The sequence below is a fragment of the Paenibacillus sp. EKM212P genome (assembly GCF_011066115.1).
GTDB lineage: Bacteria > Bacillota > Bacilli > Paenibacillales > Paenibacillaceae > Paenibacillus > Paenibacillus polymyxa_B.
The window spans coordinates 173,015-214,091 of record NZ_JAAMNR010000009.1 but is presented as its reverse complement, the minus strand read 5'-3'; the positions used below and the strand labels follow the sequence as shown (position 1 = coordinate 214,091).

At 46.9% G+C, this 41,077-nt stretch carries 33 protein-coding genes (1 of these 33 only partly in view); 9 read left to right on the top strand and 24 right to left on the bottom strand.

Going from position 1 to position 41,077, the window contains the following annotated elements:
• Positions 1-338: 338 nt before the first annotated feature.
• The 11 genes from G9G54_RS22230 to G9G54_RS22180 all read right to left on the bottom strand — a co-directional run bounded on the left by G9G54_RS22230 (position 339) and on the right by G9G54_RS22180 (position 12,547).
• On the bottom strand, positions 339-1,949 hold the full coding sequence (locus G9G54_RS22230) for an FAD-dependent oxidoreductase (protein WP_165179639.1): 1,611 nt from the start codon (positions 1,947-1,949) through the stop codon (positions 339-341).
• Between the two features lie 25 nt (positions 1,950-1,974).
• Positions 1,975-2,913 (bottom strand): ROK family protein, encoded by a 939-nt coding sequence (locus G9G54_RS22225; RefSeq protein ID WP_446723029.1) that lies wholly within the window; start codon positions 2,911-2,913, stop codon positions 1,975-1,977.
• Positions 2,914-3,065: 152 nt separating this feature from the next.
• Complete coding sequence (locus G9G54_RS22220; RefSeq protein WP_165179638.1) at positions 3,066-3,905, bottom strand: MurR/RpiR family transcriptional regulator; 840 nt, start codon at positions 3,903-3,905, stop codon at positions 3,066-3,068.
• Positions 3,883-4,602 carry an N-acetylmannosamine-6-phosphate 2-epimerase gene (locus tag G9G54_RS22215; RefSeq protein WP_061832130.1) on the bottom strand — a complete coding sequence of 240 codons (720 nt, stop codon included), beginning with the start codon at positions 4,600-4,602 and terminating at the stop codon, positions 3,883-3,885. Before G9G54_RS22215 ends, G9G54_RS22220 begins: the two co-directional genes overlap by 23 nt.
• A gap of 5 nt (positions 4,603-4,607) precedes the next feature.
• Positions 4,608-6,146: a DUF4127 family protein gene (locus tag G9G54_RS22210; protein WP_165179637.1), complete on the bottom strand. Its 1,539-nt coding sequence runs from the start codon at positions 6,144-6,146 to the stop codon at positions 4,608-4,610.
• Positions 6,147-6,246: 100 nt separating this feature from the next.
• Positions 6,247-8,073 (bottom strand): protein O-GlcNAcase, encoded by a 1,827-nt coding sequence (locus G9G54_RS22205; RefSeq protein ID WP_165179636.1) that lies wholly within the window; start codon positions 8,071-8,073, stop codon positions 6,247-6,249.
• A 50-nt stretch (positions 8,074-8,123) separates the two neighbouring features.
• Positions 8,124-9,014, bottom strand: a complete 891-nt coding sequence (locus G9G54_RS22200) for a carbohydrate ABC transporter permease (protein WP_069290894.1) — start codon at positions 9,012-9,014, stop codon at positions 8,124-8,126.
• Entirely contained in the window at positions 9,014-9,895 is an 882-nt protein-coding gene (locus tag G9G54_RS22195; RefSeq protein WP_165179635.1) for a carbohydrate ABC transporter permease, read from the bottom strand. Before G9G54_RS22195 ends, G9G54_RS22200 begins: the two co-directional genes overlap by 1 nt.
• 63 nt (positions 9,896-9,958) lie before the next feature.
• A complete protein-coding gene (locus G9G54_RS22190) occupies positions 9,959-11,233 on the bottom strand; it encodes an ABC transporter substrate-binding protein (protein WP_061830677.1) in 1,275 nt (424 codons plus the stop codon).
• A 182-nt stretch (positions 11,234-11,415) separates the two neighbouring features.
• Positions 11,416-11,979 (bottom strand): DUF420 domain-containing protein, encoded by a 564-nt coding sequence (locus G9G54_RS22185; protein WP_023986646.1) that lies wholly within the window; start codon positions 11,977-11,979, stop codon positions 11,416-11,418.
• Positions 11,980-12,271: 292 nt separating this feature from the next.
• A complete protein-coding gene (locus G9G54_RS22180) occupies positions 12,272-12,547 on the bottom strand; it encodes a GNAT family N-acetyltransferase (RefSeq protein ID WP_134903211.1) in 276 nt (91 codons plus the stop codon).
• A 193-nt stretch (positions 12,548-12,740) separates the two neighbouring features.
• Here G9G54_RS22180 and G9G54_RS22175 point away from each other — a divergent pair, with 193 nt between their 5' ends.
• The 3 genes from G9G54_RS22175 to G9G54_RS22165 all read left to right on the top strand — a co-directional run bounded on the left by G9G54_RS22175 (position 12,741) and on the right by G9G54_RS22165 (position 15,267).
• Positions 12,741-13,706, top strand: a complete 966-nt coding sequence (locus G9G54_RS22175; RefSeq protein ID WP_165179634.1) for an ATP-dependent DNA ligase — start codon at positions 12,741-12,743, stop codon at positions 13,704-13,706.
• 110 nt (positions 13,707-13,816) lie between these two features.
• Positions 13,817-14,359 carry a MarR family winged helix-turn-helix transcriptional regulator gene (locus G9G54_RS22170; protein WP_069290889.1) on the top strand — a complete coding sequence of 181 codons (543 nt, stop codon included), beginning with the start codon at positions 13,817-13,819 and terminating at the stop codon, positions 14,357-14,359.
• Positions 14,344-15,267, top strand: a complete 924-nt coding sequence (locus G9G54_RS22165) for an alpha/beta hydrolase (protein WP_165179633.1) — start codon at positions 14,344-14,346, stop codon at positions 15,265-15,267. The genes G9G54_RS22170 and G9G54_RS22165 overlap by 16 nt, the downstream gene beginning before the upstream one ends.
• Positions 15,268-15,329: 62 nt before the next feature.
• Here the strand turns inward: G9G54_RS22165 and G9G54_RS22160 are convergent, their stop codons facing one another.
• The gene (locus G9G54_RS22160; protein WP_274597358.1) at positions 15,330-16,265 is read right to left on the bottom strand and encodes a manganese-dependent inorganic pyrophosphatase; all 936 of its coding nucleotides are present in this window, start codon (positions 16,263-16,265) and stop codon (positions 15,330-15,332) included.
• A gap of 362 nt (positions 16,266-16,627) precedes the next feature.
• Between G9G54_RS22160 and G9G54_RS22155 the strand changes: the two genes are divergently transcribed.
• Positions 16,628-20,920, top strand: a complete 4,293-nt coding sequence (locus G9G54_RS22155) for a S8 family serine peptidase (protein ID WP_165179632.1) — start codon at positions 16,628-16,630, stop codon at positions 20,918-20,920.
• An 83-nt stretch (positions 20,921-21,003) separates the two neighbouring features.
• Here G9G54_RS22155 and G9G54_RS22150 read toward each other — a convergent pair whose 3' ends face one another.
• Complete coding sequence (locus G9G54_RS22150) at positions 21,004-22,494, bottom strand: sensor histidine kinase (RefSeq protein ID WP_165179631.1); 1,491 nt, start codon at positions 22,492-22,494, stop codon at positions 21,004-21,006.
• The gene (locus G9G54_RS22145; RefSeq protein ID WP_061830691.1) at positions 22,491-23,177 is read right to left on the bottom strand and encodes a response regulator transcription factor; all 687 of its coding nucleotides are present in this window, start codon (positions 23,175-23,177) and stop codon (positions 22,491-22,493) included. Before G9G54_RS22145 ends, G9G54_RS22150 begins: the two co-directional genes overlap by 4 nt.
• A gap of 289 nt (positions 23,178-23,466) precedes the next feature.
• Between G9G54_RS22145 and G9G54_RS22140 the strand changes: the two genes are divergently transcribed.
• The 5 genes from G9G54_RS22140 (at position 23,467) to G9G54_RS22120 (ending at position 29,203) form a co-directional block, all read left to right on the top strand.
• Positions 23,467-25,818, top strand: a complete 2,352-nt coding sequence (locus G9G54_RS22140; RefSeq protein ID WP_165179630.1) for a glycosyltransferase family 39 protein — start codon at positions 23,467-23,469, stop codon at positions 25,816-25,818.
• Positions 25,819-25,835: 17 nt separating this feature from the next.
• A complete protein-coding gene (locus G9G54_RS22135; RefSeq protein ID WP_165179629.1) occupies positions 25,836-26,927 on the top strand; it encodes a glycosyltransferase family 2 protein in 1,092 nt (363 codons plus the stop codon).
• A gap of 3 nt (positions 26,928-26,930) precedes the next feature.
• Positions 26,931-27,353, top strand: a complete 423-nt coding sequence (locus G9G54_RS22130; RefSeq protein WP_069290882.1) for a GtrA family protein — start codon at positions 26,931-26,933, stop codon at positions 27,351-27,353.
• Positions 27,350-28,231, top strand: coding sequence for a UTP--glucose-1-phosphate uridylyltransferase GalU (galU, locus tag G9G54_RS22125; protein ID WP_165179628.1), 882 nt, complete (start codon positions 27,350-27,352; stop codon positions 28,229-28,231). Before G9G54_RS22130 ends, galU begins: the two co-directional genes overlap by 4 nt.
• Before the next feature lie 144 nt (positions 28,232-28,375).
• Positions 28,376-29,203, top strand: a complete 828-nt coding sequence (locus G9G54_RS22120; protein WP_165179627.1) for a class I SAM-dependent methyltransferase — start codon at positions 28,376-28,378, stop codon at positions 29,201-29,203.
• A 166-nt stretch (positions 29,204-29,369) separates the two neighbouring features.
• Here G9G54_RS22120 and G9G54_RS22115 read toward each other — a convergent pair whose 3' ends face one another.
• The 10 genes from G9G54_RS22115 to G9G54_RS22070 all read right to left on the bottom strand — a co-directional run.
• Entirely contained in the window at positions 29,370-30,116 is a 747-nt protein-coding gene (locus G9G54_RS22115) for a glycerophosphodiester phosphodiesterase (protein WP_165179626.1), read from the bottom strand.
• An 88-nt stretch (positions 30,117-30,204) separates the two neighbouring features.
• Positions 30,205-31,266, bottom strand: a complete 1,062-nt coding sequence (locus G9G54_RS22110) for a hypothetical protein (RefSeq protein WP_165179625.1) — start codon at positions 31,264-31,266, stop codon at positions 30,205-30,207.
• A 24-nt stretch (positions 31,267-31,290) separates the two neighbouring features.
• Positions 31,291-33,186 carry an HSP90 family protein gene (locus G9G54_RS22105; RefSeq protein WP_165179624.1) on the bottom strand — a complete coding sequence of 632 codons (1,896 nt, stop codon included), beginning with the start codon at positions 33,184-33,186 and terminating at the stop codon, positions 31,291-31,293.
• 420 nt (positions 33,187-33,606) lie between these two features.
• Positions 33,607-35,121, bottom strand: coding sequence for an arabinosylfuranosidase ArfA (gene arfA / locus G9G54_RS22100; RefSeq protein WP_165179623.1), 1,515 nt, complete (start codon positions 35,119-35,121; stop codon positions 33,607-33,609).
• A 299-nt stretch (positions 35,122-35,420) separates the two neighbouring features.
• A complete protein-coding gene (locus G9G54_RS22095; RefSeq protein ID WP_165179622.1) occupies positions 35,421-37,007 on the bottom strand; it encodes a S8 family serine peptidase in 1,587 nt (528 codons plus the stop codon).
• A gap of 148 nt (positions 37,008-37,155) precedes the next feature.
• On the bottom strand, positions 37,156-37,935 hold the full coding sequence (locus G9G54_RS22090) for a muscle M-line assembly protein unc-89 Uncoordinated protein 89 (RefSeq protein WP_165179621.1): 780 nt from the start codon (positions 37,933-37,935) through the stop codon (positions 37,156-37,158).
• Between the two features lie 123 nt (positions 37,936-38,058).
• On the bottom strand, positions 38,059-38,301 hold the full coding sequence (locus G9G54_RS22085; RefSeq protein WP_238808321.1) for a peptide maturation system acyl carrier-related protein: 243 nt from the start codon (positions 38,299-38,301) through the stop codon (positions 38,059-38,061).
• A 46-nt stretch (positions 38,302-38,347) separates the two neighbouring features.
• Entirely contained in the window at positions 38,348-39,472 is a 1,125-nt protein-coding gene (locus G9G54_RS22080) for a TIGR04066 family peptide maturation system protein (protein WP_025723875.1), read from the bottom strand.
• Positions 39,473-39,483: 11 nt separating this feature from the next.
• Entirely contained in the window at positions 39,484-40,938 is a 1,455-nt protein-coding gene (gene ccpM, locus G9G54_RS22075; protein WP_238808319.1) for a Cys-rich peptide radical SAM maturase CcpM, read from the bottom strand.
• 71 nt (positions 40,939-41,009) lie between these two features.
• Positions 41,010-41,077, bottom strand: partial view of a CLI_3235 family bacteriocin precursor gene (locus G9G54_RS22070; RefSeq protein ID WP_071559456.1) — the 3' portion only. It continues 118 nt past the right edge of the window; only the last 68 of its 186 coding nucleotides appear in the window; its start codon lies beyond the right edge, outside the window — the gene reads right to left on this strand; its stop codon occupies positions 41,010-41,012.

Genomic DNA, 41,077 nt, shown 5'->3' with positions numbered 1-41,077 from the left:
AGATAAAATATCTCTTGTTTGATTTTGCGAACAAAATCGTTTTACTCACTCGTTGTTCAGTTTTCAAAGATCAAACACTTCTCTTTCGCCGCGTTTTTCAGCAGCTATAAGATCATATCATGTTCGTTTCAAAAATGCAAGGGTTATTTTTTTCTTTTTTTTAAGATCATTTCACCCAAGCTTTTCGCTTTTGAAACTGCTGTTTTGTTGTCAGCTCAAATAATATATCATAAATCCAAGCAACTTAGCAAGCACTTTTTTTCATTTTTTTATTTCATCATAAATCCACTCATCTTTCAGCTCATTTAAAATCAGTCGAGGGGCTAGTTGCCCCTTCATTAGCTGATGACTTCCTCTGGCTCAAATACCTCTGCAGGCCAGTGCAGTTCCACACCTTGGCGAAGAAGAACATTTTGAAAACATCCAAGATGCTCTGATGATCGGCTCACTTCAATGGGATATACTTCGTTGGAGACACAGTAAGCCGCTAGGCTTCCCGCTGATTCTCCTATATTCCATTCTGTAGGATGCAATCGATAGCAGCCATTGGCTATTTGGGTCATCCCTATATTTTTGCAGGCAGGAAGTAAATTGCGTACCCTCACCGGAATAAGTGAGCCCAATGGAATTTCATAGGGATAGTTAGGGATGTAGAATGTTCGCTGAGATACCGTAGTTGGATGAAGATCCAAATGATAGCTACCTACACCTACACTGTCTGTATATCGCTTAGGGCCCTCTTCTCCCCGAAGCTCACGACTTACATCAAACTCAGATATCATATAATTGGCCTGGATTCGGCGTGACTCGCGAATATAAGCCGTTTTAGCCAGACCGTCAGAAGTGCCGAGAATATCACCCCGTGGTCGAATTCCCGGATAGCCGAACCCTCCATCTAACCGGGGCGCTTCGGTTTGAAGCCAATATATTAATGAACGAGTCAACTCACGCGCTCCTTCTCGATGTTTTGCCTGCTCCTGAGCGGTGACACCGATCAATGGCCCTAGGTAATAATCATTTTGCGCCCAGTTTAAAAGAGTTACCTCACCATCATTTAGCGGTTTGCTCCATATCGAGGGATCTACAATACGACGATAATCCCATAAGGATACAATACCCTGATCGTTAGGAAACAATGTGAACTGTTTTAGTTTACTGGTATCATCCGCGTCAGTAGCAAACCAGCTCAAAATCGGAAAACGGGAAAAGGACGGAATATAATTTCTCCAGAAATCATATTGTTGCGGCCGCTCTATAATGAAGCTTTCCTGGGGAATATAGTCTACGGCAGCCACATGTGTGATAGATTGCATATCAAAAGGGTTAGCACACTCCAGTGCATGAGGTTCACCCGTAGCAGCCCGCGACTCCGCTCCACTCGTATGCTCCACGCCCGCCATCGGAAGGAGATCACCACACTCTGTCGCATCCAGATAAAACGTTCCGTGCAGCACTCTAAATCCACACTTATGATCAGCGCTATTCGAGGTACGGACAGTTACAGAAGTAATACAGTCCCCATCCGTCTGAACGGCAATAGGCACGGTGTGATAGTATACATGAACGCGCCCCGTATTCAAATAAGGAGCGAGCATATCTTCAAGCACCCGCAGAGCTACCCGTGGTTCATGAGCCAGACGGCTTACCCAACCGTTCCCAGGGTTGAGAATGGGATTATTTCGAGCTTCTTCGGTTAACGGATAGTTCTGACGGTAATAGTCACGTACACGATTACGGAACTCACGGTATGTTGCTGTGCAACCAAATTGTTCGATCCATCGATGCTCATCTGGAGGAACCGCCTGTGAAGTTAACTGCCCCCCTAACCAGTCCGTCTCCTCTGTCACGATGACTCTCATGCCAGCCTTCGCCGCCGCAAGAGCTGCCGATGTCCCCCCCAGACCTCCGCCAATCACAACAATGTCGGTATCAAGCCGTTTTTGCGTCATGGTTCGTTCCCCTTTCATTCTTGTACTAGGACTCGGTCATTTCGAAGGCAAGCCGTGCAGCGCCGATGATTCCAGCGCGATTGCCCAACAATGCCCGACTTACTTCCGTTTGAACTCCAAATTGGTGCAGATGCTTTTCCAGCATAGGCCACCAGACCTCTCCCGTGTCCGCTACTCCTCCGCCTACAATGATCCCCTCAGGATCAAGAGTCACCGAGATGTTAGCTAGAAGTACAGCTAAATCTGCGGTGTAATCATCCAGCACCTGCATTGCCTCCTGGTTACCGTGAACGGCCTCTTTCACAATCTCGTTTCCCGAGCGGTACAATTTACCGACGTGTTCCCTACCTCGACGTAACAGGGCGCTCCCCGATACATATTGCTCGGCGCACCCTTTTTTTCCGCAATTACAGGGGTGTCCTCCGGGGTATAGAATACTGTGCCCCCAATCACCGCCGCTCCAATAAGCCCCTCTGCACAAGAGGCCATTTTCCATATATGCACCTCCGACACCTGTTCCCAACGTGAGCATCACCAAGCGTCGCTTGCCTTTCCCCGCTCCCTGCCACGCTTCTCCAAGTAAAGCGGCGTTCGCATCATTATCAGCAACCGCTCGTAAAGCCAGTTTTTCTTTAGCCCACGTTACTAAGGATGTACCTTGCCAGCCAGGTAGGTTATCTGTGGCATACACAACTACGCCGCTCTCCACATTTACTCTGCCAGCAGTAGCAATGCCTAGAGCGCCTATATCTATATAGGCACCGATGCTGGTATCCCCAAAAGAACGCAACAGTCCGAGCACAGATTCTGACACCTGCGACAACACCCATTCACGTCCACGGGAAGCGTCCGTATCCAGCCGAATTTCATCAAGCACCGATCCGTCCCGTGCCACTATGGCGGCCTTCACCGATGTGCCCCCAATGTCGATTCCAATGACTCTGTTCACAGCAGCTACCACCACACCAACCTCCTTGTTGCCCTACATAAAAGCTTACTAGCTCTTTGTACAAACCTTCTATTAATAGCAATACTTGAAATAGCCATTCATAAGCACCACAAACACAAGTCATTGAACTGTCGGAGCACAAGTTTTCAATTCACAACTGAAAAATCTCAATAGCTTCGTTCAATAACGGCCCTCGCTGTTTTTTCCTTCATCTGTTTGGTGTGATTCGTATGCTTGCGAGCAAGCCCTTCGCAGATGAGGTCAATCACGAATAGTTGTGAGATTTTAGCGCCGATTGAACCACCTTCTATTGGAGCTTCCTTGCCTGCGGTCAGCAACACGATATCCGCAATGGAGGTAATGGGTGATTTCGCATAATTTGTAATTGCGATAACCGTTGCACCGTTTTGCTTGGCTTTATGCAGCATATCGTTCGTATCCAGCGTACTTCCTGATACACTGATACCGATAGCCACATCACCCGGGTTCATGGACACCGCCATCATCGACTGAATATGTCCGTCTGCCACAGCCTCGGCGCGACGCCCGATCCGTAAGAAACGGTTTTTAGCATCCTGCGCAGAAATTCCCGAAGCGCCCACACCGAAAAATTGAACATAGCCCGCTTGATCGAGACACGCAATCGCACGACCAAGCTCTGAATGGTCCAGCAGCCCCATACTGGAGTGCAAAATATCGAGCATGTTGTGATACACCGTACGCGTAATATCTTGCTCGTCATCTGGGTCGATGTTCTCCTCGCCCATATCACTTTTACGATAAGTCTGGTTTTGCGCCAGGGACAGTCGGAAATCCTGATAGCCTTTGAAACCAATCTTCCGGCAAAAGCGCATGACGGTCGTTTCACCTGTACCTGCAAAATCCGCCAGCTCTGTCACGGAGAAATATATGATGTCTGCGGGATGCTCCAGTACGCACAAGGCGACTTTCTGCTCCGATTTCGTTAATGAAGGATAATATGTGTTAATTCGGTCGTTCATCTCCATAGATGCATTTCACTGCCTTCCTTGCGGCATCGGCAAACCGCTGCGTAATCAATTGGGGTCTGGTAATCGCCGAGCCTACAACCACTGCATGTGCTCCCATTCGGAATGCTTCCTCAACCTGCGCCGGATCATAGATTTTGCCCTCTGCAATTAAAGGAACAGGAACCAGTTCTGACGCTCTCCGAACCAGCTCCAGATCAGGACCCTCAATCCGAGTAGAGTACGGTGTATACCCGGATAACGTGGTGGATACGCAGTCTGCGCCAAGAGAGGCCGCATGAAGCGCCTCCTCCAGTGTCGAAATGTCTGCCATGGAAGTAACTCCCTGCTCATGGGCATAATCTATGAGCCTCTTCAGCTTGCATCCCGCTGGGCGCGGTCGTAATGTGGCATCCAGCGCAATGATATCCGCGCCTGCCTCCACCAGTTCCTCCATTTCACGAAGGGTAGGCGTAATGTAAATATCAGAATCATCATAATCCCGCTTAATCAAGCCAATGACTGGTAGAGAAATCGCCTGTTTAATCGCACGTACATCCGATGCGCCATTGGCACGAATCGCTACAGCTCCACCTTGCTGTGCGGCAAGCGCCATTTTGACCATAGAATCTGCTCCATGCAACGGTTCGCCTGGCAGCGCCTGACAGGATACGATCAGTCCGTGCTGAACTTTGGATAACACACCTTCCATTCCCATAGGAATCACCCTCTCTTCTCGGCATGATGCCGTACGGTTAATCCGACTTCAAAGGTGCGGTTCCACGGCATGTAGCAATCTGTAATTTCCACGCGGCCTTCCGGCCCGTTCACATATTCATTGAGCGCCTGCTCCAGCCGTCCGTGAATAACCGCAGCTACCGAGCCTCTCGGTCCATCGAGCATAAACTTGGTAAAACCCATCTGCTCCACAATCCCGTTATTCATAGCCGTACGTACCACAGCGCAATAACAGGCATCCTCGGCGTAGCGCAGCGACAGAAAATCCAAATGTTCCTCCGTAGAGCCATAGTGGGTATACAGCATAGACTGGGCAATGACGGTGCCCAGCGTGTTAGAACTGGTATTCCAGCCTGCATAACCCGCCAGCTTAAAAAGCAGTCCTTTTTGCTTCAATAGTCTAATTAGCTTGAGATCTGCTCCGTTGGCGTAGCCCACATCAGCAACTGCAACATTTTGACCTGCATATTGCAGCATATAAGAACCGTACTCAACCAGCTCTACTACATTCCGATGTACATCATATCCGGTCATTGCACGCTGCTGGGATGAAGCTTCTGCCATCGTGTCACCGGGTGTGTTAGCCAACAAAATCAAATCAGCCTCCATTGCTGAGGAAGCTATTAGCCCACCTGCCGCCATAATCTGATATTTTAAGGTTTCGTAAAAATAGCGATCTTCAAAAAGCGGAACTACGAATGCCCCCTGCAAAGCAGACAATCGAGGATACACCAGTGGGACTACATTATTCATCTTGTTAACCCAACGAGCCAGCAACGTACAACCCACTTCATCTGCTCCCGGGTACATGTATACATTCAAATCCAGCCCAAGCTCAGAAATACGACTTCTTAGCCGCTGCTGATCCTTGGCGGTATAGCCGTAGGGAGCCGAATCATCCTGTGGGATGATCATAAAATCAATGATACCTTCTGCTACGAGATCCAGTGCAACTTCATTGGCCTCCAAATTCGCATGGCGACGCCCCAAGTAATCATCCAGTATTTCCATTGGCAAACGCTCGTTAATATCAACTAATTCAAGCAACTCTTCTGCGGTAGCGATCCCCAGTTCCTGACGATGCTCAATGAAGCCCTTTCTGAATATCTCACGACCCCAATCGGCATAGTAATCCGGTTCTTCATCAGCCAAAGAGTATTGCGGACAACGCATAATCAGTTGAAATGCATACAGAGTCAGTTGCGGATATAATTGCTTTAGCCTGCGAAGCCGATTCACTCTATCTCTGACCTGCTCGCTCGACATACCGTGTAGTCGAGAAGGTACGATTCCTCCGTACAGCAACGTATCCATCGCAACAATGGCTCCATCAGCAGTTGCTGCGCTTTCTTCGAGCCATGCCCATAGTCTGGTCGTATCGCCAGGGGTTTTCTTTTGCCCCATCCATTCCAATGGGGGCCGCTCCATTTCCAAGTCTGTGCCTTGTGCCAGTAAATAAGGAAATTGATAATTACAGGGCCGCTCATCCAGCGGTATAAAAAGTAATCGGGTGTTTGACTTCACCGTACATTCCACCTCTCCTGAAAATTACCGTTATCCTAACGGCAAATGATTATTTACAGGGCAGCTATGCTGCCTTGGTTTCTTAATCCATCGCAAACACTCACAAGATCAGCCGATATTTGCCTTGTTCATCCTGATCGACATAACCCCACTGCGCGGCAGCACGGATCGCCGGATTGCTACCCAGCCGAGCCTCCGCTTCTAAGCAAGCAGTGATACCGCGTCGCAGTTCTCCTGCGATTTCGTCCGTCAGAGGCGACGGCTCTTGCCCGTCAACTGCTTCGCTCGACGTGCTGCTCTCCCCCGACTGTGCATCGTCCTGTCGCTCGCTGCTGAGCGCAGCTGGACGCAGCACCTGCCACAGGCCCGCATCCAGCTCGGCACGTTCCAGCCACGGTGCAGCCTGGGACACGAACCCTGCGGCTAGATCATCGGCAGGCACGTTCCGCAGGACGCTCACCGCCTGAAGCAGCCGCTCAAAGTACATATCCAGCGCAGGGATATCGCGCATTTTCAAAGCAAGGTCCACGTCCTCATACGCGCTGCCGCCCAGTCGGCTGTTCCTGTTTTGACGACAGAAAAACATCAGTTCATCCGCACGCTCTCCCGCTAACTCCCGCGCAGCCCATTCCCAAGATAGCTCAGGCATATACCGTTCACTGTTCCACATGTAGTGGGACATCGTAATGAGCGTCACTTTGGAGCATTCCCACTGATTCATCGGGTTGGCCACCATACCGGTATGTCCGCAGTCCGGTAGCCCGGAATACCGTCCGCGTAGCGGATCAAGGAATAACCGATCATGGTCACAATCATTCACCGGGATGTTATCCCACAGCCACAGCTCATGCCCAAAGTATGCATGATTATCAACGGCGTGCTCGCGACTAATCTGTGGGGCAAAAACAAAGTACCCCGTCCAGAACACCTTAATCTCCGGATGCAGCCGCTCACGGAAATCCTTTTTGTATTCGGTATCCCAATATGACCAATATTCCGAAGGACAGACCGTCAGCGTAAATTCAGGCAGTCGTTCAGCCAGCCATGCATGCACCTTGTTCGTCAAAAAGACATGAGCGTGACCCGAGCGGCCCAGCAAATGTCGATTTTCCCCTTTGAGTACATAGTCAATGTCATCCATTAATACAGAAAAATGACGTACGCCAATCGCAATCACGGCCGCCAGCTTTTCCGTCAATTTGAGGAAATCTTCATCGCTGCCAAAGCTCAGGTCGTTCCCTGGGCTGATACAATAATGAAAATCAACCTCATGCCGTTCGCAGGCTTCCTTTAATTCGCGGATCTGGTCAAACGTATCCTCAGGGTACGGTTCTCTCCATAGCTCACGATGATATGGATCATCCTTGGGGGCATACATGAACGTGTTCATCCGATGCGCAGCCATAAAACGGACGGCATCCAGCCGATCCGCGAAACTCCACGGTTTCCCATAGAAGCCCTCAATAATTCCTCGGACCGGAAAGGAAGGATCATCCCGAATAGACATCACCGGCAGAGTACATCGCTCCTGTTCCACCTGAAGCAGGAGATGCAGGGCATCCATACCGTATTTGAGCCCTCTTTTATTGGAAGCGTGGATTTCAATCCGCCCGTCCTTCTGAATGTCCAACCGATATCCGTCTGCAGCAAGTGTTCCGTCATATTCGAGCACCAACTGTACGCTTCCCCGTGTTTCAGTCGGTACACCCGGTCCTGGAGGTACAATGAGCTTGATCGGTCCCTCAGGGTCCAGCACACCTTCATACTCCTGATTCATTGCAAAGCGAGAGGACAGTTCACAGATCAGTCGCGGTTCGGAGATAACCAGCCTTTCCCCGCTGTCATACACATCACGAAAATAATATTGTATCTCCTGCCGTGATAGCCCTTCACCTGAATGAGGCCCCATTCCTTTGGACAATTTCATCGCAATCGTCTCCTTCCCTTCACAGGCTCTTCGTAGCCGTGACTACTGGCTTATCCTTTTACCGCTCCCGCCAGACCTTCCATATAGTAGCGCTGCGTAAACAGGAACAATATAATGATCGGCAGTACCGAAATCATTGTGCCTGCAGCAATCCAGCCGAAGTTATAGGCAAATTGACCGTTGAGATACGTGAGCGCAGCTGCCAGCGGATATAGCTCCGTATCGTTCAAAATAACGATAGGCCACAGAAAGCTGTTCCAGAACGACATCGCCTCCAATAGAGAGATTACAGCCAGCGCTGGCTTGACCAGCGGAAGCACCAGCTGCCACCAAATTCGGAACTCCGAAGCGCCGTCCATTTTACCGGAATCACGCACATCGGTAGGAATATGAATAAACGTCTGTCGCATTAGAAAGATGTTGAAAACGGAGACTGCCCCAGGCAACACCACACCCAAATAGGTATTGCCTAGATGAAGCCCTTGAATGGTCAGATAATGCACAATAAATGCGGTGTAGGAAGGAATAATCATCGTGGCAATCAGCAGCGTAAACACCAGATTTTTACCCTTAAAACGAAATACAGCCAAGGGATATCCTGTCAGACTGGCGAGCACCACATTGAGCACAACGCCCAACACCGTAATGATGACCGTATTCAGCATATACTTTGGAAAATTCATGAACTGCCACACCTGAACGTAGTTGTCGAAATCAATAAAGGTCGGAAAAATAGCGGGTGGCGTTGAAAAAATGTTGCGGCCTGGCATGAGGGATACGCTGAGCAGCCATAGGAACGGTCCCATTAAAAAGAGGGCGAGTAGCACTAGAAGCACGTAGATGACCGTCATTCTCAGTATTCGAGCAAGACTGCGCATGATGCGGCTGCTTTCCTTTTTAGGAAGAGATGAGCGTAGCATTTTGTCATCCTTTAGATTCATCAATAGGGATTGACACCGCCTTTCCTATTGAATCGGAATACGATAATACTAAGTACGGCAATCATTGCACCGACAATTAAGCCAAGCGCGGAAGCATATCCAAAATTAAACTGCTCCATGCCCTTTTGAAAAATATACAAGCTGGATGTCAACGTGGCCGTTCCCGGCCCACCCTTGGTTAGTACATACACTTCATCAAATACGCGAATAGCTGACATGAGCGATATAAGGGTACAGAACAGAACGTAGGGTCTCAGCAGCGGAAGAGTAATATGGACAATCAGACGCCATCGGCTTGCTCCGTCGACTCTAGCGGCTTCGTACAGATCTTGGGGAATATTTTGTAATCCAGCCAGATAGAGCATCATATAATACCCGAGTCCCTTCCACATTGTGATGAACATTAGTACATACAAAGCCAAGTTGCTGTCCGATAACCAGTGTATGTCTTTGCTAATCAAGCCGACCTGCATGAGCAAGTAGTTCACTATGCTGTTTTTGCCCAACAGCCAGCTCCAAATTAAGGCTACCGCTACCATCGAAGTCACAACAGGGATGTAGTAGGTCGTACGAAATATTTTAATTCCCGGGATACGGCTATTCACAAGCACAGCCATCAGGATGGAGAAAGTTTGAAGAAAGGGGACAATAAGCACGTACAACAATGAGTTCCAAATCGAAATAAGAAAGTTACGGTCCTTAAACGCCGCCTCAAAATTATCCAAGCCGACAAAATGGGTGTCTGATATGACAGAGTAGTCCGTCAATGCCAGCGGAATGCTGTAAATAATAGGCCAAAATACAAAGACGGCAAGCAATAACAGTCCCGGCGTCATAAAGGCCCAGGCCGTAAAGGACTCCGACCTCAACCATTTGATCATGCTGCATCACCACCTGATTTTGATAAATGAACAGGGGAGTATTCACTTACTCCCCTGTCAAACCTATTGCTTTAAAATATCGTTTACTTCCTGCTCCAGAGCAGTAAGCGTCTGCTTCGTATCCGTGCCGTTCAATACCATATTTTGTAAAGCTCGCGCAATGGCACTGTTCACATCTTTGGCATTAGGCACACCGACCATATAATCTGTCGCCTTATCCAAGCTTTGCGCGGATACTACCTTGGCTTGTGCTTCTAATGATTTGTCAGACTGAGTAAAATATGGATCTTTAATGGAGTCTTTCGTGGAAGGTAGTGTATTCGCCGCTTTAGAAAAAGCTGTTTGACTCTCTGCGTTTGTCAAGAAAACGGCAAATTTCACTGCTTCGTCCACATGTGCAGACTTAGCAGGTACGACCAGGTCCATGGAGTTGGAGAGCCGCACATCGGCTTTGCCGGTTGGGACAGGGACAGCAATTGTGTTCTTATAAACATCCGGCGCTGCCGTTTTGATAAAATTGATGAACGTCGGGCCTGCCAGCTCGAAAGCAACCTGCTCGCCGGCATAATATTTCACTTGTTGTGAGAATTCAGCGTCTTCCTTGAGTACAATGCCATCTTCCATCTGTTTTTTCAGATTATCAATCATAGTGACTGCTTCTGGTGTGTTGAACGCCGCTGCTGTCTTTTCTTTATTTAGGATAGGAATGCCGTCCACAGCGAAAAGCTTGGATACAAGCTGCTGAGCATAGCCTGCCTTGCCAATTTTTCTATTAATCTGACGGCCCCATTCAGACAATTCCTCCCGGGTTTTGGGCGGATGGGCAGGGTCCAATCCGGCAGCTTTGACCAGCTTTGTATTCATGTAAAGCACTTCTGTACCGGTATACCAGGGTAGCGCATAAGCTTTACCGTTAATAACTGTAGAATTATAAATACCCTCGAAATAAGCAGCCTTTTCCTCGGGCGACAAATGCTCATTCATATCAACAACAGCACCCTTGGAGCCCATTTGGCTAGCAAATTCTGTATTGAGATTGACTACATCTGGACTGCTGTTGCTAGCGATACTTGTCAACAGCTTATTGGTTACTGCGTCATAAGGGTAATCCTTCCAGTCAATTTTGACATTGGGGTTCTTCTGCTCATAATCGGCAATCACCCGATTGAAATACGGGGTAAATGTAGGTTGTAGTGCAATGGTCCAAAATTGCAGTGTTACTTTCCCTCCGTCAACCTTTTCCGACTTTGATCCTCCACCACCGCAGCTGCTCAGCAGTACAACCAGCGCTAGCATAGATACAAGCAACCGTAACCTGCCTTTCGCTTTCTTTGTCACATGGTGACCCCCTTATTCTTAGTTGATTAAGGCAAATTATAGCAGAAATGCCGCTAAAGAAGGAACGTTTTTTCAATAAAATAAATTTAGAAGGAATAATTTTTCTTTTATTGGATACAAAAAAGACGTCTCTTCAGCAGAGACGCCATTTCCCTAAATCAACCCGCAAAGGGTTTAATCTATTAATAGTATGGGGCCATGAAAACGTACACCAGTACCCCGGTCAAGCTCACATATAGCCAAATCGGCATCGTCCAGCGTGCAATCTTACGATGTTTTGCTACCTGCATCGTCCATCCCCATACAACCGTGAACAGGGCCAGCGGTACAATAATCGCAGCCAGTATGCTATGCGAAATCAACAGCGTAAAGTAAATCGGCCGAAGGATACCCACCCCACCATATTTTGCAGTTTCCGGCGAAATGTAGTGAAAGGTCAGATAGGAAAATAAAAATAAAACGGTGCTGGCGAAGGCCAGTAAAACAAAGGTCTTATGAAGCTTAATGTTCTTTTTGAAAATAGCAACCAGTGCAGCCACCAGAAAAATAAATGTGAAGCTGTTAAAAATCGCATTCAGCCTTGGGAAAATAGTGAGATCAAAACTCACACTACCCTGGTATCCGATCGGCGAAAAGAACAGCAGCAAAATAATCACGTTGGCTATAATGGAAACGGTGATAATCAAGGCTGTAAAATTACGATTGCTCGTTGGAACGTACTGCTTGTCCTCACTCGCTTTATTCATCATGAGCGTCTCCTTCGTTAAATTCAGGTTTTCGTTACTGTTGTAGTCATAACCATAATATATTATATAGAACTCATGGACAGCCTGTGAAGTGACAACAGTATGAACAATTTCATAGCCATCTGTCAGAAAATATGCTTCAACATTTGAGAATAGCCCTTTACTTCCCTATATCAACGGTAGAATGCATTGATTTTACAAGCTTTATGCACACAAAAAACACCGGGAAGGTCTGATTACCCGCTCCGGTGTTGTATCGGTTATGCAATTAAGCAGCCTTGATGATCCATATTCATTGCTGCCATACGTCACTGTATTCCTGATGGCGCTTGAACAGAGCAAGCGCGTACGAGCAAGCAGGAATAACCTTTTTATGCTCATTCCTTGCCATATCAACCACTCGGTCGATAAGCTCCTTGCCGATTTTTTGACCCCGTAACTGCTCGGATACAAATGTATGGTCAATGACCAATGAGTGGTCATCTATGGATTTATAGCCTACTTCTGCAACTACCTGTCCATCATCCACCATGACTACTGCATGGTCCTCCTCGCGAATTTGTCTCATGAAACCAATCTCCTTTCTGACTGAAGAACATCCCGTTACAACTCCATGCTACGAATTTACTGCAATCACTTCATGCCGACGCAAGATATCCTTATCATTCCCCTATTTAGGAATCAGCGAAACATCACATACATAAAATAAGATCTATCGTCGACACTATATTTATTCCAATGAAGGCAAGGGAGGTGCTGCGTTGCGTACGGAATTAAAACCTGTCATCCCGTTTGAACCGGAACTGAGCGAAAAAGTACCTGTAGATGCAACAGGCCTTTGGCGTTACGAAATAAAATGGGACGGTACGAGAATTTTGACGTATCACGATCAGGGCAGCACGCGTCTGTTCAACCGCAAACAGCACGAACGAACGCTTTTATACCCGGAGCTTGCTCTCTTCCCCTCCTACTGTAAGGCTGATTCGGTCATATTGGACGGGGAAATGATCGCACTCGGTGCCGACGGTAAGCCATCGTTCCATGAAATTATGCGACGGGATCTGATTCGTCGGACGGATCGAATTCAGTCAGCCTATAAAGCTGTACCCGCTACTTACATGTTGTTTGATATTGTTTATCTGAACGGGGAGTGGGTTCATCTTAAACCGTTACAGGAAAGGCTTGAACTGCTGCATCAGATCATCATACCGAATGAACGGATTCAACTGGCTCCCGCTCATCCTGATGGACAAGCTCTATTTCAGGTCATGTGCAGCCAAGGAATGGAAGGCATTGTGTGTAAAAAGCTGGATAGTCCGTACACATTGGGCGGAAAGGACGGACGATGGCTCAAGGTCAAAAATTATGGCGATATCATTGCCGTTATCGGTGGCTATACCCTGAACGGAGGCATTATCAACGCTGTGTTGCTGGGCCAATATGATAAACAAGGAATGCTGCGCTATATCGGGCATGTGGGTACGGGTAAGCTGACTCGGGGAGATTGGCGTCAGCTTACCGAGCGCCTGCTGCCACATACCATATCGGAACGACCCTTTAGCAATAAACCGGATCGGCATCAAGATGCGTTTTGGGTGCAACCCATGTATACCGCCAAGGTTCAATATAGTGAGTGGCGGTGGCAAGAAGGACGTACCCTGCGTCAGCCCTCCATACAAGCCTTTGTGAATCAGGGCCTCGATCAGTGTATCGGTCCCTGGATATGACGTTTTACAGATATATTTTAAAAAAATGCGGAACAAAGTTTGTATAAATCATTGCAACCAGTGGTTAATTAAATTACAGTTAACTAATTAACTACATCGAGGTGGATCGCATGTTCTTTTTTTTGGACTCCGAAATTCGTCAACTGGCCTATAATCTCTTTCCAGGTGGCAATAAACCGATTGGTGTTTTGGTAGATTTATTTTCCATAACGTATGAAATACGTAAGAATATGGAAAAACGTTCACGTGAATTTGGTCTCTCCTACGGGCAATATATCGCGCTTTGTGTACTTTCAGCGCAAAGAGATGAAATGTCATCTCCTTCTGCTTTGGCTGATAAGATGGGTGTAAGCCGGGCAGCAATCAGTTCTATGGTTATTTCTCTCGAACAAGAGGGATTCATTAATAAATATGACGATCCCAATGACAAGCGGGGAGTGTTTGTGTCCCTGAACGATAAAGGAAGAAGTAAAATTCAACAGATGGATCCCTTTTTCGTAGGGCTGGCGTCACGTTTGATGTCAGACTTTAGTGAGTCGGAAATCTGTCAGTTCCAAACCTATTTGTCACGTGTACGTTCTGCGTTTGAAGATGTTAAAGGTTCGCGTCTAACCGACTCCAGAGAGGAGAGAGAAAAATGGTGCGAAGACTGAGACAAAAACTGTTCGTCAAACTTGCCCGCATATCGGATGGCAGAATGGTAGCTGCGTCCGATTTCAAACCTTCGCATTCTCCCAAAGTACATCGGAAAGAAAGGATCATCCCCACCTCTGTTGGTGACTCCAGGGTGATTGTATATGAACCTTCTCACCGGTCTGCTGATCCACTCCCTGTATTCGTTAATTTCCATGGCAGCGGTTTTGTAATGGGCAGCGCCGAAATGGATGATCCCTGGTGCCCGGTCATTGCTGAACGTGCGAATTGCGTCGTCGTTAATGTTGATTATCGCTTGGCCCCGGAACATAAATTCCCTATCCCGCTACAGGAAAGCTATGATGTGACCCAATGGTTGTACGAGCATCCTGATGTGCTTAACGTAGATCCTCAACGCATTGCGGTTGGGGGACACAGTGCGGGTGGCAATCTAGCGGCAGCGCTGTGTCTTATGGCCCGAGAGCGCAAGGAATTTCCGATTGTATATCAGGTACTGGATTACCCACCACTGGATATTGCTACAAATCCCAAATTGAAGCCCCAATTCGAGAAGGGGATTCCACCACGAGTAGCAAAAATCTTTAATGAAAGTTATCTGAACTCACCAGATGAGGCGCGAAATCCGTTAGTTTCCCCCATTTTTGCAGAATCACTACATAATCTCCCTCCTGCTCTGATCATAACCGCGGAGTTGGACTCCTTGGCTGACGAAGCCGAGTTGTATGCCAAACGGCTGATTAAAGCAGATGTCCCTGTGAAGTATAAAAAATACATGGGTGCCGCACATGCCTTTACCCATAGCGGCGATCTCGCTGTAGCTGAAAACGCCTGGCACCTGATGAGCGATCAGTTGAAATTGGCATTTGAATTCCGCATCGGGGACGTCCTGGCAGAACTGAAGAAATAAAAATAAGCCCCCTGCTCCCACTGCCATCATACAGTCGGGTTCAGGAGGCTTATTATTTATCATTACAAACTGTTAAAAGCGTCAGTCAATACAGGCACAATTTGCGATTTGCGCGATACAACGCCTTTTAGAACAGCCTTATTGTCGTCCAACTGAACATTATAGGCTTTCTCAACCGCTTGTGCTTGGCTTCCCAGGGCAATACCAATGGAATCACTGTTCACAATGTCTGTTACAACGAACAGGAACAGATCGAGATTTTTGGCCTCAATGGTTTGGGATAATGCAGCTTCTAGGTCAGCCTGACGCGATAGCACATCGTTGACGTCTACTGCGTTCACTTGAGCAATTTCCACTTTGCGACCATTCATCTGAAATTCTTTGGCATCCAGACTTACTAACTGTTCAATGGTATGACCACTCAAATCAGCTCCCGCTTTAAGCAAGTCAAATCCGTAACGATCTGCATCCACACCAGCAATTTCAGCCAGTTCACGAGCAGCAGCTACGTCTTGATCCGTGCAGGTTGGGGATTTGAACAACAGGGAATCGGAAATAATCGCGGACAACATTAGACCTGCGATTTCTTTCGGAATCGCTACACCATTTTCCTTGTAGAGCTTGTTCAAAATGGTGGCTGTGCAACCCACTGGCTCAGCGCGGAAGTATAACGGCTGGCTTGTTTCAAAGTTAGCGATCCGGTGATGGTCGATGACTTCAGTTACACGTACCTTGTCAATATCAGCGGCGCTTTGCTGGCGTTCATTATGATCGACCAGAATGACGTTGTCCGTTTCAGCAGAAACCTGCTCAACCAGACGTGGCGCGCTCACTTTGAAATAATCTAGTGCATACTGCGTTTCCCCGTTCACCTCGCCCAGACGAACCGGCTCTACGTCCGCGCCCAGTTTGGTTTTTAAGTCTGCATAAGCAATAGCTGAGCAAATGGTATCCGTATCCGGATTTTTATGCCCGAAAATCAATGTTTTTGCCAACATAATCGACTCCTTTGCCTTAGGCATTTTACATGATTGTGAAACCTCAACAATTCCAATGCAGATTATATCATTAAATCTCGCATTCTCCCATTCCCCTTCGATTGTTTTCAAAAATAATCTAGTAAATTCATAACATTTCCATGGAATCTATATGTGATGTTACCCTTATTTTTTCTAAAAATATAAAAAACATATAGTAATATATCCCACCAATATGGTAAGATATGCCTCAAAACTGGCAAGTTAGTCACCAGTGGTCAATTTTATTATTTTAGATATTAAGGGAGGCGTGAGAACAACGGCAGTGGCTTCAAATCCTAGTATGTAGACATATCATATTTTGATTGAAAAGAGGGAAATCTTTGAAAAAGCCGATCATTTTGAAAAAAATACCTGTCGTATCACTCGCTCTTGCCTTGACGGTAAGCTTGTCTCTGCCGTCTGTCAGTTCTGCTGCTACCGCAGATCTGCAACTCAACTCATTTTTGGAAGCTCAGCAAGCATTGACTATTGAGGCGGCTCCGGCCTTCATTTCGCCAGAGCTAAGCACAGACTCTTCCCGCCAGGTCAGAGTTATCGTACAGCTTGATGGTGAGCCCTTAGCCGTGGACAAATATGCGGCACGTACAGGCATCCAAGCTTTCACAGCTCAATCTGAGCAAAAAGCGGAATCCGCGATTGCCACCGAGCAAACTACGTTCGTGGACCAAGCCGCTGAGCATGGTATTTCTCTCCAAGTGAATTACCAGTACAACACGGTGCTTAACGGCTTGGAGGTCACACTGCCAGCCAATAAGATTCCAGAACTGGCTAAACTGCCAGGCGTAAAATCCATTCATGAAAACAAAACGTATTATTCCATCCCCGTACAGGATCCGCCAACACTTACAGCCAGTGAAGCCACTTATGATAACGCACCGCTGGACCAGATTGGTGTTCCTGAAGCCTGGGCCAAAGGATTGAATGGCGAGGGAATCAAGGTCGGGGTTATTGATACCGGTATCGATTATGAGCATCCGGATTTGAAAGAAGCCTATAAAGGCGGATATGACTCTTTTGAACAGGACAACGACCCTTACGAGGAACCGTTCCTTGAAAAAGAAAATGACCCATACGGCACAGGTTTTAGCGGAACGACACATGGTACTCACGTCTCCGGCACGATTGCCGGTAAAGCCGCAAATAAATCCTCGGATATTGTGCAAAAGGGTATTGCCTATAAATCGGACTTATACGTGTATAAAGTGCTTGGACGCAATACCAAGACGGGACGCTCCTCCGGTTCCTCCGCACAGGTCATTGATGGCATTGAACGCGCTGTCAAAGATGGTATGAACGTCATTAACCTGTCGCTGGGCTCGGATTCCGAAAAGGACCCGAATTCCCCGGATTCCATTGCTATTAATAATGCTGTACTTTCCGGCGTAGTCGCGGTCATAGCGAATGGTAATGCGGCACAGGAAGGCCCCTATTTTTATTCCATGGGTTCTCCCGCAACATCACAGCTGGCGATTTCCGTCGGTGCAGCTACTTCGCCGAGCAAAAGCTTCTCGGGTACAGCTTCGGTCACCCGTGACACCTATTGGGAGGCTAACGGTGAATTGAAAAAGACCGTAACTAATGATGCTTATGCACATTATGATTTTAATTTGATGGGCTGGGAAACAGGCAGAGAAGACTTTGCCTCCATTTTGGGAACTGCCCCTTATGATCTCGTATATGCGAATCTGGGACAACCTGATGATTTTGAAGGGAAAGACGTAGCAGGAAAAATCGTCCTCGTTTCACGCGGCAACTTGGCATTCGTGGATAAAATCGCAAATGCGAAAAAAAACGGTGCGAGGGCTGTTATCGTATTTAATGGGAATACGAAAGCGGGCGACATCACCAAAGCTGATTTAGGGGAAAGTATTTCAGGTCGCGATGACTACGTTAATTCCAATTTGGGTGACAGCTTTGACTTTATTCCAACCTTTGACATGAAAGGTAAGGAAGGCCGTGCACTGGCTAAACAAATCGTAGACAACGCTGGAGAAAAGTTCTCAGTTTCCTTTGGAGCAGACTATATTCGCACAGATAATGCAGGTAATACCATGGCCGATTTCAGCTCCCGCGGACCGAACGGAGATGAACTGCTCAGTATCAAACCGGACGTGAGCGCACCAGGTGTTGGCATTTTATCAACCTACCCTGCTTTCGCCAAGTTCTATCCAGATGCATCGTATGAGCAGGCTTACAAACGTAGCAACGGTACAAGTATGGCGTCTCCACATGTGGCTGGACTTGCTGTGCTGCTGAAGCAACAGCATCCAAACTGGACACCGTTTGATATCCGCGCTGCTCTGGCAAACACTTCGGTTACACTCTTTGATGAGGATAAAATCCAATATGATGTGTATTCCCAAGGTGCAGGCCTTGTAAACATCGCTAATGCGATTCAGACGCCAGCCCTGCTGGAAACCGTCGAAAAGATTACGATTCTCGACAAAAACTTTAATCGGCAGGAGGTTGTGAATTACAATCCTTCCGCCAGCTTCGGGGTGTTACGACCTGGTAGTGATGCGAAGCAGATTCAGCTTCAACTCAAAAATTTGTCGGCTAACACTGTGCAATATGAGGCCAGCACCGTTTTACATGATAATGTAACCTCTGATCCAACTAAGCCGATTGCTACACCTGACGTGAGCAACATTGCCGTTCAGTTGCAAGGTGTTGGCGCGAATGGAGCAATTTCGGCAGAACCGGGTAAATCTCAACCGTTCTTCCTGTCTGTACAACCAAATTCGGGTGCAGCCACAGGTGTATATGAAGGGGAAGTTATTCTGAAAAGCGCCGGACTACCAACCCTTCATCTGCCGTTCGTCGTTCATGTGGGCAAAGAAAATCCTACAACTGGCTTCGGCTTGCAGGACCTGAGTGTGACCAATCCGATTATTTACCCAAGTCGGACAGGTGCTCAGCGCTCAACAGATTTGGCTTTTCGCCTGACCACAGATAAAACCAACCAGATCGCGCTTTATGTATACGGCGTAGATGATAAATTGATCGGTCTGATTGATGGAATAACGACTTCCAAAGAACAAGGACCTAACGCTCGCCTCAAACAAGGCGCATATTCCTTTAAGGGTATTGACGGAAGTTACGTCGAATTAGATGACAATGGCAAGCCTGTGCTGGATGCTAACGGTCAGCCCGTTATTCAACACTTGAAAGATGGCGTGTACAAGCTGGAAGTCAGTTCTCCGGAACTGAATGAAAAGGGTGAAGTCGAACGCAATACCGATGGTCCTAAACTGTTCACCGCCACTAAAGCTATTCGTGTGGATAATAGCGCCGCATCCAGCGGTAGTGGTGGAGGCGGAGGTGGTGGAGGTGGCGGCAGAAGCAATACTACACCTTCTGCTACAACGAACACATCCACTCCCGTCCCTACATCTGCACCTTCACTTCAAAGCGTTGTGAAACAAGGACAGGCTGTTAAAACTATCACTACAGCCATTGCATTGAACAATAATATACAGTCGCTGACAATAACCGATGCAGATTTGCAGGCTGCCGTGACAGCAGCAGGTTCCAGCCCGACAGCTATTGTACTGTCGGCCACTAGCCAAGCAGGCCAAACGACGAAGGCATCGCTCACTTCCACACAACTGGTAACGTTGGGCAAGGCTTCAGCAGGAAGCAGCTTGATTGTAAGCAATACAGGCTCTTCTATGGCTTTGCCAGTATCCGCTCTGAAAAATGTTCCTGCTGGTGCAGGCATTGAAGTGGTAATCAGCAGCCAGACAGAGGCGAGCAGCACTTTTACAAGTAAGCTGAAAGGCTCCAATGTGATCGGCACCCCGGTAGGGTTTGAAGCTAATGTTGTCACTGGTGGCAAGAGTCAATCGCTCAAAGTTGCTCCAGGACAGTTTATTAGCAGATCCTTTACCGTACCTGGTCAAGTTGATTCCAATACAGCCGGTGTACTCTATACGGCAAATGAAAATGTCTATCCCGTTCCATCCGTCTTCACTAAGCAGGCTGATGGATCTACCGTCGTCAAGGTAAGCCGTCCGGGCTTCTCGACGTATGCAGCGGCGACACGTCCCGTTAGCTTTGAAGATATTTCATCGTCGTATGCCCAATCGGAAATTCAATCACTGGCGAACAAGTTGCTGATTAACGGCACGACTGACACGACTTTCTCACCGAAGAAGAACGTGACGCGTGCAGAATTTGCAGCCCTGGTAACCCGAGCACTCGGCCTGACACCAGGTACCGCTGCACCATTCAGTGATATCCCGGCAGGTAGCTGGTACTCCGGCGATGTAGCAGCCGCTTATGAAGCTGGTTTGATTACGGGTCGCAGCAGCGACAAGTTTGATCCGAACGCTAATATCAGTCGTCAAGAAATTGCTGTCGTGCTGGGTAAAGCTGTAGACCTGCTTCAAATCAAAGCTACAGCCGATGGCCCTGCACGCACACCGTACCATGATGCTTCATCCTTTGCAGGCTATGCCAAGGACAGTATTGAAAAAGTAAGTGCAGCAGGTATTATCAACGGAGAAGCGATTAAAGGCTCCTCCTACTTCCAGCCGAATGCACCTACAACCCGTGAGGCATCCGCCAAGGTTCTTCACGTGCTTTTACAAAAAGCTTCGCTGATTAACTAACAATAGAAAAGCCTCCCGAGCCGTGTTATAACCAAAGCTGCGGTTCGGGGGGCTATTTTTATGTTACGCCATAATCTTAAAAACTATACTGTTCCCGCTAAAGGTAGCGTTACTTTGAATACACTTCCCGTTCCCGGTGTGCTTTCGGCCGTAATGTTCCCACCGTGTGCTTCCACGATAGACTGTGTAATGGCCAGACCAAGGCCCGCCCCGCCTGAGCTACGTGTACGCGATTCATCTCCACGATAAAAACGTTCAAATATCCGCTCCAGCTGTTCTTTACTCATGCCTGGTCCGTTATCACGAATTTGGATATCCACCAACTTCTTACCTGCAGACAGGTTTACCTGGATCACACCTCTTTCCATATCAGTATGCTGAACAGCATTGTGAAACAGGTTGAGCACTACCTGCTTGATTTTATCCCCCTCTGCCAACACCCGTATACCTGCCGTCATATCAAAAACTACCTTACGTGTACCTGCCAGCATAAGGAGCTGCGGTTTCATTTCCAACAGCAACGCATCTAGTGGTATGTCCTCCAGTTTCAACTCCGGTGTTCGGTCCAGCTTAGCCAACAATAGTAAATCAGAGACCAGTTTATTCATCCGCTTGGATTCACCGTACATACTTTCTAGTGCCGATTGAAGCTGCTTCGGATTAGATGCTGCTCCACGAAGCAGCACTTCCAAGAAACCGTGAATAGATGTGAGCGGGGTGCGCAGTTCGTGGGAAGCATCCGCAATAAATCGTCTCATTTGCATCTGCAATTCCCGTTCGGCAGCAAACGAATGCTCCAACCGTTCCAGCATCCCGTTAAATGAAACTGCCAAACGATCCACCTCATACTGCCCCTGCTCTGCGTCAAAGCGCTCGGCCAGATTGCCCGCATCAATACGTTTGACTGCCTCGACCATCCTGGAGAGGGGGACCAACGTGCGGCGCAGCACAGGAAGCATAAGCGCCAACCCAATCGCAAGCGCAATCAGTGACAATAAAATAAAGGTGCGGAGTTGGTTAATCAACTGCTCTTGCATAGAATTGGTGGATACGCCCATTTGAAGTAAACCGGACGAACGGTCAGGTGGACCGAGCGGACGGAATACAACCAGTTGCTCTTTCCCCTGAGCATCCGTGATTAATTGATAGCCGTGACGTATACGTTTGCTCTGCTGCATCGCATGATATTGCTCAGTGGTGAGACGTGGCGGCTTAAGCCCGTTTTCGTTGGACAAGCTCTGGAAGGTGCCATCTATATCTATAGAAGCGAGCGACATATCTGGCCAGAACAAAAACGGCCCCGGTCGATTATTCCTCCGATTGGTTTGTTCTCGGGGAGCGGTTACCTCACTCTGCTCCTGTGAATCCTTAATCAATAAATCGGCAGGAATTGAATTCAGCTGCGTATCCATAGCTTCTGCCCGACTGCGATACAGAAAATCTTTCATCAGAAAATATTGTAGAAAACCAATCAATACGAGCAGCAAAGCCAAAATGAGTAACGTTCTGGCTAAAAGCTGGGACCGGAGAGAACGGAGCGCATATGTTCTCCGACTTTTCCCTCCCGCCTTCATAGCAGATCCACCCGGTATCCCACACCGCGCAGCGTACGAATGACCCGGTGCTCCTTGTCTTTGAGTTTTTCCCGTAAGGAGCGGATGTACACTTCAACAATATTATCCTCGCCCCCAAAATCGTACCCCCATACCCGGTCCAGTATACGACTTTTACTCAGCACAATCCCGTGGTTTAGCACCAGAAACTTCAATAGTTCATATTCGGTAGGCGACAGCTCCAGCACCTGACTCTGATAACGAATTTCCTTCCGTCGATCATCCACTTGAAAGGGTCCGTGAACCACTTCGCCCAGCAGATCGGGGAACTGATTGCGCAAGCGCGCTTCAATACGAGCCAGCAACTCATTAAAACTGAAGGGCTTCACAACATAATCATCCGCGCCGATTTTCAAACCCTTTACCCGATCGTCTACATCATCCTTGGCGGTCAGCATAATGACAGCGATGTTATCCTCCGTCTCCTTGAGACTTTGGCACACCTCAAAACCGTTCATTTCCGGCATCATCACATCCAGCACCGCTACATGCGGACGAAACTCTCTTGCCAAATCGAGCGCTTCACTCCCGTTCTCGGCGGTTCTAACTTCATATCCTTCATTAATCAGTCCAAGCTCTAAAAATTGCAAAATATGAGGCTCATCATCTGCCAGCATAATTTTAACTCCGTGTATTGGATTCATTATTTAATCTTCCCTTTCATGTTGCCGCATTTTTCTCATAAAAAAGTCGGTTCATTTTCTACCTGTATCTAATATACCTGAATCCTGTCGCAAAAAAAGCACCTCTGCTCAGCTTTCAGCTAACGTTCAGGGAGCGCTCAGAACCCATTAAGGTACGTATGGCATGATAATAGCAAGCCGGTAGTTCACCGGGCCAAGATCAGAAGCGACTGGTCATTCCGCAGTCCTGAAGATAGCGGCTAGAACAACGGAATAAATACAAAGAATTTTCACAGGGAGTGGAATAAACATGATTAAGAAATGGTTTAAGACCAGGGCGGACATCCCCCTGATCATCATTATGCTGATATCCGCATTTTTGAATGGATACAACATCTGGCAAGACAAATATGTAAACACCTACTACACGACGGCCGTAGCAAGCATGCTACAAAGCTCTCACAACTTCTTTTTCGCCTCACTTGATTCTGCCGGATCGGTAACGGTAGACAAACCACCTGTGGTGTTCTGGATTCAGACGCTGAGCGCCTATATATTCGGTCTTCACGGTTGGAGCGTTATCCTGCCGCAAGCGCTGGCTCAGGTCGGATCGGTATTGCTCGTTTACTTACTCGTCAAACCGAGCTTCGGTACGATGGCCGCACGATTGGCCGCCTTCGCCATGGCAACGACACCGATAGCCGTAGCGGTCAGCCGCACGAATAACATCGACGCTATGTTGGTTTTTACACTATTGCTCGCAACATGGCTGTTGTTCAGAGGCATTAGAAATAGCAAAACCGGGCTGATCCTTGCAGCTTTTGCAGTCGTAGGCATCGCCTTTAACGAAAAAATGTTGCAAGCCTATATGATCGTTCCCGCACTGGGTTTGTTCTATCTGCTGGCTTCCAAGTTTAACTGGAAGCGAAAAGCAGTAACACTGGTAGGATCAGCAGGTGTCCTCCTGATCGTATCGCTCTCCTGGGCAGTCGTAGTGGACTCCACTCCGGCAGATGAACGCCCTTATATGGGAAGTAGCGGTACCAATTCTGTACTGAATTTGGCCTTTGGTTATAACGGCCTGTCCCGTCTGACAGGAGATCAGGGTACAGGTGGCAATCGTGGCGGAGAACGCATGGATCGGAACAATAACATTACAACGAATAGCGGCAATACGAGCACGGATCAGGCTCAGACGACTACATCATCGGACAGTACTGCCACTACGGGTGACTCTGGTGCCAACAACATGGCAGCAGGCGGATTCGGTGCAGGTGGTCAAATACCACCGGGTGGATTTGGCGGCAACGGACAAAGTGGTCCTGGAGATGGGCAAGGTGGCCAGGGTGGACCAGGCGGTGGACCGGGAGGAAATTCCGGTGGTGGCATGTTCGGCACTGGCGAAAAAGGACCTTTGCGGTTGTTCCAATCTTCCTTGTCAGGTCAAGCCAGCTGGCTGCTTCCATTCGCATTGATTGCTTCCATCGGTCTGCTTGCAAGCATTCGACGTCGTAATATCACACAAAAGCACAAAGAGGTCATCTTCTGGCTGGCCTGGTTGATTCCCGTAGCTGCATTTTTCAGCGTAGCAGGATTCTTTCATCATTATTACCTGATTATGCTCGCGCCACCAATTGCAGCGCTCTTTGGAGCAGGATTCGTAGAATTGTGGAAGCAGTACTGTGAGCGTTCCAACTGGCTCTCGTGGCTGTTACCCGCAGCAGTATTGGCAACCTCGGTATTTAGCTGGTTTGTTTTGCAAAATTACAACGATACCATTGGTAGCGGCTGGTCCATCGCGGTATTGATCCTAGGGATCATCGGCACGGCGCTACTGGTAGTAGCACGAATGAAATCTGAGAAGTTCACAAGATTCGCCATTATTGCAAGTGTACTCGCTATGTTTATCGGCCCTGTGTACTGGGCATTGACACCGATCGTCTACGGGGGGAACAGCATGATTCCACAAGCCGGACCGACTCAATTTGGCGGCGGTGGTGGCGGAATGCCGGGTGGCAATGATCGCACTAGAGGCCAGAGCGCTAATGGACAACAAGCCGAAGGAACTCAAACGAATAACCAGACCAATAATGTAGAGAATTCCAGTCCTGATGGAAATACTTCAAGCACACAAACAAGTACAGACACGGAACAAAAATCTTCTACCCGTTCCAGAGGAATGGGGGGACCCAACGGTAGCCAAAGTTTAGATCAAAAAACGTTGAGCTATTTGCAAAAAAATAACACAGGTGAAACCTACCTTTTCGCAGCAAGTAATTATTCAACGGCTGCTCCTTACCTGGTCGAGGCCGGACAAAAAGTAATTATTATGAATGGTTTTGTATCTTCCGATCCAGTCTATACCGTCGATAAAATTAAGGCACTGGTCGAAAGCGGCCAAGTGAAGTACTTCATGATTTCTGGTGGAGGCGGCGGACCGGACGGCGGTAACTCTGAAGTCACTGCATGGATCAAAGAACACGGCAAAGTGATCCCTACAGATGAATGGAAAACAACAACAGGCGAAACAAGTACAGACGTTAAAGCAACCGAAAGCGGAAGCGACACCACAAACAGCAATGCAAACGCCCAGGATGGTCAAGGTGGCCCTGGCGGAGACGAACGTGGCGGAAGCGGTACTTTATACGAAATCACATTATAAATGAGGAGGAACTACGAATGAGTGAACCCATCCGTTATTCCATAGTTATTCCGATGTACAACGAGGAAGCCGTTATTACGGAAACCTACCGGAGGCTGAAACAAGTCATGGGCTCAATGGGTGAGCCCTACGAGTTGATCTTCGTAAATGATGGAAGTTCGGACCGCAGCGTACAATTGATCAAGGAATTCAGTCTTAGAGATGACACCATTGTTTTGATTGATTTCTCTCGCAATTTTGGTCATCAGCTAGCGATTACCGCCGGGATGGATTATGCGGTGGGAGAGGCGGTCGTCGTCATTGACGCCGACCTCCAGGACCCGCCGGAACTGATTGTTGAGATGGCTAACAAGTGGAAGGAAGGCTATGAAGTGGTCTACGCCAAACGGCTCAAACGCAATGGCGAAACTCGCTTCAAGAAATGGTCTGCCAGCCTCTTCTATCGTGTACTCAAAGCATCAACGGATATTAATATCCCAGTCGACACCGGGGACTTCCGCCTAATGGATCGCAAGGTCATAGAAGAATTGAAACGGCTGCCGGAAAATAACCGATTCGTTCGTGGACTGGTCAGCTGGATCGGGTTCAAACAAACTGCCGTAGAATATGAGCGTGACGAGCGACTCGCAGGCGAAACCAAGTATCCGTTGAAACGAATGATCAAGCTCAGTCTGGACGGGATCACATCCTTCTCGATTAAACCCCTTAAACTGGCAGGGTATATCGGTGCACTTCTATCCATGTCCGGCTTCCTGTATCTGATGTACGTACTGTTTCTCAACTTTTTCACCGACTCCTATGTAATGAAGGGCTGGTCGTCTATGATTAGCATCAGCCTGATCTTCGACGGGGTGATCCTGATCATTCTCGGTATTATGGGTGAATATGTTGGACGGATTTATGACGAAACCAAAGCACGTCCGCTTTACATTGTCCGTGAGCATCTGGGTGGCCAATACGAAAACGGTCCGACACATGCTATGAAAGTCCCTGAACCCCGTGAATCCCTGTACATGCAAGGAGCACGTGATAGCCTGATTTCGGCAGGACGCACAGTGCGCGGCAACAGTGCGGTATATACCGGACCTAAATCCGGTCATGGAGCCTAACCCATGAAAAGTCGCATGGCCCAGCTGCTTCCTATGATCCGATTTGGCATCGTAGGTCTGGTAAATACAGGTGTAGATTATATCATTTTTATGCTGCTGGCTTGGGTCGGAGTGCCGGTCATTGTAGCGCAGATCATTTCGTACAGCTGCGGCACAGCCAACAGTTATATTTTGAACAGCAAATGGACATTCAACAAACAACTATCAAACAACACTAATAAGCGTCAATTACCTAAATTTATCGTTATCAACCTCATCGTTTTGGGGATAACCTCCTTATTACTGCAAGTGCTTCACACTGGAACCGAGTTGCCACTTGCTTTAGGCAAGCTGATCGCGACCGCAGCCGGAATGATCATCAATTATATCGGGAGCCGATACTGGGTATTCGGTTCCCCATCCCGAAAGGAAAGTGAGTTTCTATGAGAAAAATTACAAAAGCTGTTATTCCAGCCGCCGGATTAGGAACCCGTTTTCTACCAGCTACGAAAGCTTTACCGAAAGAGATGCTTCCCATCGTTGACAAGCCGGCTATTCAATATATCGTAGAAGAAGCCATCAAGTCCGGAATTGAGAGCATCATTATCGTAACGGGGCGTAATAAAAAAGCCATCGAGGATCATTTTGACAAGTCTGTGGAGTTGGAGCAGGTACTGGAGAGCAAAGGTAAATATGATCTCCTACGTGAAGTTCAAAGCATCGGGGGCAAAGCAGTCATTCACTATATCCGTCAAAAAGAACCCCTCGGCCTGGGACATGCGGTCAGCTGCGCTCGTCAGTTCATTGGCGATGAGCCCTTCGCCGTGTTGCTGGGCGATGATATTATGAATTCCTCCACCCCGGCGATTCGTCAAATGATGGATGTTTACGAAGCGACTGGAAAGCAAGTGGTCGGCGTGCGCACAGTGGAAGAACAGGATGTAAGTAAATACGGCATTATTGACTCCACTCACCAGAACGGTCTCATTCACGAAGTCGGTGGGCTTGTTGAAAAACCTTCTCCGTCAGAGGCCCCCTCGCGGCAGGCAGTCATTGGTCGGTATGTGTTGGAGCCTTCCATTTTCTCTATATTGGAAAACCTGTCCACTGGAGCGGGCGGTGAATACCAATTGACAGATGCCCTTCATCAAGTAGCATTGCAGAACCAACTGCTCGCATTAGAGCTGGAAGGCACACGTTATGATATTGGAGATAAAGCTGGATATCTGGAAGCCGTGCTCCACATGGGTATGCAACGCGAAGATTTGCGTCCGATGCTTGACTCCATGATGCGCGAGTGGGCACTTGCTTCAATGATAAAATAGGGGAATTTCCTCCCTCCGAAATCCGACGGGTGCTGTGAAATCACGAGAGTAGATGGATGAACATGTAAACTTGTACAATATAGGAGTACAGCAGCATTTGAATCTACACGGCCGCTCAGTCGAAACTTAGGAGGAAAAGGACCTATGATCCCTGAGGGAAATCTGCAAAGTAATGTGGATCGTTTCAACGGTTTTGCCGACAACTACGATCAGCACCGCCCGGAAGCACCGTCACTCGTCGTGGAAATCATCAGCCGCTATCTGGAGCGAAACGTAGAGCTAGTTGCCGATATTGGCTGCGGTACAGGACTTTCAACTTTCATATGGGAAAACGCCGCTCAGCAAATCGTCGGTATCGAGCCTAACCCGGACATGAGAGGAAAAGCCCTGCACAAGCTGGAGACAGCAGGAACGACAAGGGCAGGAACCATTTCCTTCAAAAGCGGGTTCTCCAACAACCTGCCCTTTGAGGACGGAACTGTAGACGTCATCACCTGCTCTCAATCCTTTCACTGGATGGACCCCGAGAGCACACTTCAGGAAGCGGGCAGGGTCTTGGCTCAGGGCGGCGTGTTCGCGGCCTTTGACTGTGACTGGCCTCCGGTACTGCAATGGCAGATAGAGCAAGCTTATACAGAGCTTATCACCAAGGCAGATACCCTTTTGGAACAGGAAGCCCCAGTAGAGCAACAAGCTCATAAATGGAGCAAGGATCAGCATTTAGCTAATCTGCACCGCAGCGGACAATTCCGATATACCCGGGAGATTGTCTTCCATAACCGTGAGCAGTGTGACGCAGCTCGTTATACAGGGCTCGCTCTAAGCCAAGGGGGTATTCAAAGTCTCTTCAAACTTGGCAATCGAGCGCTTGACGTCGATATAGCCCGCTTCGTGAAGCTGGTAGAGAATCATTTTCAGGGCAGAACACTAGACATCCTGTTCAGCTATCGTATGCGGCTCGGCATCAAGTAGAAAGGAATCAAGGCCATCGTGGATGATACGCTCTTCGGCTTAAGGCAAAAAAGACTCTCCCTCGCCTCGCAAAAACGAGTGCGTACAGGAGAGTCTTTTTTGCTTCATTAAATAGCTACAGTCATATCCTTGCAAACCTTAGTCACAGTTCCGATGTGTCTTCGACTTAGGAAGAGCGAACAGCCAATAAGTGCGCCAACCGATCAGGATAGTCCGTGATGATGCCGTTCACCCCGGCCTCCAGCAGACGCTTCATTTCTTCTGGCTCATTCACCGTCCATGGGTGGTAGACGACGCCTAATGCCAAAGCCTCTGATACAGCCTCTGGTGTAACAACTTGTTTGTAGGCATGAAGTGCTGTAACCCCGAATTGGGTGGCATACTCCGATGGACGAACCATAATTTCGATATACAGCGCCCCCGTCTTGATTTCAGGAGCAAGCTGCGCACAGAGCGCCAGCGATTCGTGATTGAAGCTGGATATGATTACCCGCTGTTCCAACCCAAAACGCTTCACGGCAGCAATGACCTCTTCCTCCATTCCCGGATAGAGATAAATGCTATTTTTCAACTCTAAATTAATAATTGTATTCGAGGACTGGGCTAGTTCCAGTAGCTCATCCAGCATCGGGACCCGCTCACCTCGGAATTTCTCATCAAACCAGCTGCCCGCATCCAGTTTATTTAATTCTTCTAGCGTAATATCCTTTACATCCAGTGAGCAACCTGTCGTACGCTTCAGCGACTCATCGTGAATCAGCACCAGATGCCCATCTTGGGTACGCTGCACATCCGTCTCTATACCTGTTGCTCCCAGTTCCAAGGCGTGGCGGAATGCCGCCATCGTATTCTCGGGACATACACCTGAAGCTCCGCGATGTGCGAAATTAATCACCTTTTCGGTTACAGTCACAACATAACCCCTCCTGTCATTTCACAGGAACATTATACCTGCTCATTGTTTGGGCTGTATAAAGTATTCGTCACAGCTACCACTTCTTCTATGCCGTTTGAACAATTTTCCCGATCCAATCGGAATAAAACGTATTCCCGTTCCGTCGATCAAAATCAACCGCCGCTGACTCTGCCAGTGGCCTAAAGTACGCAATGATTTCTGTCAAAGTGCGATCCTCTTTACCCCATTCCAAGGAAGCCGGCAACCGGATCAACCGTTTTTCTCCCGAAGTATCCAACTTTTGCAGTAGACTCACCATCGTCGCGTAAAAATACATCTGCTCCAGCCCGCTCTCATAGTCCAGTGCCATATGTAGATGACGCTCTACCACTTCGATTCCTTGAATTGGATCGGCAATCGCCAAATATTCGATATGCTCCGCTATCGTTTTCAGGAAGTCGCGATCATCCCGAATTAGGCGGTAGCCTTTGCGATGATTGTCCTTTGCCTGATCAACCTCGCCTTGACGATAAAGCGGCAACAGCACCTGCGAGAGCGTCACATGCGGTACTTCTGCACATTTCATGCGACCCGACAAAATCGGTTTTGCCACGGCAAGCGCCTGCTCGTCTTCTCCGGTCAAATAATAGAACCGCACCATCTGGCTCTGCTCGCAGGCCTCACAATCACTCATACTGTCCCGCTCGACCAAGCGGAAGGTATCCAGATATCGCCGTGCTTCATCCAGTTCACCCATGTCCATCGCGATGCGGAACTTATAATAGTAATATGGACGCTCATTATACCCATATTCGGCATAACGTCTGCGCATATCCTCCGCCAGATCTTCTATTTGAGTCTTTGATATATTGGAAAAGCTGCACACCTTCCCGAGTATCCATTTATAATTCCACAACAGCTCATCTGCGTCGTATTCCTCTGGATTTTGATCAAATTGGCCCAACTGCCACGAAAAAGCAATCAGCGACTTCAATGGATATCCGTTAAAAATAGCGCAGTCCACAATCTCTCCCCGGATTTCATAAGCAAGTTCCTTCAACCCGGATGTGTCTGCCAAGCGGACAGCTTCTTCCAGAAGCGCCAGCTTTGCCGCCCCTCCTGGCAGATCCTGCGCCTGCTCCATCAAATCATATATCGTATCTTCCATTTGGCTCCCCCTATAATTACGTAATTACGAATTTTGTCCGTTCCCTAATCCCCAATTGATAAAATGTAGTACACTCCGATTCATCAGTCCCAACTCACTGCGGTTCATCGGGTAGTGCCCCATCATAAGCGCATTCACATACATCATTTCTGTAGCAGCCGTGACCATCTGCGTATCGGTAGCTTCAAGAATCCGCGCCACCACCGGGTTGTTCAGATTAAAGTATAAGGTGGAATAACCCGATTTCTGCTGGACTCCTGCTTTCAGACTATCAAGCACATTGGAAAAAAGTGAGGTTGTCTCCTCAACCGTGTTTTCCATGGAGCGCAAGGTCAATGCATCCTGAGAAATGGTATACAACACTGGCAAACTCGCAGGCTCAAAACGCTTCAACTCAGCGCGGCAACGCATCGGCTGCAAAGCAGCATCCATGACACGTAGCACACCGTAATAATTCTCGCGCTCTTTCTGTGTTAGCCCGGTAAATGAAAGAGATACTTCCTCAGGGCTAAGACGCTCTGTTTGTAGGTTAGAGTCAATCCAATGCAGCTTTTCCAAAATGTCTGAATCATAAATATAGCCGCCATTGATCACCAACATGGATTGCGCCGCCGCCACATGCGTAATCTGACGATACTCATCTACTGTCGATGTGTAATGCAGTGGACGTCCGTCCGCCTCTTGGATCAGTTCTTTCAGCTCACGCCGCCCAAATGTACTTTCGAAGGAAAACCAACGGTACATTATCCGCAAAAATTCATCATCCTCCACGGCGAGCGCCTTCATGGACAGCTCATGCAAACGAATCCAGTGCTGCAAGCGGTCTGGCTCATACTGCGCCATGCGTAGCAGTTCTTCCCGAATACAGGTACCCAGTTCAGAACGAACATCGTCAAGCTGCTCATTTTCATAAAAATACTCACGTGATGCCGTTGGTTGCAATTCATCTGTCCAAATTAGGCTTTTAATGAAGAATGCCCATTCCGGCAAAACATTTTCCGCCTTGTCCGACACCAGCATATGCTTCAGATACACCCGATGCAGCCGCTTGCTGTTCAGATTAACACTGCGAGGCAAAATGAATGCAATCCCGCCTGTTCTGCCTGATGCCGTCCGCAACGGTATAAAATCACTGAAGCGCTCGCCCATCAGGCGATAGCCTAAATCCAGCACCTCACTACGGCGACTCCGCAATTGTTCGGGATCCTGCATCCAGCTCGTCGATGGAAGATTGACGCGCTTGGTCTCCCCGTCTACAGACAGCATGACCGGATACGGCAGCAACGCACCATAATAGATTAAAGACTCCTCTACATGCGCTGGCTCATAATAAAACTCACTTCCCGGCTTGCAGCGCAAATAAATTTGCGTCCCTACAGGCAGCTCGGTTTCCAATCGACGAATCGTATACGTCCCATCCGGCTTCCCTCTCCATTCCATGGAGATGCCTTCCTTCACCGAGCGGGTCAGCACTACAATTTCATCGCTCACCATAAAGCAGGATAGTAACCCAATCCCAAAGCGTCCGATAAACGAAGTCTCAGAAGCCAGCAAATCGGCTCCCTTCTTGGAAGACTGACCGATAATCGACAAAAAACGGTGAATGTCTTCTTCTGACAATCCAATGCCGTTATCCTGAATCATCAATACCTGATGCTCTCCAGAACCAGATAACTCCACGATGACTTTACCTTCATAGTCGTTACTCTCAGAAGCTGTATCTTCAAGGGTCTTGTCTTCTTGTAATACATTACTTTCAGCAGCAACCTTCCGCAGCTCCTTGCGAGCCGTGATCGCATCTGTTGCATTTTGTAGGACCTCACGTATAAACACTCGTGGACTGCTATATAAATGATTGGCCAAAATATCAATCATACCGCCCAAGTTCACTTGAAAACGATATTCGTCTGTTTGACTCATACAGATCATTCCTTTCTCGAAATACTACAACCACCATTTAGATTTAAATAGACTGTCTTTTAAAGTATAACGTGGATTTAAGTCGGATTGCACACCCTTCATTTCAGATATCAATACGTTGACAACGATATAATAGGGTCTTTTCTCACCTGGAAAGTCTGGCACTGGGTCTAATTAACTTCATAAAAATGTACGGAGTACGAGCACTTAGTGAATAAGGATCATCTTTGTCTAGTTAAATTTAGTAATAAACATAATATTTATTTAAAATCCACCTTTCTCTTAGAAACCTATATCTATGGAGGGACAAATGGCTCATTTTACGCAAAAAGCTCGCATTGCCGCTCTTGTAATACTCTTACAAGAGAGAATGCGAGCTTATTTAGATACAGTCGAAGCTGTACCTTTTACAGAAGAGAATTAATGAGACTTAGCGAGACGGATAACGTTCCACGATGCTTTGCCCAAATGAGCTTTTACAATTCCGTCTTCAAGCTTGGCGTTGCCGCCGTTGTGAGGCGTAACTTTTTCACCAGCTGGACTGTTGGTCGCTTTAAGATCATCATGCTCCAATACAGTATGCTCGACAATGCGGTAGCCTTCAAAACTGCGTACATCTACTGTCAGCTCCAGCGATTCAGACAAATGACGGTTCACTGCAAAGACAGTCAGTGCGTCTCCCTCTTCATCATAAACTACAGCGCTGTCCAGATAAGGAATGTCTGTGAAGTCCTTGGAATCGTATTTTTCCGAATCCACGACAGGCATCAGCGATATCCCACGACCATAACGGGAGGCATGCAAATATGGATAGAAAATTGTTTGCTTCCACGCCTTTCCGTTATTCTCGGTCATGATCGGCGCAATAACGTTGACCAGTTGGGCGAGGCAAGCCATTTTCACACGATCCGCGTGGCGCAGGAACGTAATCAACATGCTGCCTACCAACAATGCATCCTCAAAGTTATAGATATCCTCAAGCTGCGGCGGTGCCACAGACCACGGATCAATTTTTTTGTCCGCATCATTGGAGTGGTACCATACGTTCCATTCGTCAAAGCTGAGCATCATTTTCTTCTTGCTGCGTTTCTTTGCTTTGATATAGTCACAAGTCGAAATGACCGTATGAATAAAATGATCCATATCCATAGAACGTGCCAGGTAATTAGCCGTATCATTGTCATGATTGCCGTAGTATTGGTGCAAGGAAATATAGTCCGCTACCTCATAGGTATGATCCAGGGTGGTTGCTTCCCATTCCGGGAACGTCGGCATTGTGGAGCTGGAGCTGCCACAGGATACAAGCTCAATGTCAGGATCAATCAGCTTCATGGCTTTTGCAGATTCAACAGCCAAGCGGCCATATTCTTCTGCTGTCTTGTGACCAATCTGCCATGGGCCATCCATCTCGTTACCAAGACACCAGGTTTTAATCTTATGTGGTTGCTCTACACCGTGACTACGACGTAGATCACTCCAGTAGGAGCCGCCTGTGTGGTTGCAATATTCCACCAGATTACGCGCAGCATCAATTCCGCGCGTACCCAGATTAACTGCCATCATGACTTCGGAACCTACATCCTTGGCCCACTTGAAAAATTCATTCGTACCCACTTCATTCGGCTCGACCGTTCTCCACGCTAGCTCCAACTGTCTAGGTCTGGACGCGACAGGGCCAACACCGTCCTCCCAATTGTAACCGGATACAAAGTTGCCTCCCGGATAGCGTATAATAGGAACATCAAGCTGTTTTACCAACTCTTTAACATCATTTCGGAAACCGCTTTCATCACTAGTTAAATGAGTAGGCTCGTAAATACCGCCATATACGGCACGCCCGAGATGCTCTACAAAAGAGCCATAAATGCGTTTATCGACTTCAGCAATACGAAAAGATTTGTCTACAATCATCTTTGCTTTTACAGCTGCTGCCACCTAAACCATCCTCTCTGAATGCGAAAATAAAATCCGTTGTACCACCAAGACTAAGAAGCCGTTTTATTTACAGTTTTAATATAACACACCATATTTATCATAGTCAACATTATTATTAAATACTTAATATATTCATTAACATTAATGATATACGATAAGCAATTGGTTACGTATTTCTAAGTGTTTCGTTTTATAAACAAACTTATTGAGTGAATAACCCTTTGCTAAATAGTATTAACGGATTACAGGTGCGTTCAAAATAGTGCCTACTGCCATCAGTCTGTTTTAAATAGTGAATATCAGTCTACCAACAGTTGTTCTAAATATGTATAAATACCACCTATATCGCCCACGTTTAAATTCGAGAGGACCCATTCTTTCAAATAGCCCTGCTCTGTCCGTATAGATATATAAATACGTTCAGTTTCCGCTTTCACCAGGATAGAAAGCTCAATATCAACGTCTAATAAAACTCGTTCTTTGGTGCAATGCGTAATATTCGTAGCCTCTACACACAAAATAGCAATATCCGTATAAGCGTTATATGCCATTGTACCCGCATTATATAACAGTTCCTGTAATCCATTGCTTGCATCCGAAGGGAGCGTATACTCCATATCATGCAACACTGCCGCGGACTGGTCCACCGCGATCCAGCTTTGGTATCCATCCCGGGCAAATTCCCCTCTCAACTCATGCAAAAAATAAATAATGTCAATGTCCTTGTCATAATAAATACAAATAAGCGGAATGCGAGAATCCTCTATTGCGATAGTCTGCTCCTGCCTCTTAGAGAAACACTCCTCTTGCTGCCACCACCGCAAATAGCAAGATGAAAAATTCAGCGTGGGGATGTATCGTTGATTTTTAAAGATACAGACGACATGTTTTCCATAACGTGAAGCCAATTGCTCCACTTCCTGCAAACTGACTGGTTCCATGTCCCCTAGCAAGACAATCGTATCTGTAAGGTCGTATACCGATTGTCCACCTTCGAGCGCTGTTTTCTGTTGTTCCCGCTCCCGCAGGATGGCTTGTTCGAAGATTGCAGCAACTTTGTCGCCAGGGAGTTGAGCTTCACATTGGGTCTGAAAATAATAGGGTGCTTTCGAGCCAATTGTACAATTTTCCTTAAACACATAGGCGCGCCGGATCCAATCCGGATGTCCGTAACGCATTACGGGGATTATGGTATCCTGTATCCGAAGATAACTATACTTATGTAAAATATGTTTTAGCTGTTCTATGGAAGGAACAGGCTTGGACTGCTGCAAAACTTTACATATCTGTGCTGTAATCAATGGAGTAGCATAGCTATTGCTGTTGGGGCATTGTACAACCTCTCCAGCTGCACCTATCAGCTCATGCTTGGCAAAAGCAGTAAAATCGATACCGCTTGAGAAGGCCCTCTCAGCATCATATGTATATTGCCCTGATGTGAGTATGCCGCTACGATCGCAACGCACTCCAATCACATTGGCAAAGGAGGCCGGATAAGTAAGAAGTCCTCCGTTTTGTGCAGCACATACCATAATTAATCCTGCCATAGCTGCATCATTTACAGCTTCCCGCATCATGCATCGATCTCGATAATTTATACTTCCCAAGCTGATATTGGCTACCCGTACACCATGCTTTACACACCAATCTAGCGCAGCACAAAGCTGAGTTGCATTTCCTTTTCTATGGTTCATTATTTTTACACTGCTAATGATCGCATCTGGAAAATACGTTTGTACAATAGCTGCACATAAGGTACCGTGATTTAAGGTGCGTCCATCTTCTACGTCTCCATGAGCTATTTCGACGTTATATAATAATTGGGTGTTTAAAAAGCCAGCATTAACCCCGTCGTCAATAATGGCTACATGGATCTTGCCATTCATTTTTTCTCCCCCTGTCTCTTCGGATTGTGAAATGAATCTCACGGCTCTGTTCCGTTCCATTAGAGTAAGTGGAGGGTGCCTCTGCAAACGATAGCGTTCGTCTGAAAGCACCCTCCTAATTTAGCGAACCATGCACATGATAGCCGGATCAGACTGCAATATTTACCTTCGTGCCTGCAGTCTTCGCCCCGTCTTTAGCCGAGTCCAGATAGGCATTGAGCTCTTGTTCAGTCCACACCCTGCCTGCCTCTGCATTCGCCTCCTGCTCATCCTTAGGTTCAACCCGATCTGTAATCATCGGTTCGTTATTCACTGCTTCGCTGATACGCTCATTAATATTCGCAGCGATTTCCATGATCTTTCCATTAAGTCCTTCTGCCTTTTCACGCAAAGCCGCTGATTTTGCAGGGTTAGCGTTTTCCCACCCCTTAGCCTCGCTTCCCAATGTGATTTGTGCCGTTTTGGCTATTTTAGCACTCTTCAACTCATTGTTTGCAGATACAACACTATGCATTGTATAGGTGATCAATCTTTGCTGCTGCTCCTCAGCAGTCTTAGGCGTATATTCTTCCTTTTTGCCTTTCTGAGCTTCTTTTTCACTTTCCTCATCCATGCCTAAAGCCTTTTTTTGCTCTTCCAGTGACTGCTTTTGAATGTTCTCGTCAATTTGCTGAATCTGCTTATCTATCTCTTCCATTTCAGCTTTTACAGCTTCCGGACCGAGACCACGCTTGAGAGCATTACTTAAATAGTCCGAACGCCTCTCCATCAAACTTTGCTTTTGCTCTGTCAATTGTTGAATAACCTTGTTTTGCGGCTTGCCTATACTCTTCCTTTCAGCCTGAGCGGAAAGGGGATGCCGTAGTTCAAGTCGGTTGTTATCTGCGGTGCGGAACGGCGATTGGTGAGATGATAATGATACATTCATCCTAAAACCTCCAATTCTCTTCTAAATGAGGATTTTTCCAAAATCCTGAAATAAGTGATTCTAGAGGTATATCGGATTTTTTTGTATGTTTTTGTATGTTTTATCATCATTTTCACAAATCCTTCATTCCTTTTCCACTGTTAAGCAGTCCTTTATCGTCTCATACAAGCTGTTATATGTAAGCAACCCCCCTCCCACTATACGCTCTTCCGGAATTAGGATAGCAAAGCTTTTTTCCACTTCAAATAATAGATATACCAGATCTCTGGGGAACAACCCCATATCAGGACCCAGTAATGTAGCCTCTTTATTTATCTCACCCGCTTTTATTTTAAAAAGCTTCCAAAATATATTTTCCAGTTTCATTCCTGTTCCCGTTACATCCTGAGTAAAGTTCATGTTCTTCCCTCCATTACAACTGAACTACGTGATGATCAACCGAAAAATAATGTAAAATATCCTTCGTCAGCCTATTCATATCTTCATCGTTGGACAGATGGAGTACAGGCACGGAATAATTGGAAAACTCCTGCTTTTTCTCTTCCACGAAACGATGATCAACAGATGCATATTGCATATTGACCGTGGAAGAAGAATAACTGTCGAATACATTGTTACATATGGCATATCCTAATAATGAAGAGGAAAAACGGTTTTCCATGTACTGTTTCACATGCTCTAAATATTTTATATTGTATTCATCATAGTGAAGACAACAGATCAGGCCATCCGGTCTAACAGCGCGGGATACCAAAAATGAGGTTACTCCAAAATAATTCGTGAACGTATTGTTAAAGGGAACAATCCCACCTGGAATGCCCACGAGTATTAGATCAGGCTTTTCGCTCTGCTCTATTTTTTTCAAATACCGATTAAACATGATAATCTTCTGGGTTTCCGTCATACCGCTTTCAAACATAAACTGTGGAAAAGAATGTGCACCAATCAGCTCCCCGCATCCATTAGATGTGATTTGCGACACCCGATATCCTTGTGCTTCAAGCTTCTGCCGAAGGTTAAGCTGCAAATTAAGCTTATGCGTTCGCTCGTTCAGCCCTAATACAAACAGAACCGGTGTAAAAAAATCATGAATAACAGAGCCCGGGTCAGGCGGTAAAATATCTTTCGTGCGTACATCAAATGTATTTTTTAAAATCAGCTTGTCATCTTGCTCCTCACAGGGTTCGATGAATTCCATACATGAGTCTGGCAAGGTGAAATTACACATGACTTTTTTGCCAAGTTGTCCTGCCTTCTTGATCACGGGAAGATACACCTCAGCTACATCCAGCTTGAAATTGGATTTCACCAGTAATATAGCATCACAACGCTCCATTTCTTGCTCCAAACAAGACTCCGGCTTCACTATGAAGCCTGTCACTTCCCCCTTGTCCGTTACACAGGCATCTTTCCCGATCATACCCGACCCTTGAAAAGAAATAAGTACAACTTCCTCATAACTTCCTAATAGATTCAAGTTCCTAACCAGGGCTATCGTTTCATAATCAAACGGAAAAATGATTAATTTATTGGTCATGGAGACACCCCTCATGCTTTTTCAAAATCGAGAATCGTATCCTCGGAGAAATCATAGCCCAGCTCATTCATCATGCAATAATCAAGTAAGGTATGCCTAATATCATTTTTGACTGCCGAACAATGACTCAGCTTCTTTTCTTTGGACAAGGTATGCAAATCATCTGCTACAGCAACACACAGCGTACAAAAACGGAAATTCCAACAGTTTTTACATACATCCTCCGTGATTGTCCCTACATTCAAAATCTGGCTGATTTTATCCACTTCAAAGCCTGTATCCACTTTTCCAATCTGCACCACCTCCGACTGCTCACTGACCCGTTCACATGGATACAGATTTCCATGCACATCCGCAAACAATCGCTGTACACCAGGCACACAGGGTCCACCATGATGTGCTTCTATCGGCATTCCCGCAGAAGGCTTTCTATAATGAAACATTCGGAAATACATCTGAATATAATAGTCCTTAATCAGCTTGGAGACATGATTTTCATCTACTCTTCCAAACTTGGAAAGCATCATTTTAACTACCTCATAGCCTCTCTGCTCAATAAATTCATTTCTGTACAAAATTTCATCCTTCACATAAGCATCGTTAATGTAGGACGACCTTACACTGTACAGACTTTCGAAGGTTTCATAATTTGTATAAAAATCATTGATACAACCAAAATCATTACGGGTATCCAGCACCACATTAAAATTAATCCATTCAAAGAGGTCCGGGTAATTTCTCTTAATTTTATCCACATTGGCAATAATCGTATCGAAGGAGCCTCGCCCGTTAACAGCAAATCGTCTGTTTCTGTCATGATTCTCTTGATCTCCGTCCAGACTGATCGTAAGCACAAAATGATGTTCATCCAGAAAGTCCAGAATATCGTCATTAAGCAGCGTACCATTGGTCGTCAAATGAAAGCCTACATCTCTATACGCTACTTGTTCCTTGATATATTCCACACACTTCTTGACTAACGGAAAATTAATAAGCGGCTCTCCCCCATAAAAACCAAAATCCAAACGGTCACTGTCTACTGACCTATCAATGACAAAATCAATACACTTGCGCGCTGTCTCAAAATCCATCATCAGACTGGTATGACCTCGATTGTCATATCCTCCTGAATAAACGCAGTAAGAGCATCTAAGATTGCAATTTTGAGTTACCTGCAAGGTGAGGGTCTTCAGCTGATGCTGAAGCATATGCTCCAGGTGCTTTGTCTTGGGATGATTCATAATCTGCGGACGCTGTGAAGATAAAAATCCGTTATCCAACAAGTCACGGATATACTGCTGCAATTCCGGTGCAGCCTCCATCTGATCCAGGTCGAAGCTGGAATGCGAATTCAGGAAATGGTAAGCCTCCTCTTTAATCCGCAAAATTAAATTGGTATTTACATCATATACATATTGGTGGAGTCTCGTCTGAAATGTGTATATAAAGGGTTGGCACATGTTCATGATTCACACCTACTCTGTTTTGATGTGGACAGAAGCCTGGAATGCCCAGGCTCCTCCATACAGATACAAGCTTAATAATTACCAATTCCAGTTCCGTTATCTCTGCGATAAGAACCGTCACTTTCACGCTGAGTATTGG

Excerpts from the sequence above, each read along its gene's own strand:
- G9G54_RS22230 (WP_165179639.1), bottom strand. The coding sequence starts at position 1,949 with ATGACGCAAAAACGGCTTGATACCGACATTGTTGTGATTGGCGGAGGT.
- G9G54_RS22220 (WP_165179638.1), bottom strand. The coding sequence starts at position 3,905 with ATGGAGATGAACGACCGAATTAACACATATTATCCTTCATTAACGAAA.
- G9G54_RS22215 (WP_061832130.1), bottom strand. The coding sequence starts at position 4,602 with ATGGGAATGGAAGGTGTGTTATCCAAAGTTCAGCACGGACTGATCGTA.
- G9G54_RS22205 (WP_165179636.1), bottom strand. The coding sequence starts at position 8,073 with ATGAAATTGTCCAAAGGAATGGGGCCTCATTCAGGTGAAGGGCTATCA.
- G9G54_RS22200 (WP_069290894.1), bottom strand. The coding sequence starts at position 9,014 with ATGAATCTAAAGGATGACAAAATGCTACGCTCATCTCTTCCTAAAAAG.
- G9G54_RS22195 (WP_165179635.1), bottom strand. The coding sequence starts at position 9,895 with ATGATCAAATGGTTGAGGTCGGAGTCCTTTACGGCCTGGGCCTTTATG.
- G9G54_RS22185 (WP_023986646.1), bottom strand. The coding sequence starts at position 11,979 with ATGAATAAAGCGAGTGAGGACAAGCAGTACGTTCCAACGAGCAATCGT.
- G9G54_RS22180 (WP_134903211.1), bottom strand. The coding sequence starts at position 12,547 with ATGAGACAAATTCGCGAGGAGGACCATGCAGTAGTCATGGTGGATGAT.
- G9G54_RS22170 (WP_069290889.1), top strand. The coding sequence starts at position 13,817 with ATGTTCTTTTTTTTGGACTCCGAAATTCGTCAACTGGCCTATAATCTC.
- G9G54_RS22165 (WP_165179633.1), top strand. The coding sequence starts at position 14,344 with ATGGTGCGAAGACTGAGACAAAAACTGTTCGTCAAACTTGCCCGCATA.
- G9G54_RS22160 (WP_274597358.1), bottom strand. The coding sequence starts at position 16,265 with ATGTTGGCAAAAACATTGATTTTCGGGCATAAAAATCCGGATACGGAT.
- G9G54_RS22150 (WP_165179631.1), bottom strand. The coding sequence starts at position 22,494 with ATGAAGGCGGGAGGGAAAAGTCGGAGAACATATGCGCTCCGTTCTCTC.
- G9G54_RS22145 (WP_061830691.1), bottom strand. The coding sequence starts at position 23,177 with ATGAATCCAATACACGGAGTTAAAATTATGCTGGCAGATGATGAGCCT.
- G9G54_RS22140 (WP_165179630.1), top strand. The coding sequence starts at position 23,467 with ATGATTAAGAAATGGTTTAAGACCAGGGCGGACATCCCCCTGATCATC.
- G9G54_RS22135 (WP_165179629.1), top strand. The coding sequence starts at position 25,836 with ATGAGTGAACCCATCCGTTATTCCATAGTTATTCCGATGTACAACGAG.
- G9G54_RS22130 (WP_069290882.1), top strand. The coding sequence starts at position 26,931 with ATGAAAAGTCGCATGGCCCAGCTGCTTCCTATGATCCGATTTGGCATC.
- galU (WP_165179628.1), top strand. The coding sequence starts at position 27,350 with ATGAGAAAAATTACAAAAGCTGTTATTCCAGCCGCCGGATTAGGAACC.
- G9G54_RS22120 (WP_165179627.1), top strand. The coding sequence starts at position 28,376 with ATGATCCCTGAGGGAAATCTGCAAAGTAATGTGGATCGTTTCAACGGT.
- G9G54_RS22110 (WP_165179625.1), bottom strand. The coding sequence starts at position 31,266 with ATGGAAGATACGATATATGATTTGATGGAGCAGGCGCAGGATCTGCCA.
- G9G54_RS22105 (WP_165179624.1), bottom strand. The coding sequence starts at position 33,186 with ATGAGTCAAACAGACGAATATCGTTTTCAAGTGAACTTGGGCGGTATG.
- G9G54_RS22095 (WP_165179622.1), bottom strand. The coding sequence starts at position 37,007 with ATGAATGGCAAGATCCATGTAGCCATTATTGACGACGGGGTTAATGCT.
- G9G54_RS22090 (WP_165179621.1), bottom strand. The coding sequence starts at position 37,935 with ATGAATGTATCATTATCATCTCACCAATCGCCGTTCCGCACCGCAGAT.
- G9G54_RS22085 (WP_238808321.1), bottom strand. The coding sequence starts at position 38,301 with ATGAAACTGGAAAATATATTTTGGAAGCTTTTTAAAATAAAAGCGGGT.
- G9G54_RS22080 (WP_025723875.1), bottom strand. The coding sequence starts at position 39,472 with ATGACCAATAAATTAATCATTTTTCCGTTTGATTATGAAACGATAGCC.
- ccpM (WP_238808319.1), bottom strand. The coding sequence starts at position 40,938 with ATGAACATGTGCCAACCCTTTATATACACATTTCAGACGAGACTCCAC.